The sequence below is a fragment of the Pseudomonas sp. NPDC079367 genome (assembly GCF_044542195.1).
Classification (GTDB): Bacteria; Pseudomonadota; Gammaproteobacteria; order Pseudomonadales; family Pseudomonadaceae; genus Aquipseudomonas.
Genome location: NZ_JBITTW010000001.1, coordinates 814,346 through 869,224, shown reverse-complemented (window position 1 = coordinate 869,224; position 54,879 = coordinate 814,346). Strand labels below are relative to the sequence as shown.

Here is a 54,879-nt window from a genome sequence, read left to right as displayed (position 1 = left end):
CAGGCGGCTGACCAGCAGATCGATGGAACGGTCGAACAGATCGGCTTCGCGTCCCTGGGTCAGGTTGAGCAATTGGTCACGGCTGAGCACCCGTTGCGGATGGTCGAGAAATACCCGCAGCAGGCGGTATTCGGCGCCACTGAGGGCCACCATGGTGCCGTCGCTGTCGAGCAAGTGCCGGGCCGAGGTGTCCAGTTGCCAACGACCGAATGCCAGCAGGCGTCCGGCTTCGGTGACCACCAGGTTCGGCGGCAACATGCGTGTGCGGCGCAACACGGCGTTGATCCGCGCCAGCAGTTCACGGGCGGCGAAGGGTTTGGTCAGGTAATCGTCGGCGCCCATTTCCAGGCCGATGATGCGGTCGGTCTCATCGTTGCGCGCGGTGAGCATCAGCACCGGCGTCGCCTTGTGTTTGCCGACGCGCAATTCGCGGCACAGCTGCAGGCCATCGTCGCCCGGCATCATGATGTCGAGCACGATCAGGTCGACGGTGTTGGCATCAAGGAAGCTGCGCATCTGCCGGCCATCGGCGACCACTGTCGTGCGCAGGCCGTTTTTCTTCAGGTAGTTGCCTACCAGCTCACGGATCTCGCGGTCGTCGTCGACGATGAGAATGTGATCGACATGTTCCATCGGTTCAAGCCTCTGTCAAAGGGGGAATGCCGTGCAGTCTATAGCGCCGTGAACTGCACGCCTGCCTGCCTTTGTATTGCAGTGTATCTGCCGCAACGGCGGATACACGCCGACGCAAAAACGCGATTTTCTGCGGGTTTTGTATCGCTGTGTATCTACACGCGGCGTGGATACACAACGAGTGATTCTCGTCCTTTCCTGACACAGACGCGATACCTCGAGAGCCTCAAATAGGCTCCATCGAGGCACACACAGACCGCCTCGGCTCAAACCCACTGAAGCCTTGAGGACACCACCATGATCAACAAATCCGTAGTCGCCGCTTGCCTGTTCGCCGCGCTGAACATCTGCACCCTGTCGGCCCACGCCGAAGCTGACGTCAGCCGGCAAACCTACACCTACGGCACCCATCTGGATATCAAGAAAGTGCTGTCGATGACTGAGGACACCTCGGTGACTTGTGGCATCACCGAGGCGCGCATGACCTACCTCGATTCTGCCGGCAAAACCCGCGAGCTCGACTACAGCAAATTCGCTGAAGGCTGCAACAACCAGAACTGAGCCATCCCTACTTTTTCTGCAAGGAGTTTTGCCATGAACAACGTCTCGCGCTTTTTGACTGCCGCAGCCTTCGCTTTCACCGGCGCCGCCGCCCACGCCAACAGTGCCGTAGAGCAGAGCAGTTGCGCCAGCAGCACCTGCTTCCAGCTGACCACAGTGGCGAAGGAGGGCAGTGATGCACTGATCGCCGCTGACGGCTTCAGCCGCACGCCGCAAGGTCAGATGGTTGCTGCTGATGGGTCGAGCCGCACGCCGCAGGGCCAGATGGTTGCTGCTGATGGTTCCAGCCGTACGCCTCAGGGCCAACTGGTCGCGGAAAACGGTGCCAGTCGCACGCCCCAGGGGCAATGGCTGGATGGCCAGAGCGCATGAGCCACGGCGTTAACAAAACAGGCTAGCGAGGGGGGTGTTTCTCCTCGCTGTCCGGTTGCGTGTCCAGCCCCCATTTCAAGGTGACCACTTATGTACCTCATCGCATTTCTCGGCGGTCTGCTGACCATCCTCAGTCCCTGCATCTTGCCGGTGGTGCCGTTTCTGTTCGCTGGCGCCAACCGCACACGCTCCTCAATCCTGCTGACCCTCGGCGGCATGGCGCTCACCTTCGCGCTGATCGCAAGCCTCGCCGTGGTCAGCAGCGAGTGGGTGATTCAGGCCAGCAACACCAGCCGCCACATTGCTCTGTTGGTGATGGCGCTGTTCGCCCTGTCACTGATCTCGGCCCGCGTCGGCGACTGGCTGACCCGCCCTTTTGTCGCGCTGGGCAACCGTCTCGATCAGGACACACGTAAACGTGCAGGACCGATGGGCTCGATCATGCTCGGTGTCGCCATCGGTCTGCTGTGGGCGCCGTGTGCCGGGCCGATCCTCGGCGTGATTCTCACCGGCGCGATGCTGCAAGGCGCAAATGCCCAGACCAGCCTGTTGCTGCTGGCTTACGGCGCCGGCAGCGCCTTGTCCTTGGGTACGCTGATTTTCGCCGGGCGCGGGTTGGTCAATCGGCTGAAACCGTCGATCCCGTTCAGCGGCTGGTTGCGCCGTGGTGCCGGGGTGGCGGTGCTCGCTACGGTCGCGGTGATTGCGACGGGCGCGGACAAATCCCTGCTCGCCAATACCTCGTCCGAAGGCGTGGCCAGCGTGGAGAAAAACGTCCTGGAAAACGTGCCGAAAGTGGTCGACTACTTTGTCAGCAAAGTCCGCGCCGACTCGATGATGGACGAAGCTCAGGGCCCGATGCCGTCGCTGGCCGGCGCTGTGCAATGGCTCAACTCACCAGAGCTGAGCGCCGAATCCCTGCGCGGCAAAGTGGTGTTGGTGGACTTCTGGACCTACGACTGCATCAACTGCCAGCACACCCTGCCGTACGTCAAAGAGTGGGCGAAGAAATACGCGAAGGATGGACTGGTGGTCATCGGCGTACACACCCCCGAATACGGCTATGAGCGCATCATCGACAACGTCAAGGATCAGGTGAAAAAACTCGGCATCACCTACCCGGTGGCCATCGACAACGACTACGCGATCTGGCGCAACTTCGACAACCAATACTGGCCGGCGCATTACCTGATCGACGCCAAGGGCCAGGTGCGCTACAGCCACTTCGGCGAAGGTCGCTATGAGGCGCAGGAACACATGATCAAGCAGTTGCTGGAAGAGGCCAAGGCACCGGCCGCCTGATCAAAACAACGCAATGGCTCAAAGGTCGCGGACCATGAGCCATTGCGTTTTGTCCCACGCTTGAAAATGCTGCAGCACCTGCCAGCCGCGTCTGTTGTAGTAGTCGTGTTTGTCCTGCGTGTGCAGATACAGGCGCGCCACTCCTCGTTTTTTCGCCTCTTCGCATATCCCTTCAATCAACCGCTCGGCCAGGCCTTGACCACGCGCCTGGGGATCAACGAATACGCAGGCCAGCCAAGGGCCGAGATCGGCTCGATCAGCGAGGTCATCGCGCGCCAGTGCTGCGCCGCCGAGCAGCCGTTCACCGTCGATGGCAATCAGGCACGACCAGTCGCCATTGCTTTGGCCTTCGGCAAATTCCCGCTGCCATTGAGCCAAGGGTTGGTCGACATACTCGTAATGAAATTGATGATGAATCCATGCCGCGTAGCGATCGCTGTGCTGCATGTGTGCGGCGAGCCAGTCGAGTTGAAGTGACATCGGTCGAGTCCTTTCCTGAGGCGAGCCGGCATCAGAAACCAATCCAGCGGCGGTGGCAATGCGCAAGGTGTATCAGGCGCTTGACAGATCCCCGCCGCTCATCGGCAAAGTGCCCGGTTTACGGGGTTGCCGGACGATTGACAGGGACGCCGGGCAGCCTCGGCGCGATAGTGAGCAAGCACGGGCCGCGTCGACGCCTGTGCATTCTCTCTGCCACGGAGCTCGCTGTCATGAGTACCCCGATTGATCTCACTGCCCTGAAGGAACGTCAGAAAGTCGCTTGGGCCAGTGGCGACTACGCCGTGATCGGCACCACGTTGCAAATCGTCGGCGAAAGCCTCGCCGAGGCTTGCGATCTGCGCTGCGATGAGGAAGTGCTGGATGTCGCCGCCGGTAACGGCAACGCAACTCTGGCGGCGGCGCGGCGCGGTTGTGTGGTGACCTCGACCGATTATGTGGCGGCTTTGCTGGAGCGTGGCCAGGACCGCGCCCGGGCCGAGCATCTGGAGGTGATTTTTCAGGTGGCCGATGCCGAGGCACTGCCTTTTCCCGATGAAAGCTACGACGCCGTACTGTCCACTTTCGGCGTGATGTTTGCACCCGATCAGGTGACCGCAGCGACTGAGTTGGGGCGAGTCTGTCGTCGCGGCGGACGGATCGGTATGGCCAACTGGACGCCGGAGGGCTTTGTCGGCCAGATGTTCAAAATTCTCGGCCAGCATCTGCCCCCGCCCGCAGTTGCTCAGCCTCCATCGAACTGGGGCTCGGATGCGTGGCTGCACAAACATTTCGATGATCGCGATTTTGTCGTGCGCGTGACGCGCAGCCATTTCAACTTCCGCTACCGGTCGGCGGCGCATTTCATTGACATCTTTCGGCACTGGTATGGGCCAGTGCACAAGGCATTTGCGGTGTTGTCGCCCGAGGCCGGGCAGGCGCTGGAGAATGATTTGACAGAGTTGCTCAGCCGATCGAATCGGGCGGGAGAGCAATCGCTGGTGGTGCCGAGTGAGTATCTGGAGGTGGTGATTACCAAGCGCTGATGTTCGATTCGTCAGTACGACAATCGAATGTGCAAGTGGGCTTGCTCGCGAATGCGGTGCATCAGGCGGTTTGTGTGTTGACTGACACACCGCATTCGCGGGCAAGCCCGCCCCCACAGGACCTGCATTTCAGTCCGGATTCCTATTTCATCTGAGGCCGGTCAAACCACTCCAGCGCCGTGCGCCAGATGCAGATCCCCAGAAAGTAAGCCGACATCAGCAGCCACAAACCCATCACCAACGGATTGATCACCGGGTGATTGAGCACCAGCGACAAGCTGCACAACAGCCAGATCGCCGTCACCGCAATATTGATCGGCATGAAGCGGCGCACGCGGAACGGGTGCAGGAACTTCATCCGCGTCACCGTCAGCAATGCCAGACCGATCACGGTGAGAAAGGTAATCCACGGCCCCGGGCCGATGATGTACAGACACAATGCAACCACGTTCCAGGCCGCCGGGAAGCCGACAAAGTAGTTGTCCTTGCTCTTCATGTTGACGTTGCAGAAGCAGAACAGCGACGACACCAGAATCACCGACACCGTCAGCAGCAGGGTGTAATCGGGCAGGGGAATGTAGCGGTAGATAAACAATGCCGGGATGAATACATAAGTCAGGTAATCGATGACCAGATCGAGGATCGAACCGTCGAAACTCGGCAACACCGATTGCACATTGACCTTGCGCGCCAGAGCGCCGTCGAGGCCGTCGACGATCAGCGCCACGCCCAGCCACATCAGGCAATGGATTGGCTGGTTTTCCAGCAGGGCGAGGGTGGCAAGGAAGGCTGTGACCACGCCGGTCGCGGTAAAACCATGGGCGCCCCATGCTTTGAGCCTGGCGATGTGTACGGTGGATATCACGGGGGCGTTCTCCAGAAAGTGAAGCAAGCCGGGTATCGCCCATCGTCAGAAAGGGCGTCGGCAAACCGGGTCGGGTTGCAGCTATCGACCGGTTTCGCCGGGATAAGGTTCACCACCCTTGAATCTTAGCTCGCCGGCGGAAAATTTCTTGCGCGGCGATCCAGCGGTTATCGGGCGTCAGCCCAACGGTGCTGGCGCTATGGCCGCATCGGTCTATCGTTGCCTGACGCAATAGGGCCGGGCCCTGAGGATGACGTCATGAATACCAGCGATTTGCTCGAACAACTGCTGCGAGGCCAGGCCTCGGCGGGACAACAACGTGGTGCTTCGGCTGGCGGCGGGCTGGGCGGACTACTCGGTGGCCTGCTGGGTGGTGGCAGTCAGACCGGGGCGGGCGCGGCTGCTTCGGGTGGCCTCGGCGGCCTGGGTGGTCTACTCGGTGGCCTGCTCGGCGGTGGTGGCTTGGGAAGCGCCCTCGGTGGTGGTAGCCGAAGCCGTTCTGGCGGCACCAATTACGCCGCACTCGCTTCGCTGGGCATGATGGCCTACCAGGCGTATCAAGCCTGGCAACGCAGTCAGGCCAGCAAGGCACCGCAAGAACTGCCACAAACCGCCGACCTGCTCGCCGGCCCGCAAATCGAAACTCACAGCCACGCGGTGCTGCGCGCCTTGATCGCCGCCGCTAAGGCTGACGGGCGTATAGACGATGCAGAAAAGCATCTGATCAGTAGCGAAATCGGCAAACACACCGCCGATCCGCAATTGCAACAATGGCTCGACGCCGAAGTTGCCAAACCGCTGGATGCCGGTGAAGTCGCGCAATCGGCTAATGGCGATCCGGCTGTAGCCGCCGAAATGTATCTGGCCAGCATCATGCTGGTCGACGATCAACAGGCCGCCGAACGCAGCTATCTGGATGAACTCGCTGCAGCGTTACGCATCGATCCGGATCTGCAGGTGCATCTGGAACAGCAGGCCAAAGGGCAAGCCTGAATCAACAGCAAAAGATCGCAGCCTTCGGCAGCTCCTACCTTTGAAATACGGTTCACCTGTAGGAGCTGCCGAAGGCTGCGATCCTTTGATCTTCAGAACCATATGGCATTCACCCAGGGTAATCCCCCAAACGCGCCACCACTCGGTTCGCAAGGCACACCGGGCAAGGCGTGTTGATATCCATAAAGATCGCAGCCTTCGGCAGCTCCTACCTTTGAAATACGGTTCACCTGTAGGAGCTGCCGAAGGCTGCGATCCTTTGATCTTCAGAGCCATATGGCGTCCCACAAAGGGTAGTCCCCAAGGCGTCTCACCAGACCGGCTCGCACGGGATTCTTGACTACGTAGAGCGCAGCGGCTTTGAGGTCTTCATCTCGTCTCAAGGCACGATCGTAATACCCTCGCTGCCATAATTGTCCTTGGCGACCATGTTGTCGATTGTATGCCTGGCAACTTCGTGATTTAACGCGACACATCAAATCTGCAAGCGAGCCCTCATTAAGCTCAACTAGCCAATGCAGATGGTCTGGCATTACGACCCAAGCCAGAGAGATCGCTAACCCGGCTTCACTGCACCTCCTCAACTCGTTGACCACTAATCTTCCGTCGTGCCAATTGGTAAAGACACGCTCACGTTGGTTAACCACAGCGGTCAGTAAATAAACTCTTCCGGTCTCAGAATTTCGGCCCGTTCTCAGACGACAGGCTTTTGCAGCAGCAGGCATTCCATTGCCTCCCTTTCAAGACCCTGAAAAAACCTTAGCGTCTGCACTCTATTTAGCCAGCTCATGCAGTTACTCGATGTGTCGCTAAACGCCTCGGCCATTCCATCCGTCCGGGGCTTTTTTACCTCGATTGAATTTTTCCGCTGCCGTATCGCTCTTCTGCATAACAGAACCCGCTTGCCATCGGTGTGCTCATGAACAGGAACCTCGACGATTACAACCGCATGCGTGATTTTTCTGCGACTTCGGAACCGGCGGCGGTCAAGCGCCCGGGCCGTAAGTCGGCCAAGGATCACGCCTTGCAGTTCTGCATCCAGAAGCACGACGCTTCGCACCTGCATTACGACTTTCGCCTGGAACTCGATGGCGCACTGAAGAGCTGGGCGGTGCCGAAGGGGCCGTCGCTGGACCCGAAGGTCAAGCGCCTGGCCATTCATGTCGAGGATCATCCGCTCGATTACGCGACGTTCGAGGGCAGCATTCCAGAGGGGCATTACGGCGCCGGCGATGTGATCGTCTGGGATCGTGGCGTGTGGATTCCATTGGAGGATCCGCACAAGGCCTATGCCAAGGGGCGGCTCAAGTTCGAGCTGCAGGGCGAGAAGCTTGGCGGTGTCTGGAATCTGGTGCGCACGCATATGCCGGGCAAGAAGGAACAATGGTTTCTGATCAAGCACCAGGACAACGCCGCGCGCCCGCAGGATGACTTCGACGTGCTGGTGGCCGAGCCCGACAGCGTGCTCAGCGAGCGCACGATCGTCGGTAAATCTTCGCCTGCCGTCGATAAGGCCAAACCGGTAAAAAAGGCCCCCGCCAAGGCGCGCAAGCAAGCGTCCGGGCAGCTCACCGGCGCGCGCAAGGCCAAGCTGCCGGCGCTGATAAAACCGGAACTGGCGACGCTGGTCGACAGCGCACCCGAAGGGCAGTGGAGTTACGAGATCAAATTTAAATAGGTGCCACTTCAAATGTTGCGTTTCAGGTGCCTTATTTTGCGGGATCCGACGTTAGTGGTGTTGCGATTGAAAAAATTCCTTTGTTGCCTTTCGGTGCAGTGCCTTTCACAAAGCTCACCAGAGTGAATTCCAACATGTTGCGTTTGAAATGAGGCGACACGGGCGAACAGCTTTCACTGGTTGCGACTGCAATCCTGATTGTCCTTGTCACCGCGCTTCCGGATTAGCGCAGATCTGGTGAATTCATAAGTGAACCTTCTCACACCTATTCGAGGTCTCAAGACAACAGCAGGTTGATGTTGTCTGCACTTTGGGGAGGGCACCATGGAAAAGCAACTCGAAAAATACAACAGTATGCGTAACTTCGAAGAGAGCCCCGAACCTGCCGGCGTCGCCAAACCTGCGAAAGGCAAACGTAAGGGAAAAGCACACGCCTTGCAGTTCTGCATCCAGAAGCACGATGCTTCGCGCCTGCATTACGACTTCCGCTTGGAGTTAGATGGTGCGCTCAAGAGCTGGGCGGTACCCAAAGGTCCGTCGCTGGACCCCAAGGTCAAGCGCCTGGCGGTGCATGTCGAAGACCATCCGCTGGATTATGCCACCTTCGAGGGCCGCATTCCTGAAGGCCACTACGGTGCGGGCGATGTCATCGTCTGGGATCGTGGCGTGTGGATTCCCCTGGACGATCCGGTCGAGGCCTATGCCAAGGGCCGGCTCAAGTTCGAACTGCAAGGCGAGAAGCTCGGCGGCGTGTGGAACCTGGTTCGCACGCACATGCCGGGCAAGCAGGAGCAATGGTTTCTAATCAAGCATCAGGACGGTGCCGCTCGGGCTGTAGACGATTACGACGTGGTTGCGGCCGAGCCCGACAGCGTGCTCAGCGAACGGACTATCGTCGCCAAAGCACCCAAAGCACCCAAAGCACCCAAGACAGCCAAAGCCAAGGCCATCAAGCAGCCCGCAGCGCCAGTACGCAAAGAACAGTCCGCGCAGCTCACCGGCGCGCGCAAGGCCGAGTTGCCAGACCAGATCAAACCCGAACTGGCGACCTTGGTGGAAAAGGCCCCGGGCGGTCAATGGAGCTATGAGGTCAAATTCGATGGTTTTAGGATGCTCGCTAGGATAGAAGATGGAAAGGTTCGACTCTTTACACGAAACGGCCATGACTGGACCCACAAGTTGCCCGGCCAGGCCAAGGCGCTGGTGTCCCTAGGCCTGGAATCGGCCTGGCTTGACGGTGAAGTTGTGGTGGCCGACGAACACGGCGTACCGGACTTCCAGGCCTTGCAAAACGCCTTCGAGGCCGGCCGCAGCGGCAATATTCTTTACTACCTGTTCGATTTGCCCTACCTCAATGGCGTGGACCTGCGCGAGGTGCCCGTCGAGGAGCGCCGGGCTGCGCTCTCGACGGTGCTCAAGACCGGCAAAGACCCTCTGCTGCGCTTCTCCGAGGCCTTTAGCGAAGACCCGGAGGCCTTGCTCAACAGCGCCTGCCAAATGCAGATGGAAGGCCTGATCGGCAAACGCCTCGGTTCGCCCTATGTCTCCCGGCGCAGCAGTGACTGGATCAAACTCAAGTGCAAGCATCGACAGGAATTCGTTATCGTTGGCTTCACCGACCCCAAAGGTTCACGCAATGCCTTCGGTGCGTTGCTTCTGGGGCTGCATGACCGCGACAGCGGTGAGTTGCGCTACGCCGGCAAGGTCGGCACCGGGTTTACCGAGGCGACCCTCAACAGCATTCATCAACGACTCAAACCCCTGCATACGAAGAAACCCGCGGTGGTCAACCCGCCCGGCGGTGCCGAGTTCAAGGCTGTGCATTGGCTCAAACCGCGCCTGCTGGCGGAAGTGGCCTTTGCCGAAATGACCAAGGACGGTTCGGTGCGCCATGCGGTGTTCCATGGCCTGCGTGACGACAAACCTGCCAAAGACATCACTGAGGAGCGTCCGACTGCCGTGAAAACTGCCCCTGGGAAAAAAACCGCCGCGGCCCAACCTTCCGCCGCGAAGAAGAAAGCCGAACCTGCGCCGTCCCAGATCGGCCTTGACCAGGGCAAGGTGCGCATCACTCACCCGGACCGTGTCATCGACGCCAGCAGTGGTGCGACCAAAGTGCAACTGGCGGAGTATTACGCCAGCGTCGCCGAGTGGATTCTGCCGCAGCTCAAGGACCGCCCCGTGGCGTTGGTGCGCGCGCCGGATGGCATCGCCGGCGAACTGTTTTTCCAGAAAAACGCCGAGCGCCTGGCCATTCCCGACATCACCACCCTAGACCAGAAGCTCACGGGCCAACCGATGATGGTGATCAACAACGCCGAGGCGTTGATCGGCGCCGTGCAGATGAGCACCGTCGAACTGCACACCTGGAACGCCACCTCGGACCACCTCGACAAACCCGACCGCTTCGTCCTTGACCTCGACCCGGACCCGGCCTTGCCATGGAAACGCATGGTCGAGGCCACCCAGTTGACCCTGACGGTGCTCGATGAACTGGGGCTCAAGGCGTTCCTCAAGACCAGCGGCGGAAAGGGCATTCACCTGGTGGTGCCGCTGACCCGCAAGCTCGGCTGGGATGAAGTCAAGGAGTTCAGCCGCGCCATTGTCAGCCACATGGCCAAGATGCTGCCGGAGCGTTTTTCCGCAGTGTCCGGGCCGAAGAATCGGGTGGGACGGATCTTCATCGATTACCTGCGCAACGGCTTGGGCGCGACCACCATCTGCGCCTACGCCGTGCGTACGCGAGAAGGGTTGCCGGTGTCGATGCCGATTTTTCGTGAAGAGGTCGAATCGCTCAAGGGCGGCAACCAGTGGAACATTCACAATGCGCATGAACGCCTGGCCGAAGTGGGCGATGGACCTTGGGCAGACATGAAGAAAACCCGGCAGACGATTACGGCCGAGATGCAGCGGCGGGTGGGGATGAAAAAGCCCTGATCCAGACTGACGCTGCACTGAAGCAGTTTTGGGAAAGGCAAACGAACAATAGAACTCAATTCAATTAGTGGATTTTGATTTTTCAGGTTCGTCCTGAAGCGATTTGAATCTTCGGGGGCGGACCAGTGGCCCAGACCCGCGAAGTACTGTTTTTCCAGATGCGGCCGCACGCTCAAGATCCTCAGGCGATGCAGCGTAAACAGGTGCTACCAGCTAGTCGCGGTTGCGCGTTTTTATCTCCAGCGCTCGCAGGTATTCTTTTTCAACCCACGACGGCTCAACTTGTTCATATGTTCACACCTGAAGTGATTACAAACACCGTCAGGCAAGCATCCTTTTTTGCGGAGTGTTCGGTACGCTATGGCCGAGCGCCAACGTTCTTGTTGATGACGGGGTATGAGCAAGTTCGCTCTGTCGTCGCGGCGCTGGCGGGTGATTGGGATGCGGCCAAAAGGGTCGAGCTGGTCCTCCCGGAGACGGGCATTTGCAACTCGGATTTCGATGAAGTCGATGATCGCTTGAGGGCTTCGGCAAGCCAGACGTCTTGTTGCGGTACTGGAGGGACAATCCCACAGGCCGCACCTCGTACGTCGTCGGGTTGCTGCAAAGGCTAGTGCCTCCCCGAACCCGCCCTTAGCGACAAAGGCGGGTCAGGTTGATTCACATATTTTTCAAAAGAGTTCAGGTCGTCATTGATAAGCGTCCAGCTAACTCCCCTTGAGGTAAGTCACATGCCTATGAGGTCATCGACGCAATCTGCGATTTTTTCCGCCAAACGAGTGCCGGTATTGCGCGGATGTAGATCAGCTCACCAACCAACTCGATCAACGTCTGGGTGATCACAGCAGCGGCAGCAAGGCCTCGAATTTCTTCTGGCAATGCCAGAGCCAATGGCAGAACGACCAAAGAGTTACGCGTTGACGAGCTGAAAGTGACCGCTCTGGCAGTCGTGGAGGGCAGCTTGAAAGCTCTCGAAGCCAACGCGCCCACCAACGGTGCCAGCAGCATGAAGCCGATATACACAGGGATCACCGGGGCAAGCTGGTCGATGTCGCGAACGACCGAGGAGATTTGAGAACCGACCACCGCGATCAGAACCGCCGCCATTGCTGGAACGGGTAGCCAAGCCCAGGCGGCGTTCCAACCGCCGACGATTTTCGACTTTTTGGCCAGCGCCGCTGTAACCACGGCCAACAACAACGGCGCGACAATCAGCACGAGAAAGGCTTCAACAAACGGGCCTACCGAGATCACGACTTCGGACTGTCTGCCCAAAATGAAGGCCAAGTACACGGGTAGCAGAACAAGCTGAAGTAGCAGCAGGATCGGTGTGGCCGCAAGGATCCCACGAGAGTCGCCCTTGCCAATATGAGTAAAGACCACCACGTAGTCGATGCAGGGTGTCAGCAGTACCAGAAGAGCACCAACAAGGATCGCCGGATGATCCGTGAGTCCTCTGGTGAGGCCCCACACCAGCAGTGGAATCAGTACGAAGTTGGCGATCAAAAGAGCTGACATGAAGCGTCTATTGCTCAGGCCTTCGCGCAGGTCAAGAAAGGGAATCTGTAGGAACATCGCGTACATCAGCACGGCGATGGTTGGAGTCACCAAAGCATTCAGCCCCTGAGCGGCCACAGGCGCCATGAACCCACCGATTGCTGCGGCAATGACCGCGACGAAATAGATCGGTATCTGGTTCTGTTCAAGTGCATCCCTATCCATAGTGCTCCCCTCGGGTATCAAAAAAAGGCCGTCAGCCTAAGCAACCGCAACTCGTCCGTCGAGTGATGCGTGTATTTCTAACGCTGTGCGAAGAACATCACAGATATTTAACGGAACACCCATAAGGTTGTGTTGAAGAAATACTGACCGGTTTATCGGCCAGGCTTTCATCCAACGCCGTTTTCACGAAGTTCTTTGCGATTTTTACGTCCTCGATGTTCGTGCTGCGCTTGTCATCAATCGCACCCGCATACACCACCTTGCCAGCAGGGCTGACCACAAACATGTGCGGGGTCGTTTTAGCGCCGTACAGCTTGGCTAAGCTGGTGTCAGAATCCATCAACAAGGCAGATGGGGCTGCTTTCATCTCGGTTTCCCAAGCGTTCATCTCTGAACCTGGACGGTAAGAAGCGCTTCCTGCCTCTGCGGTGTTGACTGACAACCACACCACGCCTTTTGCGCGGTATTCACTTTGTAAGGCCTGCATGTTGCCGCTGCGATAGTGCTTTTGGGTAAACGGGCAAACGGGATTCATCCACTCCAGAACCACGTACTTCCCTTTGTAGTCTGCCAGCGAGACAGAAGTACCATTGCTGTCTGTCACGGTGAAGTTCGGAGCCGCTTGCCCTACGACTGCCGCAGCGCTCGCCACGTTCGCCCAGAGCGATACCAGCAGTAATGTCATTGACGCGACGATGGATGTTTTCATGTTGATTTTTCCTCGGTTAAAGAGTGCCCAGAATGGGCTTCGATGACTCACTGCCAGGTGACTCGGGAGAAGCAAGTGCAGCCTTCACCAGAGATTTAGTCAGCAACTCTGGCAGCATTTCTGGCGATTGGCCTGGACGGAGAACGAGATACATGGGAACCGCAGACCGGCCATAGCGCGCCAAGGCACGGGTGATTTCAGGGTCTCGATTTGTCCAGTCGGCCCGCATTCTGACCACACCGCTTTGCTCGAAGGCATGGTCGATTTCATCGGTATTCAGCACGAGCTTTTTATTGACTTGGCAGGTCACGCACCAAGCAGCGGTAAAGTCGACAAATACGGTCTTCCCATCGCCTAATTGCTGTTCAACCTTGGCTTGCGAGTAGGTCTCCCACTGACCAGCTTGGCGTGTTAACTCGGAGGTCGCGGAGCCGGCGATATTGGCCATCGGTATCAGGATGCTCAACGCCAAAACCCATGAAATCGTTTTACCCAATCTGGAGGGAAACCTGCCGAAAAGCCACAGGCCAAGACCCATTAACCAGAGTGCCAAAAGAAGGTCGATCAACGGGCTTACGCCAGCCTGGACGCCCAGCACCCAGGCGAGCCATATGACGGTTGCAAGCAGCGGAAAGGCTAGGAATTGACGTAATTGCACCATCCATGGCCCTGGTCGAGGCAACCACTTCCTGATGCCGGAAAACCAAGCCAGCAGGAAGTATGGCAAGGCCATACCGAGGCCCAGCGAGGTGAAGACGGCCAACGAAGTCCATCCGGGCTGGGTCACTGCATAACCAAGCGCCACCGCCATGAACGGGCCTGTACAGGGTGAGGCAACCGCAACAGCGAGCACACCGGAGAAAAATGCACTGACGTCTGGGTGACGAGGGCTGATGGATGCAAGAGGGCTCGGCACCAGGCTGCCCATCTCGAAAACACCCAAAAGATTGAGCGCAAGCACAAAAAACAACAACGCAAGGCTGGCGACTATTACCGGTGATTGAAGCTGAAAGCCCCATCCGAATTCATGCCCAGCAGATCGTAATCCCATCAGCACAATCGCAAGCAGCCAGAACGAAATGACGACGCCTATTGAGTAGAACAGGCCATTTCGGCGCGATTTGTATGGATCTGCTTCGCGAGCAAATGCGAATACCTTCATCGAGAGGATCGGAAAGACGCAGGGCATCAGGTTGAGCAGTATCCCGCCTGAAAAAGCCAGCAACACCGCAGCAATCAACCCCAGTTGAGCGCTTGTATCGATGGTCGCGTTCGGCTTGGCTACTTCTGCACCCTGGACTGGAATATCGATTTCCAGCGCCTCTGGTGAGCCTGTGCCATTTTCCGTCACTACGATGCCGCGAAGTCGCACCAGGGGAGCCACTGGCTGAACTGCACGTGTCATGGAGAGTTGATAGCCAGCGTCATCGTATGACAAGGTCTGAACCGCACTCGGCTCGATCACCCCCTCATCATACGGAAAAAAACTGACGCTCTGAGGGAAGGATTGCCCTTGTGGAGGCGCGATAGAAAGGGTGCTACCGGTACTCGTCGATACCGCAGAAAAGCTCCAATCATTTGCCTTTTTTGGCAACAGGGTTCGCACCGTCTCGAAGCCCCGAACTGCCTCGGGATTGGCAATTGGAGAAGTGCCCGGCAATCCTACTGGCAGGGTTAGTGTCAGCTGCCCCTCTTCAGGAATGCAGACGTCATAGCAAACCAGCCACTCTACGTGGCCACTCAGCGTGACCGACGGGTTGACGAAGTCCGGAGGTAGGGTGATGTCACTGATGAGCCAGGTTTCACCCTCATAGCCAAAGTTCATCAATGGGCCAAACGGTAGTCGCTTAGGAGCGGGCCATTGAATCGCGCCCATTTGGATGCCTTCTGGCACGTTCCACTTGATCTGCGTCGGCAAGCCTGAATCGCCAGGGGTACGCCAATAGCTGTGCCACTGTGGATGGTGGTTCAATTTCAATGCAATCGACGATGTTTTTCCCGGAGTCAGCTTCTGGTGTTCTGCCACCAATTGCGCACTCATGTGCTCGGTAGTTACTACGTTGCTCGCATTGGATGCCCAGAGCGCGCCCGCGTACATACCCAGCAAAAACGTAACGCATACGCGTACCAAGTGCTTATGCAGGGCGATCAAGCGGGAGGTACCCACGATATCAGCGACCACGGCACTCCGCTCCTTTGCATGGCTTTTGCGAATTCGCGCACCGGTGCTGCTTGTGGCTAACATTGCGATAAACCAAGGCTCCAACCGATAGGGCCACGAGGGTCAGACCAAGCCACCAAGCATTGGCGGTTATGTTTATTGCGGCGATCCCCATCAGCCCAAGCATGGGTGTGGCACAACAGGCCAGGCAGCCTAGCCCCACTGCGCCCCCGATTTTATTGAGGGTTGTCGCCTTCATCATTGGAAAGTCTCTGGAAAAAACATCTCGAGCCGGCCACGCCGCATTGGTTATCAGTATCAGTCGAACCAGAGTAATATCTGTAGCTACTACAGGTTCAAGTGATTTCTTTGGAGAAGCGACATGTGGGGAATCGGCGCCTTGTCGAAGGAGACCGGATGCAACATCGAAACCATCCGGTACTACGAAAAAATTGGCCTACTGCCCATCGCCAATCGCTCCTCTGGAGGGCATCGGGTTTACACGGAGCAGCACCGGGCGCGACTGCTGTTTATCCGCCAAGGACGGGAGCTTGGATTCCCTCTGGATGAAGTCCGCGAACTGATCAGCCTCTCCGGCGATCAGCAGCGTTCTTGTGGCGAGGCATTGTCGGTGGTCAGGAAGCATCTGGAGTCCGTGGAAGCAAAACTGGCCCGATTGCAAACCATCAGGCAAGAATTACTGTATATGGCCAAGGACTGCCAAACCTGCTGTCCCGGAACAATGGCACCCGATTGCACCATCGTGGAAGCACTGGCTGACTCCGGAATCAAGATCAGCTCAGGGTGCTGTTCCTGAGCGCTCATTAACTTGACGCCCCGCCTACGATCTTGCCGATGATTGGATATGAACAGATCTGGTCTGTCGTCGCGGAGTTGATTGGCGATTGGCATCTGGCATCTGGCGAATAAGGTTGAGCTGGCTCTCCCCGAGACTGGCGTATATGACTCGGATTTCGTTGAAGTCGGTGACAGTTTGAAGGCTTTGACAAGTCAGGCGTCTTGTTGCGTCGCTGGAGGCGCAATCCTGATGTCACACCTCTTGCCTCTCCAGGTTGTTGCAAAGGCTAATACCCATCCATCGAAACCCGCCCCTGCGATAGGGGCGGATCAGGTTTAATCGTTTTATTTCTTAAGCGTGCTCAGATAGTCCTTGAGCGCGTTCTCGTCACCAGACTTAACGGTCATCCCGTCTGGACCGGTCCCAATTTCCGTGTATTGCTTGGCCGGTTCGCCGTGTGCCTTGAATTCTTTCAGTTGTTCAGAACCTTCACGAAAGACCCAAAGGCGGCCGTCTTCTACTTTGGTAAAGAATCCGGGCTTGTCGTACTGGCTCGCGAAGCTAACGCTCGCAAACAGGCTAGTCAGCAAGGCGGCGGTGATCGTCAGTTTTTTCATCTTCCAGGCTCCTGGTTGGTTGGATCGGAGCAGAGGCTATCCTCGAATGGATGACAAACTTATTACAATATTCATATATATAATTTTCCAAATGTTTCTTAAGCGCTTTGCTGAGTGAGTATCCCATATGCCCTAGAAAGAAGGGCTTTTAGGGGGGGTTGCTCGGCATGAACTGGTCCTTTTCGAATTTTTCCGGTGCAGGGGCTTTACCTCGCATGCATAAAATCATATATTCGATAAATCGTATATGAGCTGAGGCTTCACAATGACCAGCAAAGCCCGTGTCCTGTTCGTTTGTACTGCCAACGCTGCCCGCTCTCAGTTGGCCCAAGCGCTGCTGAGGCATACTGATTCGGAGCATTTCGAGGCATTCAGCGCCGGAACCGTTCCAACTCAGGTCGATCCGCGCACCTTCGACGCACTTTCCCACCTTGGGGTGAATACCGAAGGATTGCGCAGCAAATCCGTAGACGAATTCCGTGGTGAGCGTTTCGATTACGTCATCACCTTGTGCGATAAAGCAGCAGCGGAATGCCAGTCGTTACCTGGAGCTGGCGAGGCATTGGCTTGGAACTTTGAGGACCCGGCGACCAGCACCAAACCCGACGCGTTCCGTCACACCCTTCACGAAATTCATGAGCGCATCAAGATGTTCGTCTTGGTGAAAACCAAACGCTGAGAATCGATATGGCTGACCATCTGACACCGACCACTGTTTTCAAATGCCTGGCGGACGACACCCGGGTCCGCACCATGCTGCTCATCACCCGTGAAGGAGAGCTTTGTGTTTGCGAGCTGACCTGCGCGTTGAACGAGAGTCAGCCAAAAATCTCCAGGCATCTCGCCCAACTGCGAACTTGCGGCCTGTTGTCGGACCGTCGGCAAGGCCAATGGGTGTATTACCGACTGCACCCGAATCTCCCAGACTGGGTTCATCAAGTGCTGACCACTGCGCTCGAAAGCAACAAGCACTGGTTAAGCCCTGATGCCAAACGCCTTGATGAAATGGGTGACCGCCCTGAACGTGCAGCCGTGTGCTGTGAAAGCCAAATCGCCTGATTCCGCCTTCGACTACGAGACCGCTCGATGAAAATCCTGTTTCTCTGCACTGCCAATAGCTGCCGCAGCATCCTTTGTGAAGCGGTCTTCAATCACTTGGCACCGGAAGGCATGAAAGCCTACAGCGCGGGCAGTCAACCCAAAGGCGAAGTGCATCCGCTGAGTCTCAAGACGTTGGAAAACGCTGGTATGTCGACGCTCGGGTTGTGCAGTAAGTCCAGCGATGTCCATGTGAACCTGGCTCCTGATTTCGTCATCACGGTTTGCGACAAGGCTGCCGGTGAAGCCTGCCCGGTATTTTTCGGACCGGTCACCAAGGCGCACTGGGGGTTGGCTGACCCTTCGGAATACCTCGGCACTCAAGAAGAGATCGGGGCGGCTTTTGAAGCCACTTTGGAGCAGATCAAAACCCGTATTGAAGCCTTCCTGGCTTTACCTCTTTCCCAACTGAGTGCCGAACAGCTCAAGGCAGAGCTGGCCCTGATAGGCACGCTGTAACTACAGGAGCAATGATCATGAGTAAGAGCCGCCTTTCCTTCCTGGACCGTTACCTGACGCTGTGGATCTTTCTCGCCATGGCCTTGGGCATCGGTTTGGGGAGCCTGTTCGAAGGCTGGCCGCAGTGGCTCAACAGTCTTTCTGTGGGCACCACCAACATCCCCATCGCTATCGGCTTGATCGTGATGATGTATCCACCTCTGGCCAAGGTTCGTTATGAGGAACTGCCGGAAGTCTTCAAGGACAAGCGCATCCTCGTTTTGTCTTTGGTCCAGAACTGGGTCATCGGACCGGTGTTGATGTTCGCGCTGGCGATCATCTTCCTTCGGGACCAGCCGGAATACATGACCGGCCTGATCCTCATCGGCTTGGCTCGTTGCATCGCGATGGTGCTGGTTTGGAACCAGATCGCGGGTGGCAACAATCAGTACGTCGCCGGACTGGTGGCATTCAACAGCATCTTTCAAATCCTGTTTTTCAGTCTGTATGCCTGGGTATTCCTTGGGTTGTTGCCGCCGTTATTCGGGCTGGAAGGCAGTGTCATTGAGACCAGCTTTGTCAGCATTGCCGAGTCGGTCCTGATCTACCTAGGTGTGCCGTTCCTGGCAGGCTTCTTGACCCGCAAGATTCTCATCGCACGTAAAGGTGAAAACTGGTTCCAGGAGCGCTTCATTCCGAAGATCAGCCCGCTGACGCTGGTGGCGCTGCTGTTGACCATCGTGGCCATGTTCAGCCTTAAGGGTGACGTGGTGCTGCAATTGCCGTTGGATGTGTTGCGCATCGCGATCCCCCTGACGATCTACTTCGTGGTGATGTTCCTCATCAGCTTCTGGATGGGGAAATTGCTCAAGGCTGACTATCCACGCACCACCGCACTGGCTTTCACAGCCGCAAGCAACAACTTCGAACTGGCGATTGCCGTGGCCATTGCCACCTTCGGCCTGGCTTCTCCGGTCGCCTTCGCCACAGTGATTGGCCCGTTAGTGGAAGTGCCGGTTCTGATTTCCCTGGTCGGTGTGGCCCTCTGGCTGAAACGCCGCTGGTTCGACGAATCCAAGAGCGCCGTTGCGCAGGACAAAGACTATGTTTGATGACCATATTCCCCAGCTCGATACCGAACTGGTTGATCTTCCATCGGCAGACAAACTCGGTATCGAAAAGACCTCCATTCACAAGCCGCGCATTTTGCTGCTCTACGGATCGACTCGTGAGCGCTCCTTCAGTCGTCTGCTGGTAGAGGAAGCCGCTCGGTTGCTGGAGCACTTCGGTGCCGAGACGCGGATTTTTAATCCCTCAGGCTTGCCGCTGCCAGATGATGCCCCCGACGATCATCCACGCGTGAAGGAGCTGCGCGACTTGGTGTTGTGGTCCGAGGGACAGGTCTGGTGCTCTCCAGAGCGTCACGGAAATATGAGTGCAGTGTTCAAAGCGCAGATCGATTGGGTGCCACTCGTGATGGGCGCTGTACGCCCGACTCAGGGCAAAACCCTCGCGGTGATGCAGGTGTGTGGCGGCTCGCAGTCGTTCAACGTGGTCAATCAGCTGCGGGTGCTGGGACGCTGGATGCGCATGTTCACCATCCCCAACCAATCCTCCGTACCGAAGGCCTATATGGAATTTGACGACAACGGCCGGATGAAACCTTCTCCGTTCTACGACCGTGTCGTTGATGTGATGGAAGAGTTGGTGAAATTCACGCTGCTGCTTCGCGACCGCCAGGACTATCTGGTGGATCGTTATTCCGAGCGCAAGGAGTCGGCGGAAGAACTCATGAAACGTGTCAATCAGCGCTCCATCTGAGGATTTTTAACCGTGCAACAACACCCATATTCCGTACTGCCCCTGGCACAGTTCAATGGCCAATTGATCTTCACCCCGTGTCCAGGCACGAAGGGCACCAAGCCTTTCGAGGCGCTGCAAACCCTCAAGGACGCGGGGGCATCGGCGCTTTTGACGCTGATGCCAATAGAAGAGTTGCTTCAGAACGAGATCGACCTGCTGCCCGAAGAGTGCCAAATGCTCGGCATCGAGTGGTTTCACCTGCCAGTAGAAGACGATCAAGCGCCTGGCGAAGCATTCAAAGCCGCATGGGAACAGCATCATCCGCGACTCCAGCAGTTGCTGACCGAAGGGAAAACCATTGCTATCCATTGCAAGGGCGGCTCGGGTCGTACCGGCTTGGTCGCCGCTCAGTTATTGATCGAGAGCGGTGTGCCATTTAGTGATGCCATCCGCGATGTTCAGTCGTTGCGTCCACGCGCCATTCAGCATCCTGCCCACATTGAATACATCGGCCAGTTTGACACCCAGTCGAACTCCCACTGACAAACAGATACAGAGCACAACAACATGACTATCAAAGTTGGCATCAATGGTTTTGGCCGGATCGGTCGCCTCGCTCTGCGAGCAGCCTGGAGTTGGCCTGAGTTCGAATTCGTACAGATCAACGATCCAGCAGGTGACGCGGCGACTCATGCGCACCTGATCAACTTCGACTCGGTACATGGCCGTTGGCACAACGAAGCCAGCGCTGAAGGCGACAGCGTCGTCATCGACAGTAAGCGGATCAAAGTCACGGCCAACAAAGCGATTGCCGATACCGACTGGTCGGGTTGCGATCTCGTTATTGAAGCCAGCGGCAAGATGAAAACAGTGGCGGTGTTGCAAGCCTACCTGGATCAGGGCGTTAAACGTGTGGTGGTCTGCGCTCCGGTGAAGGAAAAAGGCGCGCTGAACGTCGTCATGGGCGTCAATCATCAGCTGTTCAATGCGGCAGAACATCGCATCGTCACCGCCGCTTCGTGCACCACCAACTGTCTGGCGCCAGTGGTGAAAGTGATCCACGAGAAGCTGGGCATTCGCCACGGCTCGATCACCACCATTCACGACCTGACCAACACCCAGAGCATTCTCGATCAGCCGCACAAGGATCTGCGTCGTGCACGTGCTTCGGGCATGAGCCTGATTCCAACCAGCACCGGCTCGGCCACTGCCATTGCCGAAATCTTCCCGGAGCTGCGTGGACGCCTCAATGGTCACGCTGTACGTGTGCCGCTGGCCAATGCTTCGCTGACTGACTGTGTTTTTGAAGTCGAGCGTGCCACCACGGTCGAAGAGGTGAATCAGTTCCTCAAGGACGCGTCCGAGAATGAACTGAAAGATATCCTCGGTTTCGAGGAGCGTCCGCTGGTGTCCATTGACTACCGCACCGACCCGCGCTCATCGATCATCGATGCGCTGTCGACCATGGTCATCAACGGCACCCAGGTCAAACTTTACGCCTGGTACGACAACGAATGGGGCTATGCCAACCGTACCGTCGAACTGGCCAAAATGGTTGGCCTGGCAGTCTAAGGAGCGGTCATGAAAGTGTTGTCAGCCCTCGCTCCGGAAGTGCGGCAGTACCTGCTCGTGACGGGCAACTACTGGGCCTTCACCCTCACCGATGGTGCTTTGCGCATGTTGGTGGTGCTGCACTTTCACGCGTTGGGCTACAGCCCACTGCAAATCGCGGCGTTGTTTCTGTTCTACGAACTCTTTGGCGTGATCACCAACCTGGTGGGTGGCTACCTCGGCGCCCGGCTAGGGCTGAACCGGACCATGAACATCGGGCTGGGCCTCCAGGTCGCCGCGCTGTTGATGCTCACGGTTCCGGTAGCCTGGCTGACCATTCCATGGGTGATGGGCGCTCAAGCGCTGTCCGGGATCGCCAAAGACCTGAACAAGATGAGTGCCAAAAGCTCCATTAAGCTTCTGGTTCCGGATGGGCAACAGGGCAAGCTCTACCAGTGGGTGGCAATCCTCACCGGCTCGAAAAACGCACTCAAGGGGGTTGGCTTTTTTCTGGGTGGAGCCTTGCTGGCACTCATCGGCTTCAAAGGCGCCTTGTTGGCCATGGCGGGTGTCTTGGCGCTGATCTGGATCAGCAGCTTGGTCCTGTTGAAGAAGGACCTGGGCAAAGCAAAAGCCAAGCCCAAGTTTCGCGACATCCTGTCCAAGAGCCGGGCGATCAATATCCTCTCAGCGGCGCGGATGTTTCTGTTCGGTGCCCGTGATGTCTGGTTTGTGGTGGCCTTACCGGTGTACCTCAGCAGCGTGTTTGGCTGGGACTTCTGGAAGGTTGGCGGCTTCCTGGCGGCCTGGGTGATTGGCTACGGCATCGTGCAATCCTTCGCGCCCAACATCACCGGCAAGAAGCGAGGGCACGTGCCGGATGGTCGTGCGGCATTTCTCTGGGCGCTGGCACTGGCCGGCCTGCCTGCGGCAATTGCTCTCGGACTGAACACCGGGCTGTCGCAACAGGCGGTGCTGCTGGGCGGATTGATGGTTTTTGGTGCGTTGTTCGCGGTGAATTCGTCGCTGCACAGCTACCTGATCGTGTCCTACGCCAAGGAAGATGGCGTGTCGCTGGATGTGGGTTTTTATTACATGTCCAACGCCATGGGGCGGTTGATCGGCACAGTGCTGTCCGGCTGGGTTTATCAGGTGTATGGGCTGGAAGCATGCTTGTGGATATCGAGCGCATTCGTGTTGCTGGCCGCTCTAATTTCTATCGCCTTACCCAGGCATGCTGAGGCGATATGAAACCGTCAGGCAGGAGGGAGTGAACCTCTTCGCGCTACGTGCGTGTGGAGGAATTGGCAGAGCCTGAATCAACACATGTCGGAGGCACGTCATGAGCAAGTTTATCGACATACCTACACTGTCTTTTGTGGTGATTACTGCGGTTGCATTGACCGCTTGTGATCAAGGCGAGACACCCGCCAAGCGTCCGTCCGGTATGGACAAGACGATTGAAGGGACATGGTTTATAGGCGAGTGGCGCAATACCCAGAGGGATGCTTTGGCGCTACCGTCATTTCGGCTTTCCGCCGACAGCCTGCAATGGGGTGATTGTACGGCGGAGTTTGACAGTCTGATTGGCCGCGACGAGAAGCGAGCATCCCTGGCGATGAAAGAGGGTAGCGACTGCCCAGCCAGCAGCCAAGGACGGCTGAAGGACATCCTCCTTCAGCGCATAAACGAGTGCATGGCCAGTGTCGAGCTTTACGCTTCTGTGGAAGATGTCAGGCAAGATTCCCCTCAACTATCAGCGGTGTACTTCAAGGTCGGCTGCCGGCCACTTCAGGTGGACTGATCGGCGAGAACGGCCACGATCTCATTGACTGTGCTCCGTGCTGTTCGTGTTACACCGATCAGTGTGGCGGAAGCTGAACCTGTCCACTCGCCGTAACCGACCAGCCACAGCCCTGGCTTTTTGATCGAGTGGGTGCCTTCGACCTTAACGCGGCCCTCGGAGTTGACCACCCCCAGTGAATCCAGATGCTGAAGGGCTGGCCGAAATCCGGTGCACCAAATCACCGCGTCCACCGCAGACTCGGAACCATCGACCCAAACAACCCCATTAGGCGTAAAACTTTCGAAAGGTCGTACAGACTTGAGCACGTTGCGCTCTCGGGCTTCGGCAACGGGCGCAACCATGACGATATCGCCCAGCCCACCAACCGGCTGCTCAATGACGCGCCCCTCCAGCTGGGCTTTCCAGCGCTCAGTTGCACGCTCGAACAATACCCGCCCATCCACATCGTCAGGCAAGAACATCGGTTCTACTGGGGTTACCCACGTGGTCTCAGCGACCTTTGAAACTTCGGCAAGAATTTGTGCTCCTGAGTTACCTCCACCCACCACCAACACCTTTTTGCCCACGAACGGCTGCGCTTCGACATAGTTCGCGGAGTGCAGCTGCTGACCTTTGAATAGCTCTGCATTGGGGTAGTGAGGTACGTAGGGATTGCTCCAGGTGCCTGTAGCGCTGACAACAACCTCGGCATCCCAGTGCTTGTCAGCAGAACGTACTCGTAGGCCAGATTCCGTACGCTCAACAGAAGTGACCCGTACCGGGCGCTCAACCGGGAATTGGTAGCGCTGCTCGTACTGGTTGAGGTACTCAATCACATGATTCCGTGAAGGGTAGCCATCTTGCGTAGGGGGCATCATCCAGCCAGGGATCGAACTCCAAGTGGCGGGTGAGAATAGATGCAACGAGTTCCAGCCATGTAGCCAGGCACCACCGGGTTCTTCCTCTGCGTCGAGGATGACGAACGAAAGAAGTGTGCGGCGCAGGAAATACGCTACAGCCAAGGCTGATTGCCCCCCGCCAATAATTACTACGTCTAATTGAGCGCTCAGCGAATCAGTCATCGGACGAACCTTGGATCGATGCAAGACGGTCCAGTATAGCGACTCAATTTGGGCTCCAACTGATCCAGCTCATTGAGAGGGAACTCCTCTACAGGGTATGTGTAACGGCTCGCGTTTGAAAACGGCCGGGCTCGCAATCGATGCAATTTCCAGCTCAGATTAACTGCGGCTGATGAAGCCCTCGGGCTCACATTAGCTGCGAGCGAGCTTGCATTCAGCCGCGCCGGCTTGCATTTAATCTCAATGGGCTCACGCTTTCTGCAACTGAACGCCCCTCGCTCAGACCGTCCAATAAACCAGGGTTTGTTGGACGGCCGTCTCTCAGCAGGCAACCCTCGCGCAAACCCGCATTGCTGACATCCAGCTACAGTCTCCAGCTTTCAATATCCGACTACACTGGGCTCTCACTGAATAGTTGGACAAAGCCATGTTGATGGGATACCTGACTGGCGAGAAACCGGTCTCGGCGGAGCTGGTGGAATCAGTGCTGTCGCGTCAACTGGATGATCTGGAACCGACCCTGACGCGCCACGGTTACCGCATCAAGGATCTGGTAGATCAGTTCGACGCCAGACCCAATGAGATCAAGGCGCTGTTTAGCAACGCGCTCGATCCGGCGCGCGCCGCTGAGCTGCGGGACAAGATGCTGGCAGCGGGGTTGCCGATCTGAGTCTGGGGGCTGAGGAGCAACGGAACAGAAAGTGCACTTAAGCCCTGCCATCTCCTCTCAGCGCAATAGTCCAGGTACTCCAACTCTATCCTCTGCTTGATTCCGTACTTAACTACGGAGATAGAGTCGAGTCGTGGGTAGAAAACCCGAGAGGAGGCTGTTATGAAATACCTAAGACTGCTGCTGATAGTGGGTTCGACTCTGCTGTCATCCACCATATGGGCCGAAGGCGGGAGCGATCGATTGATTGAGCGGAGGGCTGCTATACGCGACAAGGCTGAGGCGGCCTTGGTGGTGAAGACTGAGCAACGAGGGGCCACGGCGGCTGGCCGTGTCGAAGAGCAGCCCGCCTGTCCATCTGCAAGGTAGGACATGAGCGACTGCTGCACGCTCCGCTCGACCAGACTCAGCGTGAGTCTGTCCAGATGAGGCGCGAGCGTAAATGTCAGTTACCCATCTGTGGCCTCTGCAAGTGCTCCTTTGGCCATTCAGCGGCGCTCATTGAGCGCCGCTTTTTTTAAGCTCCAGCCGACAAACAGAGGCGCCTTACGAAGCTGGAGATCGTAGGTCAACGCGGCTCTTTGTTCCTATGCAGTGAAACGATCAGCGGACAGGAAACAGTCCCGTGGCTCGCACAACAGTCGTGAACCAGTTGCTCCAAAACTGACTCGATCCGCTTTAAATCCGCAAGTTTCCCCCGCACATCCCCGAGCTTCTGCTCGGCGAGCACGCGCGCTTCATCGCAGTGAGAGCCGTCATCCAGCCTCAATAGCCCGCCCACTTCTTCGAGACTAAAGCCTAGCCGTTGCGCGGATTTTACGAATTTCACCCGTGCGACATCCGCCTCGCCGTAGCGGCGAATGCTGCCGTAGGGCTTGTCCGGTTCGGGCAACAGCTCCTTGCGTTGATAGAACCGGATGGTTTCCACGTTGACCCCGGCCGCCTTGGCAAAGGCGCCGATGGTCAGACTTTCCACATTGTTTTTCATACCGCTTGATTCCGTACTTGACTACGGGATTAACCTTAAACCATCGATCAAATGCTCGAAAGGAGAAATGCATGTCTGAACCATCAAACGGGCGCGCCCCTCTTGTTGCCGGGGCGCTTGCTGCGATTCTCGCCTCGACTTGCTGTCTTGGGCCGTTGGTACTGATCGCACTGGGATTCAGCGGGGCCTGGATCGGCAACCTGACCGTGCTGGAACCTTATCGCCCGATCTTTATCGGCGGGGCGTTGATCGCGCTGTTTTTTGCCTACCGGCGCATTTTTCGACCGCAACAAGTTTGTAAGCCGGGCGATGTCTGCGCCATCCCTCAGGTACGCACCACCTACAAGCTGCTCTTCTGGGTGGTTGCGGCATTGGCGCTGGTTGCGCTCGGCTTCCCTTACATCCTTCCCTTGTTCTACTGATCAGGAGTTCGCCATGAAAAAACTGCTCGCATCCTTCGCCCTTGCCACTCTCGTCGCCACACCTGTCTGGGCGGCCATCCAGACCGTTACCCTGTCGGTGCCCGGCATGACCTGCGCCGCCTGCCCGATTACGGTGAAGAAGGCGTTGACCAAGGTCGATGGCGTGACCAAGGCTGAGGTGAGCTTCGAGAACCGCGAGGCTACCGTCATCTTCGACGATACCAAGACCAATGCCCCGGCGCTGACCAAGGCGACTGAGGACGCCGGCTACCCGTCCAGCGTCAAGCAATAGGCGGGCATTCCAATGGCAAATTCTTTCAATCTGTTCACGCGGATCGGTGACAAAGCCGGTTCTGTCGGCGTGCTGGTTTCCGCCATAGGTTGCGCCTCGTGTTTTCCCGCCCTTGCCAGCTTGGGGGCCGCGATCGGTCTGGGCTTTTTGAGCCAGTGGGAAGGCCTGTTCATCACCACGCTGCTGCCCCTGTTTGCTGGACTGGCTCTGCTCGTTAATGCCCTTGGCTGGCTCAATCATCGGCAGTGGCGACGGACTGCGCTCAGTCTGATCGGCCCTGTCCTGATGCTGGCAGCGGTGTTTTTGATGCTGGCTCACGGCTGGCGGAGTGGCTGGTTGCTCTACATCGGCCTGGCTCTCATGTTTGGGGTGTCGATATGGGATCTGGTGTCGCCCGCCAACCGCCGTTGCGGGCCGGATTCCTGTCCGACTCCGCAGAAACAGTGATACCGAAAAGAGACCCATCTGAGGAATAACGCTATGACCAAACTGCAAATCGTCGGCATGACCTGCGCCTCCTGTGTCGAGCATGTGAAAGATGCCTTGGAGAAGATTCCGGGCGTGCATCAGGCGGAGGTTTCCTACGCCAGCGGGAAGGCCGAATTGAAGGCCGACGAGGGCGTAAGCCGAGAGCAAATGCAGGCCGCCGTCGAGGCTCTGGGGTATCGAGCGGCGTTCGACGACTCCACGATACAAACCCGTCCTGGCCTGCTCGACAAGGCGCGGGGCTGGTTGAGCGGCAGCACTGGCGCCGGGAAAGAAGACGGCAGGCTCCACATTGCGGTCATCGGCAGCGGTGGCGCGGCGATGGCGGCCGCGCTCAAGGCGGTGGAAGGCGGTGCCCGCGTTACCCTCATCGAGCGCGGTCTCATCGGCGGCACCTGCGTCAACGTGGGCTGCGTGCCCTCCAAGATCATGATTCGTGCCGCGCATGTGGCCCATCTGCGCCGCGAGAGTCCGTTCGACACTGGATTGTCCGCCACGACGCCGACGGTCCTGCGCGAGCGACTGCTCGCGCAGCAGCAAGGCCGTGTCGACGAACTGCGCCACGCCAAATACGAAGGTATTCTGGAGAGCACCCCAGCCATCAGTGTGCTGCGTGGCACCGCCCGTTTCCAGGACGGCCACACGCTCAGCGTGGAACTGGCCGAGGGTGGCGGGCACATCGTAGCCTTCGACCGCTGCCTGGTCGCCACCGGCGCAAGCGCGGCCGTTCCGCCGATTCCAGGGCTGAAAGACACGCCGTACTGGACCTCGGACGAGGCGCTGGCGAGCGATACAATCCCTAAGCGGCTCGCCGTGATCGGCGCCTCCGTAGTGGCGGTGGAACTGGCGCAGGCCTTCGCCCGGCTGGGTAGCGAGGTCACGATCCTGGCACGCAGTGCGATGTTCTTCCGTGAAGACCCGGCCATCGGCGCGGCGGTGACGGAGGCCTTCCGTATGGAGGGCATCGAAGTGCTGGAGCAAACGCAAGCCAGCCAGGTGTCCCACGCCAACGGCGAGTTCGTACTGACCACCAACCATGGTGAGTTACGTGCCGACCAACTGCTCATTGCCACCGGGCGCTTGCCGAACACCCAGGGCCTGAATCTGGACGGCGCCGGCGTGAAGCTGGACGAGCGCGGTGGAATCCGGATTGATCAGGGCATGCGCACCAGCGCAGCGGATATCTATGCGGCCGGCGACTGCACCGACCAGCCGCAGTTCGTCTATGTGGCGGCGGCTGCTGGCACCCGCGCGGCAATCAACATGACCGGCGGCGAGGCAAAGCTCAATCTCGACGTCATGCCGGCCGTGGTGTTCACCGATCCGCAAGTGGCCACCGTCGGCTACAGCGAAGCCGAAGCGCACCACGCCGGGATCGAAACCGACAGCCGCACCTTGACCCTGGACAACGTGCCGCGCGCGCTGGCCAACTTCGACACGCGGGGTTTCATCAAGTTGGTCGCCGAAGCGGGCTCCGGCCGGCTGCTGGGTGTGCAGGCGGTGACTCCGGAAGCGGGCGAAATCATCCAGACCGCCGCCATTGCCATCCGCGCCCGGATGACGGTGCAGGAACTGGCCGATCAGTTGTTCCCCTACCTGACGATGGTCGAGGGGCTGAAGCTCGCCGCACAGACCTTTAACAAGGACGTCAAACAATTGTCCTGCTGCGCAGGGTAATGAGAGAGCGAGGTTGAAACATGAGCAACACGGCAGGCGATCTCGGTAGGTGCGACAGCCTACGCAAGACATGGCAGGTGGTCAGCTTCTGGGGGCTGCCTGCCGTCGTGGCGACGATAGCGATTGTTCTGTCAGATCGACGCCCCGCGTTGTTCCTGGCAGCGGGCGCCGCGCTGGCCGTGATGGGCGGCGCCTGCCTGGTCAACGCCACGCGTTGTCGCCGCCTTCACTGCTACATCACGGGGCCTTACTTCCTGTTGCTCGCGGTTGGTGCGCTACTGGCTTATGTGTTTGACCAAAACGGCGAGCATCTCTCCAGGCTGTGGCTGCTACTGGCTCTGGGTGCTGCACCGTTGCTCATCTGGTTACCTGAGCGCCTAGCCGGAAGGAGATATCTGAGCGCCCCAGTTTGCGGTGAAGATCGGGGGTGTCGGCGATGAATGCCTACTCCATATCCAGATTGGCCGAGGACGCGGGCGTTAGTGTCCATATAGTCCGAGATTATGTGCTGCGCGGCTTGCTGCACCCCGCGCGGCGCACGGAAAGCGGTTACGGCATTTTCGATGAGCGGTCCCTTGCGCGGCTGTGCTTCGTGCGTGCCGCCTTCGAGTCCGGTATCGGGCTCGACGAATTGGCGCGGCTCTGTCGAGCGCTCGATGCGCACGATAGTACCGATGTGATCGGGTGTATCGAGCGCTTGCTTCGGCAAATCGCGACACGGCAGGCGGCTTTAGCCGCAGTGAAAACGGAGTTGGCCGGGCTGACCCATTGCGCCGTCGAAGGTCACGCCCATGCGTAACACCAACCAATCCGAATCAATCAAGATACCCCGCTGGCGCGCCTACACGTGGGGTGCGCTCGCCGCGCTCACTTGCCCCTGCCATTTGCCGGTGCTGGCATTGCTGCTTTCGGGGACTGCGGCCGGGGCCTTCGTCAGCGAACATTGGAGCCTCGCTGCGCTCGTGCTGGCGGTTCTCTTCATCCTCTTTCTGAGAGCGGCACTGCGGGCCTTTCGGGAGCGGCCGTGATCCGCTCAGACCACTGCGCGGTCTCCGCTGCCGAGTTGCGGCAGAGTTGGGAGCGCCGGGAATTCTTCTGCACTACCGGCCGCAGGTCGATCTGCGCACAGGTTCGATCACGGGTACGGAAGCGTTACTAAGTTTTCTTGGACGACGGAGGAACCCCATCATGAACGCAAACAACACCCCTACCATCAGCTGCTGCGAATGTTGCAAGGACATTCCCCTTGACGCCGCACTTACGCCGGAAGGTTCTGAGTACGTCGTGCACTTCTGTGGCCTGGAGTGCTATCAACGCTTTATGTCTCGCGCGGATAAGAGGGCGGCATTCGAGCCTGATAGCCCCTACACACAAAAGATCAGTACCCGTCACGACGACTAATTCGCTTTGCCTCTGGAAAGTGGCTCTGGTTAATTGCAGAAAGCGTGAGCCCACGATGATGGAATGCAAGCCGACGCATCTGAATGCAAGCTCACTCGCAGTGAATGTGAGCCCGGCTGCTCCGTCAGTTGCAGTTAATCTGAGCCGGGAATCGCATTGATTGCGAGCGCGGCCGATTTCAAACGCGAGCCGTTACAGGTATGCATTCCTAGGAGAGCTTGGACTGTAGGCACAAACAACGAAGCCTCCCGCAATATGCGCTTACATAGGCGGGGGGGCTTGGTTTAACGCGCTCGTAAAAAAGCGTCACGCTAGTACATGAAGACTGTTTTTACGTACTAAACCTGCGCGTCTTGAAGCTGATATTCTCTTTGAACTCCTCCACCTTCCCGATTCGACGGATACTCGCCCATGTGCCTTTGTAATAGGGCACCACGTTTCGATCGGTCCATGGGGTAGTCAAATCACCCATCACACCGTTGAAATGACCGAACTGCATGAAGGTTTGATTTCGTTTGATGTCGGGCTCCAGATAGGCCAACGCATAGGACGAACCGTAATCGTTGAACACCTCAACCACGTCTCCAGATTCAATCGTCAGCGCTTGTGCATCGTCTGGGTTGATTTCCAGATAAGCCATCGGCACGCGACGCTGTACAAAATCGTTGTATTGGTCGTGGTAGAGCGTTTGCCACACTTCATTGATGCGCCCATTGTTGACCCAGAACTGGTGCTTCTCCTTCTGTTCTGCCACCGGTTTCGGCAATCCGGGCCATGTTGCTGGCTTGAACTCCGCTTTGCCGTCCGGAGTGTCAAACTTGTAATCGGTGTAGAGCATTTCGGTGCCGATCAGCTTGCCGTTTCGATATTCCTTGGTGGGTAACTGGACGCCATTGTTGCCCATCGCTTTCAGGCGCTCGTAGGTGACAAGGTTGCCCGTGGTCCCGCCCTGACTGTCGATTGGGCCCGCACCGGGTTGGCCAGCCATACGGAAGCCGTCATTGAAGGCGTCCTCCTCGCTATTCCAGTCGAACCCTGCAAAGCGCGCAGCCATGTCCTGTTTCCCTTCGTCCGTATACATCTGCCGGAGGGTTCTAGCGATAGCCGCAGCGATCAGGCAATCGGCTTTCGCTGAACCAGGGGGGTCCATGAATTTTTGTGAAAGGCGCATCCGGCGTTCCCCATTCATTGAGGTGAGATTTATTTCTCCAGGATGGGCTGCCGGCAGCATCACATGGGCAGCTTCTGCAAGCTTGGTTGGGTAGAGGTTGATGTTGGCGACGAAGAGACCACCTTTGTTTTTCACTGCGTCGTAGACCGCATCCACCATCTGCGCCGTTGTACCGCCGCGAACATTGGCCATGGCCTCCCTGACAATGTTGGCACGTTTCAGAATGACCGCACGATGTTGCTCAGCATTCAGCGTGGTTTGGAAGGGATTAGCCCCCCATGCCGTGTACATCATGCCCTTGCCGTTGATGATCTCCTGATCCACATAGATCTTGGTATTGCCTGGATAAGGGGGGCGTGTGTAACCCTCTTGATGCCCGCCCATGCGTACCACACCCGTACCTCGTCGTCCGACGTTGTGGGTCGCCAGAACCAAGTCGACCAAGGCAGACTGGATGAGGTAGTTGTCATTGCCCCAGATGATTCCTTTTTCATAGGCGTGCATGGTATGGGGGCGATGGCCGGAGGCTTTGGGTTTGTAAGCCCATTCGGCTGCTAGCTTGAGCTTGTCTACCGATACCCCTGTAACGTGACTGGTATCCTCCAGCGACATTCGATTGGCTTGAAGTGCCTGGTCAAATGCTTTGGTGTGGGCCGCGATAAATTCTTCGTCATGCCATTTTTGGTCGACCACGTAGGTCAGCAGGCCATTGAACAAAGCGATATCCGTTCCCGGTTCGATATCCAAGTGCAGCACGTTGTCCTTACCTGCGGCTTGCTCCGCTATAGCGATGGTCGGCGTCCTACGAGGGTCGACAAAAATCACCTTGGCAGGAGCAACGGTTTCTCCCGGAAAACGCTGTTTACGCTTGTCGACCGTCTGCCCCTGCAAATTGGGAACCCAGTGCGCCAAGAAGTAGTTGGTTTGGGTTTCATATGAGTTGCAGCCGATGGCAACTATGACGTCAGCCAACTCCGCGTCTTCGTAGCTGTTGTTGAGTTCGCCAATGCCCATCTCGCGTGTGGCGTGGCATTCGGAGTTATAGGCGGGGCGATTGTGGATACGTACCAATGGCGTTTGTAGCGCCGTGAACATCAGCTTGCCGGTGCCCCAGGTATTCTCGAATCCACCTCCGGCGCCTCCGTGATCGAAGCAGTCAAAGGCGAGCACGGCTGGCCCGTCACTATCGAGAATCTTCTTGGTCACACCTGCATAAAGCGCCAAGGCATCATCCCAATTGGTATCCACCCACTGGTCAGCCACATATACACGTGGACTGCGTAGCCGCTCCTTGCCTACGCCATCGGGGTTATACATGACCTTGGCTAATTGCCCGCCTCGTGTGGATGAGAGCCCTTTATTAACTTCGCACTGCTTGTCCGGCACGATCATGATGTTGTAGCGCTTGCCGTCCTTGTCGGTGATCGTGTTCTGCATTGCCGGCGTCATGATGATAGCCAACGGAGGCAACTGTTTGCGGAAGTCGAGCCCCAGTGCGTTCTCTTCGGGTGCCCGTCCCCCCTCTCGATTTTCCGGCCACTTGTACACGTGATAGCCACAACCCACGATGCAGAAGTGGCATGTCAGGTTGGTCTTTTGGGCATCTGTCGGAGGCAGTGCCACACGATCTTTGTTCGTTGCCAATTTGAATCTCCTTATCAAAGGAGGTTGGACTGACGTCCGTAGATCAACCCTTCGACGGCTACAGCACGGACCGAATCGTCATTTGGGTTGTACTCAAGAACTATGATCGGCAGGTTCTCAGTGGCTTGTCCGGAAACCATTTGGCCAATATTCTCAGGGTCGAAAATGCTGAAATGGCAGGGACATTTGAACACCTTTTGCCCAGGGTCATAGGCCACCGGACAGCCCATATGCGTGCATAGCGTGCTGTAGGCCACAATGTCTCGATCTGGGCCGACACCGCCTGGAACGGGCGTGCCCATCTTAATCAATGCGCAAGGTGAGGCCGCGTCGGGATAGGAAAATAGGACTGGTGTGTTGACCTGCAATTTCTGAGCTTTGGAGAGCGCCTGCATTTGGTAAGGAAGATTGACTCGACCCTCCGCCGTTGGCTTTGGTGTCGCGGCTTGCGTGAGTTCGGGCAAACCTATCGCCACGCTTGCAGCAACCCCACCTCCTACCTTCAGGAAGAGTCTTCTTGATATTGATGCCATCTCTGCCTCCGCATTGTGCTCGCGATGCAGTCGGCCCCCACCTCTGTCGTAAGCTGCTTTTACTTCAACCAATTGAGCATAGTCGACAGACTGTTGTTGTGGCTGAAATGGCTCGAACCACTTGCGATCCGCTTAAGTGTGTCGACATTTCCGACTGGCGGTTTGCAGAGATATCTGCTTGTTGGCGCGGTGGAGTTTCTGCAAGTCAGTTTGGCTTTTGCAAGATGAGCGATTGGTACGACGCACGAAAAAGGACAGGTATTGCGGATTTGCGGCCTCCGATGATCACGAAGTTAAGTTCGGCAGTTAGTCTGGTCATGTGCTCTCCCGAGATGGTGAAAGTATTAAAAGGTCAAGCAGGGACATGTATGTCCTTCAAGAGAGGGCATGTGTCGAATATCATTCTCTGCGCGAATAATCTTGAAGAGCTAAAGGTCGGGCTTGCCGCACTGGACATCAGTGTTCCAGCACGTTCAGATCGACGTGAGAGTCCACATGTGGAGCGTTATTGCATTGCGCACCTGCTTGCAACCCTGCCGGCTGCAAAGCTCTTTTTTCCGCTGACCCTTAACCATAGGGATAAGCCGGACTTCCTTCTGGAGATGTCCAATAGGTCCATAGGGATCGAGCATACGGAAGCCGTTCCAGTGAATGCCGCCCGCAGCCAGGTGCTACGGGAGCGAGGCTTGGGGCCGGATGTTTATTTCATCCCTCACGCTACGCCTAGAGAGCCCAAGAAATCGGCCGAAGAACTTCGGCGCGAGATTGAGGCCGATGCCCCTGGGGGCGCTTGGGGCGGCGACTCTCCTGAGTATGAATGGGCGGCGGCGATGGCCCACTGCGGCGGGGAGAAACTCCTTAAAGCGATGGACGATGGCTTCGTGCGGTACCCCACCAACTGGTTGCTCATCTACGACAACTGGCCGCTGCCGGGTGTCAATTTTGCCAAAGCTGCGTTGTACCTTGCTCCGTTGCTGGCGAGCATGGATGCATATTCAGTTTTCGATGCGGTTTTTATCCACGACGATTCGGCAATGTGCGAGTTCCGAGAGGAGCCGATCATCCATGCCCTAGTCAAACCTGGCCACTAGGCTGGCTTGGGCTGTTAAGGCTGCTCGAATCTCGGTTAATGAGTACGGAGGATCGCGCCTATGCACTACGTGATGGCAAGTTGCGCAAAGAGGTATCAAGTCGCGTACGGGGTCTACCTGATACGCTTCGCCAATAGCGGACAGAGGCGTTACATGATGAACATGAATGAGGTCAGCTCCTATCGGGCCGTACTTGTCTTCATAGTTCAAACCGCACGCTTGGCACGTTGGCCCATAATGTGCGATGCACAGCCTGCGTGCGGTGGCATTTCGCTCATAGACTGTCAGCTCGACAGTCTTCAAAGCTCCTTCTGTAAGCGTTGACTTATCGACGGCGTAGGCCGTTGCTGATGCTTGGGAAGGGGGAAGTATTCCGATTGCAAAGTCGCCGGCAATTCCCGTGACATCGAACTCCCATACACCCCACTCGCCGATAGTAAGGCTCGACTTTGGCGGATTCTCATGAAGAAGAGACACCATTTTTCCAGTTGCCGGGTCACGCCGCATCTCCTGCACGTCGGTATTCCTCTCATGAAGATACCAAGCAGGCCATTGCCCTAACTGTGCTATCCATGATTACCCTTTCGCATAGCTTCTGCGCGCGATATCCAAACACTCAGCTGGTGTTGGGACCGCGATAGAGATGCCGAACGGAGGTGAGGTCTGGTCTGGTGGTGGAATGAGATAAACGTAGTTTTTGGCCTTCTTCACGAGTGTCCACCCCCTTCTTGGCAGGATGACACTCAACGTCAAAGTCGCAGCGAACCGATACGTCGTCGGGCCGTATTTCTTTGGAGCCTTGCCTCGTGGTGCAATTTCAACGGTATGGATTGGCCAGCCAGGAGGGGTATGGCTCTTGGTTGCCTGTTGGTCCAACTCAAAGCCGTCCGAGTTACTAGCTGCCATTTGCACCCTCCTGATGCCATCAAGTAACGCCATCTTACGCATCGATTCGATAAGCTGCTTGGTCAAAAAACCTCTGATCGTCGGCTCTGTTGAGTAAGCGTCTGCCCAACACATCTTGCTCAATGTTCAGCGTCTGTCTGGGAGTAGGAAATCTACCTCGTAGATACCCCGTGCCGCACGGATGGTCACAGGGTGTATGACTGGCCTTACGTCACTCAACTCCCATGCGAGCCAGCCATCCTCAAAATAACTTGCACAGGCCGCTTGCATGTCAGCGAGGATGAAGGGACGCACGGCTTTCACGCGCACAATTGCGACGGCAATACCGTTATCGTCTTCGTCCCCATCGTTATGGAGAAATCGCTCGTTTTCCACAATCAGGAGATCCTCGGAAGGATCTAAGTCTGGATGCCAACGACGGACTTCGAGGATTTTCTCGCCAGAAGCGATTCGGCCGCCACTGGGCCGTACAATTGATAAAGCCTTTATGGTTCTCTCCTAAAAATTAGACGCTTGGAAAATAGTCGCTTCGATAGGATTCCACTTATGCGGCAGAAGCTCGGCGATCTCACTCGCCCGCTGCGTCGGCAGGCGTGTAAGAACATCCTTCAGGTATGCATACGGATCATGCCCGTTGAGCCGCGCCGACTGGATCAAACTCATGATCGCCGCCGCACGTTTACCGCTACGTAACGAGCCAGCGAACAGCCAGTTCGAGCGCCCAAGAGCCCACGGCCGGATTTGATTCTCGCACCAGTTGTTATCGATGGGCACAGCACCGTCATTGAGATAGCGCGTCAGCGCTATCCAGCGCTTGAGGCTGTAATCCAACGCCTTGGCGATGGCCGATCCCTCAGGCACAAGCTGCCTCTGGGCGATCATCCAGGTATGAAGTGCGTCGATGATCGGCGCTGCTTTTTCCTGCCGTATTCGCTGCCGGACACCCGGTTCCAGCTCGCGTACCTCTCGTTCAACTTCATACAAGGCCGCGATGTAGTGCAGCGCTTTTTCGGCGATCTGGCTCTTGTTGGTCGCGTGCAAGTCGAAGAACTTTCGGCGTGCATGGGCCATGCAGCCGATTTCTGTAACGCCCAGTTCAAAGCCTGCCTTGTAGCCAGCGAAGTCATCGCAGACCAGCTTCCCGTTCCAGTGGCCGAGGAAATTTCGAGCATGTTCGCCAGCACGGCTCGGGCTGAAGTCGTAAACGACCGCCGCAAGATCGGAGAACTGACTGGTGGCATAGGCCCAGACGTAAGCGCGATGAGTTTTCTTCGCGCCAGGCGTCAGCATTTGTACCGGCGTTTCGTCAGCGTGGACGACGCCGTGCGTCAGCACGGCTTCGCGTAGCGCATCAACCAGCGGTTGAAGTTGCACGCCGCAGTTGCCCACCCACTGCGCCAAGGTCGAACGAGCGATGGGCAGCCCGGCGCGGCCAAAGATTTTCTCTTGGCGATACAGCGGCAGATGGTCGGCGAACTTGGCCACCATGATGTGAGCCAGCAGGCCCGCTGTCGGGATGCCTTTGTCGATGACGTGCGCCGGTACCGGCGCCTGGATCAACGTTTCGCACTGTTCGCAGGCCCACTTTCCACGGATGTGGCGCTCGACGGTGAACACGCCGGGCGTGTAGTCGAGCTTTTCGCTGGCATCTTCGCCGATGCGCTTGAGGGCGCAACCGCACTGGCAGTGGCTGTTGTCCGGTTCGTGATGGATCAGCGTGCGAGGAAACTGCGGTGGCAGAGGTGCGCGCTTGGGTTGCTGGCGTACTTTGGCTTCGACAGGTGCCGGTTGCAGCGCCTCAAGTTCGGCTTCGATAGCGGCGATATCCGTATCGATCAAGTCGTCGAGCAGGCTGGCTTGATCCAGGCTCAACTGCTCGCTGCGCTTGGCAAACTTGAAGCGTTTGAGCAGTGCGATCTCGTGGGCCAGTTTCTCGTTAACCGACTTGTGATGAGTGATTTGCTTGTCCATCGTCTCGACGCGCTGGATCAACTGCGCCGCCAAGGCGCGCAGTTCTTCAGGGTTTAATTGATCGAGATTCGGATGCGAAGTCATGCCGCCGATTTTGCCAGAGAGGGCTAGTGGCGGCGATAGACGGATGGGCCAATTGCGCTGGCAAGCGCGCCATGGCAGACGAATTAGAGCATCGTGATGGCTCCTCCGGAACCGACGCGTTGCCAAGGTAAACCGAGCACCAAGGCTTGAAGTTGCTCTGCATCCAACTCGACTTCAGAGCCGTGCCGCACGCCTGGCCAAAAGAAGCGCCCTTGATTCAAGCGCCGGGCTGCAAGCCAAATCCCCACGCCGTCATGCACCAACACTTTCATACGATTGGCGCGGCGGTTGGCGAACAGATAAGCACAGTGCGGCTTCGCCGCACCGAACACCGCGACAACTCGCGCCAGCGCGGTTTCAGTGCCGGCGCGCATGTCCATGGGCTCGATGGCGAGCCAGATGGTGTCGATGCGAATCATCGCAGCAGGTCTCGCAGAAAAGCGGAACATGCCGCTGCACTTTCTGCCGGCCAACTCACCACGACTACGCCTTTTGAATGAGGCACTTCGATTCGAATCGTGGCCGGAATTTGAGGGGCCGCTGTCGAAGACAATGCCTTGACCGGAATAAAGGCAGTTTGCAGTGCCAGGTTTTTCTGCGCATGCACCCGAATCCATTTATGGACAAGGTTTGCATTGAGGTTGTGGGTCAAGGCGACATTGGCAATCGAGGTGTCAGCCTGCGCACACTCGGCAATGACCTGGGCTTTAAAGGATTTGGAATAGGAACGGCGTTCTTGTGGCATGGGCGTCCGCTTAAAAAGGCTAAAAATGGTGTCCACTTAAATTTAGGTGGACACCATCGCCTTAAGCGATGGCATCAGGAAGGTGTATTGCCCGGACGGTTACTCTGTTGATTCAATCTACACGTTCGAAACGCATGACAGTGCTTGATACAAACAACTGATTAAGTCGTATGCAAACGGGGACAAACTAGTATCTGGCGAGCGAAGACAGCTTTCACAGGTGGGACTGCAAGCACTTCGGGTTTGCGCTGATCCCGAGTGCTTGCGGTCTTGCGGATTAGAATGTCTAGTTGTCGAAGCTACCCCACAGTTTACTCAGCTTGCGGAAACACCAGAACCACAGCCCCTTGAGGCACAGCGCCGAGTTTATGTACAGCATCACCGACCTCTTTGTACTCTTTCCAAAATCGCTCGAGTGCCCCCATTCCGCCGACCAATTGAACGGCACGAATCAGTCCCGCGTGCGCAGCTACAAGTCGTTTAATTTGGAGTTCCAAAGCTGCCACCTCCACCGTTCGCTTCGCCACAACGCCAGCCTGTACGACAGTTGGCGTCAAGCTGGCAGCGATAATGCGGGCCTCAAGCTGTTTCTGACGCGCCTCAGTGATGAGGCTCATTCGAGCACTGTTTCGCGTAAATGCCGAAGCGTTCTTCAGCTCAGAGTGACGTCGAGCAACCTCTCGAACGGTAATATCGACGTTTTCGGAAAGCAGCTGCTCCAGAATTGCCTTTAATTCTACATTGGTGGGATCTTGCAATCTTCTCATGCAAAAACGTCCTTTTCGTTGGGGGCTGCGTAATCAACCCCGTCCGCGAATACATTTTGGTGTGGTTGGGTATCTAGAGCAGCTTGAACTCCCTCAATGAGTCGCACCGCATGCGTAATTTGATTGATTCGGCCCATGGTTCGCGATGGTTTCGCTTCCGCTGCATGCTGCATCACCACAAGACGCTCCCTAAGGTCCATTAAGGTTTCCCGATGCTCAGGTAAACCACTCGCGGCAAAATGTTTGCATCGGTCAAAACACCTCAGGTGCCTCGTGCAAGGATTAATAGAGAAGCTATTGGTACAGAACCCATAGGGCGTGACATGAAAGCCATCAGAGTTTGCTGCAAGATATGCAAACGCAGCTGCATCGCCATGTTCTGCTTGGATACGTTTGAATGATTGTCCCAAATGACTTGTAGCCGCGACGCCACTTACCACCATTTTAGCCACAAGCTCCTGAGTGCTTCCTGGCGGAACATGTGAGCGGGAGGCCGGAGGAAGCTGAACGAACTTCAGTTTTTCAGCAAGACTGCGGTGGTCATACTCGTAGCTCTGCGCAACGGAAACACGGCCGAACTGGTGTGTGATTGCAGTATCAGGAACGTTTAGACGGAAGAGTTCAGTATTCATAAGATGACGTAGAGAGTGCGGCTGTATCGATAAATTCTTCGCCTCTGGAGTACTACCGTGTTTCTTGAAAAATGAGAGCGAACCGCTCCCTAATGTCCTGCCCAGAGCTGTATAAATACGAGCTGGGTGTGGTGTGCTAATTGCCGCATCAGACGTGAGCGGCTCGCTCAATGGGAACCTCAGAACAGCTCCCGTGGTTAGAAATAGCCTTTGCCAGGTCCCTACGACACATCCTGAAGAAGTTTTGAATGTTCGAAGATCTGAATCTGGATAGTTATTGCGCGCAGATGACTGCCTTTCCAGGATTTCCCGAAGGGGTGCCGTTGCGTGCAATATTTCGGTGACGGTGGTTTCGACAAAGCCTTCAAATCGTGATGGTACATGATAATACCTCTCGATCAAGATATCAGGAGCTCCATCTCTCTGCTTCTCTGCGTAGTAGCGCAGCCGTAGAGAGCGACCTACGCCACCAATGTCAGCCACATTTTTTCCAGTCACTACGTCTATGTGATTGTCCCAAACCAGACAATCATCCGGGAGAGTAAGAACCTCAGTAATGCGCAGACCAGTCAGGATAAGCAGCCTAAATATAGAGAAGAATACGCCATCATTGAATGTCGCCGGCACCTCTTGAAATACGATTCGTGTCAACTCGAACAAAGCATCTTTGTCCGGCAATTTGTCTCCGTTGGCTCGTGTGCTGAGTTCGGGTAGAAGTCCAATTTCCGGTTTTGACTCAAATGACGGTTTGACTGGGCAATGCTCAGACAACAAATTTTCGTCAATAACATTCGCGACAGCGACAAAGTCTCGTTTTGCTTTAGCACTCCAAGACTTCAGCGAAAGCAGGTTTTCGAAATGTTCACGGGCGACTTTATAAGGCGGCACTGCGGTGCAAGAAAATAACCGCCTGGCAGCTTTCGCAATGACTTGGGCATTATCTGTGGTCCGTCCACTAAGACAGCGACTTGCGATAATCGCCTTTATGAAGTCTTGAGCCGAGTCGGACACCACCGAGCCCGATGGCAAGCGCGACAATGGCCATTGTGCATCAATTGCCAGCTCACGCACTTCGTTATCGATTCCAAATCCCACTGTTCCAGCAGCATGCCTGTCGTGACTACCGTTCAAAATCCGTAGGTTCCAGTCATGACCTACAATCGGCTTACCTTTATCATCCATGGGAATATCCCATTGCAGTCCTTTTGCCTCGACTGCCTGGCGCAGACTATCGACAAATTGCTGAAACTGCTGGGGACGAGGGCCCTCAGGAGCTGAAAACTGAGATACGGTCATTACTGATTCTCCAGATGTAACTCTTCGATGGCGTCCAACGCTTGCTGAGCGCCCGAGAGAGCGCGGGTGAGTTGGAGATAAGCCGGATTCTCTGGCTGGACGCCGCGAGCTAAGTACACTCGAACTTGCTGACGCATTCCTTCCACGGCATCTTTATGGGCATCAGAGTCCAACGAAGGCATGAACTTCCGACAGCCATAGCACGATGTCACTGGGTTGTAGCTGCACTGGCTTTGGCCAGCCCTACATAGTCCAATACCGCCCACTAAACTCTCGCCAACAATCCCACCGATTTGCTGGTCTTCAGCTGCATGAAGCATCTCTTCAAGAGTCACAAAAGTTCTTGAAGCGATGCCGTGAATTTTTGTATAAAGCTTGGAAGCGCCAAGCGCGGAATTGATGAGTTTCGCTTGTTGCATACTGGCACGAATGTAAATAGCAGCGGTGTTTTTGCGCACATGCCCCAAGAATTGCTGGATACTCCCGCGTGTATGTCCGGCATCTGCCAATACCTGAGCAGCTGTATGTCGAAACTGCTGTGCTGTACAACTCAGATTTACCTTCGATAGCTTGCATACAGCTTTCGCCCGAAACCATAGGGCCGAAGAATTTGAAGCATCGAAGAGACGCGATCTACCTGAATTCACAGCGGATGTATGGAGACGTTCAACTATAGGAACCCATTCAGGCTTAACCTGGCGAATTATCTCGAATTCTTTACCCCCTTTCTGTTTCGCAGCATGGAAAGATACGATGCAGGCAGTCTCGTCCGAAGCATCTTTAAAGAATCTGACGTGTTGCACATTGAGGCATAGGACTTGAACCGGCCGTACGCCGTGCTGATAAATAAGGGCCAGCGCGGCCGCCCCTTCGAGCTGAATGAGGGAAAGGTCTCCATTAGACGCAGCCGCATCCAGTACTTTGACGATGCCTGCCTGAAGACTTGCGCTGACGAGGGATTGCCTGCTCTCAATAAGGCCGGTTCTCTTAGCAACACCCGAGTTGGCTCGCGTATCCAGGCTACTTACTAAAGGCATCGTCCGGCCGCTCCAGTGGCCTACATTAGCTGTGCACGCTAGCTTAAGCACCTTTTTGCTCAGTGCAGCAAGAGTCGATTCGGTGACATACTCATCCCATGTTGTTCTTAGAACTTCTGGGCGTGTATTAAGAAGAGCAACAACAATGTCCCACTTCTGCACGAGCATCCGCCCAGTCCGATGGAGAGTACCTGGGCTTGCCCGACCACTACTCAGCAAGGCGAGTCTTCTCTGAAGCGAACCGATGTTGCCGCTAGCGAAAACGATCGACTCTGCGTGGCCTTTGTAACTAAATGTCCATGTATCTTCCTCCGCGCGAATGATGTAGCAAGTGTCAGAGTACTTGTCATAGATTGAAAGCGTTGCCGGTGCAACTGGCCATGTCCAATCAAGGATTGAACTATATCCGTCTCCACCAGCACGAGCCTTAATAATCTTCGTCTGGTCATGTGTTTCATTCATGATTTGAGTTCCCGCAGCACGCTTACTCTGGTATCAAAGAGTCGTCCCCATGTACGTAGCAAGTCTTCTTGAATCGCTGCACGTGCGTAGTGTTCGGGCATAGACGATTGCTCAGACCATCCGAAGAACGCACGTAACCGTTGGAACGTGAGATCTCTATTTGGCTCATGAGCCATGAACATGGAATATCGGGCCGTGGCACAGGTGTGCCTGAGGTCGTGGGGAGATATTCGTGCCTTTCCACCAGAGCGTTCGGTAAACCGAGAAAGCGTCTCCGGAGAAATGGCACTTGAGAGTTGGTTGAAAACTTTGGTTATTGCCTCCGCAGAAAGAGGATCACCGGTGATCGCTGTAAGAAGAAATCCATGCTCACTCCCGTCGTGTCGGTGTTCCGTTACGTACTGTTCAAAGAGGCAGGCAAGGTCCGCCGATATTGGTATCTGCCGATGTGACTGTTCCGTCTTCATGCTTGGCGAGCTAGAGCGCGGGTCATGTTCTATGGTCGTTGTCACGTCAAGCCAATAGACAACCTCGTATGTTTCGATATCAACGTCGGACTTGAGAGAACCACACTCAAGCAGCATCAGTTCGCCTCGACGTAATCCCGTGAGAAGCAAAAGGTTGAGGATCAGCCAGTTCCTTGCTCGAACGCTTTCGCTATGAAATGGGTTGCGATCAGATATGGGATTCGCAACCTCCAGCAAGTCAACCAGCGTATTGACAGGAATCGCGCGAATGAATCGAAAACGACCTCGTCGAGGTTTTCGTATCTTCCCCATGGCCCATAGCGTCGAGGACAATGAATGCCATGCCTGGCTCGATGGCGCCCGCTGTCGTGCGAGGCGCTGAACAAAATCGCGCACTGCGTCCCAGCGCTGCACCGCCGTTGTTGTGTAGTCCGGGGTCGACGTGAGCTCCAAATAGAACGCTTCGACAAACTCCAGGGTCCTTACAGCATCGCGATGACTGACTGCGGAATCGAACGAATCGAGCCCGAACCGGTCATCACAGAAAGAGTAGAAGGCGTCGATGTGTCGAAGTTTTGTCTTGCGAGTATTCTCGGCGAGGGCATGGCCCTGAATAGTCAATGACCAAGCTGTCGCCCAGAACCGAGGAAGCATGCGATGAGGGTCTACGATGACGAAGTCAGGCAAAGCGTCTGTGTGAATAATCATGAAATGCAACGCTCGGTAGGTACAGTTTATGTGTTACGGCCTCCATCCAAGAAACTTGAATCGCAACGGTCGTACAGGTGCCTATTAAAGTTCGACGGCTACAGGATCATGGCGCGGATCGATCACGATGAGGTTCAGCTGTTTACCCGCAACGGCCACGACTGGACGCACAAACTGCCGCTGCAGGCCAAGGCGCTGGCGGCGCTGGGCCTTGAGTCTGCGTGGCTGGACGGCGAGATGGTGGTGGCCAACGAGCAGGGCGTTCCGGATTTTCAGGCGCTGCAAAATGCTTTCGACGCCGGGCGCAGCGGCAACATCGTTTATTACCTGTTCGACGTTCCATATCTGAACGGCGTCGACTTGCGCGACGTGCCGGTGGAAGAGCGACGCGCGGCGCTGAGCACCATCCTTGGCGCACAGAAAGACTCTTCATCGCTGCGCTTCTCCGAAGCCTTCGAAGAAACACCGGACGCGCTGCTCAACAGTGCTTGCCAGATGCAGATGGAAGGGCTGATCGGCAAGCGCCTTGGCTCGCCCTATGTGTCGCGGCGCAGCGGCGACTGGATCAAGCTCAAGTGCAAACATCGCCAGGAATTCGTCATCGTCGGCTATACCGATCCGAAAGGCGCGCGCAGTGCCTTCGGCGCTTTGCTGCTTGGCCTGCACGACCGTGACAGCGGCGAGTTGCGCTACGCCGGCAAGGTTGGCACCGGGTTCAACGAAACCACGTTGAAAAGCATCCTTGCCCAGCTCAAACCGTTACAGACCAAAAGCGCGGCGGTGGTCAATCCGCCCAGTGGTTTCGAGGCCAAAGGCGTGCACTGGCTCAAGCCCAGACTGCTGGCGGAAGTGGCATTCGCCGAGATGACCAAGGACGGCTCGGTGCGCCACGCCGTCTTCCATGGTCTGCGCGATGACAAACCGGCCAGGGACATTACAGAGGAGCGAGCGAAGCCTGTGAAAGCTGCCAAGTCGGAAAAAACCGAGAAGACCGAAAAAACCAAAACCGCTGGCAAGCAACCGGCGAAGAAAACCGCTGCCAGCAAAGCCGAAACCGCACCGTCGCAATCAGGACTGGCCGGCGGCAAGGTGCGCATCACTCACCCGGATCGGGTGATCGACGCAGTCAGCGGCACAACCAAAATGCAACTGGCGCAGTATTACGCCAGCGTCGCCGAATACATTCTGCCGCAACTCAAGGATCGCCCCGTGGCGCTGGTGCGTGCACCGGACGGCATTGCCGGCGAACTGTTCTTCCAGAAGAACGCCGATCGCCTGGCCATCCCCGGGATCACTGCACTGGACAAGGACGTGACCGGCCAGCCAGTGATGATGATCAACAATCCCGAAGCGCTGGTCGGCGCAGTGCAGATGAGCACCGTCGAGCTGCACACCTGGAACGCCACGAAGGTGGATCTGGACAAGCCTGATCGCTTTGTCCTCGACCTTGACCCGGATCCGGCGTTGCCGTGGAAAAGCATGGTGGAAGCCACTGCACTGACTCTCACCGTGCTCGATGAACTGGGCCTCAAAGCCTTTTTGAAAACCAGCGGCGGCAAGGGTATTCACCTGGTGGTGCCGTTGACGCGCAAGCACGGCTGGGACGAGGTGAAGGACTTCAGCCACGCCATCGTCAGCCATATGGCCAAGTTGCTGCCGGATCGTATTTCCGCGGTGTCCGGCCCGAAAAACCGCGTTGGCCGCATCTTCATCGATTACCTGCGCAATGGCCTCGGCGCCACCACCATCTGCGCCTACGCCGCACGCGCTCGTGAAGGCATGCCGGTCTCCGTGCCGCTGTACCGCGAAGAGGTCGCTGAAATCAAGGGCGGTAATCACTGGAACATTTACAACGTTCATGAACGTTTGACTGAAGTCGGCGACGAGCCTTGGGCAGACATGAAGAAAACCCGTCAGACGATCACTGCCGAGATGCGCAAACGGGTCGGCATGAAAAAGTGATCAGGTGTCGCGCAGCAAGTCGTGGGCGTTGAGCAGTTCGAAGGCGATTTGCGGATGGTTTTCCAGTCCTTTGCGGATCGCCGCCGGGATCGCCGCTCGTGTCTTGCGACACAAGCCCGGCAGTTCGTCGATCTGAATGGCAATGCCGCGCATGGTGCGCACTTCATTGAAGCCCGGGGCAACGTTGACGCGAATGCCCAGCTGTTCATACATGCGTTGCTGCAGGCGTTTGAGGTCGTCGAGGTCTTTGAGCTGTTCCAGGCGCGCCAAGAGGATTTTCTCCTCGGCGCGGGTCAGACGCAGGATGCGCAGATCGGCGCCGGGCGTTTCCAGCAACGGATTGCGCCCGCAGATGCAGGCGCCGGGTGGGCAGGGTGAGCGCAAGGGCACGTTCGTCGTCATGGCCTCCATCATAGAGGCCGTCGGACACATTTGCCTATGCGCACTCAGCGGCCGTCCATCGGCCGCTGCTTCCCGCGTGACTACTGATGCACGCCTTCGTATTGCACCAGAATGGCGTTGGCCAGGTCTTCATCGCTGGCATCAAGGCCTGGGTTGGCCTGACGCACCTGTTGCAGTACCGACTCAAGATAAACCCCACGAATGGCGCCGCCGCTGGCGACAAACGCCGACACGTCGTCACGGGCCGGAATGACCATTTTGTCATCCTTGAAGGTCGAGTACAGCGACGCGGAGACACCCGCCGAAGTGGCGACATCACCCGCATCGACGCGGGCCAGCGCCGAACCAACCGGCAGGCAAAGCATAAGAGACGAAATCAGGACTAACTTGCGCATGACGTGTTCCTCCACAAGCGCGAAGCAAAAAGAGAAGGGACTACATAACCTCAGAGGTAAACGGCGCACCGGAGTTCCGTGGCGGCGACAACGCAGCGGTAAGGAACCGGGTAAAACGGCCCAGGTCTACCGCATGCCTGTATTGCCGAGAAGCGAACCATGCTCGTCAGAGTCAGCCCCACTGTTGCCCGCCCCGCAGATCCGCGAATCGAAGCCGCATTGCTCGGCGGATTTGTCCTGTTGGCCTTTGCCCTCGGCATCGCCCCGCGCAGCCGCGTCGACTGGTTGTTGGAGAATGTTCTGGCACTGGCGCTGGTGTTGGCGCTGCTGTTGGCGCATCGGCGTTTTCGTTTGTCGACACTGTCGCTGGGGATGATTTTCGCCTTCCTGTGCGTTCATGAAGTCGGCGCCCATTACACGTATTCCCGCGTGCCATACGACCAGTGGAGCACGCTGCTGACCGGCGTCAGCGTCAACCAAGTCTTCGGTCTGGAACGTAATCACTATGACCGGCTGGTGCACCTGAGCTATGGGTTGCTGCTGGTCTGGCCGATGCGTGAAGTGCTGCTGCGCCTGACGCCATTGCGTGGCGCGTGGCTGGCGCTGATGACGTTGAATGTGGTGCTGGCGACGTCGGCGGTGTACGAGTTGATCGAGTGGATTGGCGGCGCTTATCTGGGTGACGACACCGGCCAGGCTTTCGTCGGTGCGCAGAATGATCCATGGGATTCGCAGAAGGACATGGCCCTGGCGCTGTTCGGCGCCGGGCTGTCCTTGCTGGTGTTGACGCGCTGGCGTCGCACGCCGCGCTGATGGGTCAGATCACCCCGCAGGCCATGCGATCACCGCCACCGCCCAGTGGCTTGGGCATATCGGAATGGTTATCGCCGCCGGCGTGAATCATCAGAGCGTGGCCCTTGATCTCGGAAAGCTTCTTCAGGCGCGGCGCCAGCACCGGGTAGTTAGCGACACCTTCAGCCGTCACGTACACCGCCGGCAGATCGCCCAGATGCCCATCGGCGTAAGGGCCAAGGTGCTTGCCGGTTTTCGCCGGATCGAAGTGTCCGCCAGCGGCCAGTGCCGCGCCTTTGACGCCATCCTTCATGCCGGCTTCGCAACTGCCGTTTTCATGAACATGGAAACCATGAATGCCGGCCGGCAATGACTTCAGGTTCGGGGTGAACAGCAGACCGTACGGCGTCTCGCTGATAGTCACCGAGCCGATCGCCCGCGGAGCGCCGTCGGCGCTGACCAGATTGATCGCGACTTTCTCGGTTGCTGCCTGTGCGGTGCCAATCGCCAGGGTGCCGAGCAGACCAAACCACAGTGCACGTTTCATAAGCGTTTCCTTGAGCTGCATGAATGTTCGAAACGCTGGATTGATAGCCTGCCAGGGTTTACCGGCGATGAGGGCGTTATCCAGGCGCTGCAACGTGTGACCGGGCGGGCAGTCGAAAAGTTTTGCCCGATTCAAGTCGCCGCTGACATCAGCCGATACGCTCTTTGTCGGCAGTGCCATGCAAATAGGCTTAACTGAATTCCGACAAGCGCAATTCAGCGTGCCCACGGGAGATTCCACGGTGTCGATCAAACTGCGTTTGGTGCTGCTGATTGCGACCAGCCTGCTGACGGCGCTGATCGTGAGTCTGGTCAGTTACGTCGGCAACCTGCGAATGGCCACGGCGGTCGGCGACAACACGGTGAGCATGAGCGCGCTGCGCAATCACATGGAGGCCGACATGATGCACGACGCCCTGCGCGCCGATGTCTATTCGGCGATGCTGTTCGGCCTGGGCAAAAGCACCGCCACCGCCACAGAAGTGCGCGATTCGCTCACCGAGCACGCCGGGCATTTTCGTGAAGTGCTGGATGACAACCTGAAGCTGCCGATCAACCCGGCATTGCGCACGGCGCTGGAGCAGATCAAGCCGAGCCTCGATACCTACATCAAATCCGCCGAGCAGATCGTCGGCGTGGCGCTGGACAATCCCGACGCTGCCCAGCAGCAGCTCGGCACGTTCAACAGCGCGTTCAGCCAGCTCGAAGAACAGATGGCAGCGCTCAGCGAGTTGATTGAAAGCAACACCCGACAAACCAGCGAAGGCACCGAAGCCGCCATTCGCAATGCCAATCTCGCCCTTGGCGTGGTGCTGATCGCCATCCTGTTGTTGCTGCTGGTTCAGGGCCGCTGGGTGATGCGCAGTATCCTCGGGCCGCTGAAGTCTGCCAGCCGCATCGCTGAAAGCATTGCTCATGGCAACCTCAGCGAGCCGATTGTCGAGCCCGTCGGCAAGGACGAAGCCAGTGTTTTGATTCGGACATTGGCGACCATGCAGCGCGACTTGCGCAATATGATCGACGTGGTCCGGCGCAACGCCCACGGCGTCAGCGGCATGAGCGAGCAACTGAGCCACGGCTGCCATCAGGTCGCCGACAGTAGCCAGCAGCAGAGCGTCGCCGCCGGGACCATGGCCGCCGCCGCCAGTCAGATGACCGCCAGCATCGAAGAAATCACCCGCCACGCCGAGCGCGCCCTGAGCATGGCCAATCAAGCTGAAACCCTGGCCAAGGAGGGTGGCGGGGTGATTCATCAAGTGGTCAGCGACATGGACGACATCGCCCGCTCGGCGCAGCAGTCAGCGCAGGTGATCCGCACGCTGGACCAGGAATCCGAGGCGATCTTCAACATCATTCAAGTGATCAAGAGCATCGCCGACCAGACCAACCTGCTGGCACTGAACGCCGCGATCGAAGCGGCGCGGGCAGGTGAGCAGGGCCGGGGTTTTGCAGTGGTCGCCGATGAGGTGCGCAGTCTGGCGGCACGCACCAGCGCCTCGACTCAGGAAATTGCTGCGATGGTCGCGCGGATTCAGAGCAGCACGCGCGAAGCAGTAACCAGCATGGAGGCGGGCGTGGCGCAGGTCGACAAGGGCATGGCGGTGACGGCGGAAGTCGAGCGGGCGATTCGCGAAATCCTCGACGCCACGCTGAACACCACGCAACTGGTCAATGACATCACCCGCACGATTGGCGAACAGAGTATGGCCAGTAACGAAATCGCCCATCAGGTGGAGATGATTGCCGGGATGAGCGAGGGCAATAGCCGCGTGATCGGGCAGACGGCGACGACCACGGATGAGTTGTCGGATCTGGCGGGACAGTTGGCGCGGTCGGTGGATCGGTTTCGGTTGTGAGATTCATGTGAGGGTTTTGTGATGCCTGATCTGGCGCTTTCGCGAGCAGGCTCGCTCCCACAAGGTTCGGCAATCTCGGGTCCTTGGTGGGCGCGGGCTTGCTCGCGCAGAGGCCGGCTCGGGCAAATGTGGGTCAGGCCAATGTGCCCTTGATCAAAACCTGAACGCCTGCCGCCCGACCAAAAGCCATTTCCCGCCCTGTTTCTGCCAGATCTGAAAATTCTCGATCTCGGTCGGAATCACCTCGGTTCCCTTTAATGCCTGCGCAGAAAAGTGGTGACGCACCAGCGCGGTATCGCCGGACATTGTGATCGTCTGCTTCTGCATTTCCAGGGTTTTGAACGCGCTGCGGCCGGTTTCGATATCGGCGATGAATTCCTGCTTGTCCTGGATCTTGCCGCTGGAGTGGCCGTAGGTCAGGTTCGGTGCGGTGAGAGCGTTCAGTTCGGCGATGTCTTTGTGCAGCATTGCCTGGGTCAGGTGATCGACCGCTTGGGCCACTTCTTTTTCCGCTGGGGCAGGGGCAGCCATGGCGCAAGCGGTGAAGGCGCAAAACAAGCCGATAAGGAGGCGAGATTTGATCATGTTGTTTCCTTGTTGTTATTGGATTGGAATAACTGGCGCGTTGTTCGTCAGTCATCGTACAACTTAGCAGGTTATTTTCGACGTGAGCAACGAGCCGTTGGCAAATTCGCTGAGATGCGATGCGCATCGCGCAAGAATTTTCTTGGCCAATGCTTTAGCGGGGTCATGTTTGGAGCTTGATGGCCGATAAGTCCCTGAGCGGAAAAAGACTTTCAAGTCGGGAACAGACGCGCGGGTTCGTCCTGACGTGATATTCTCCGCGCCAATTTGCTTTGACCTAATTCGGTTGGCCTGCTTTTCAGCGGGCCGATGGGATCCCTGTCGCTCAAGCAGCTGAAGCCAATAACGATAAAAAGTCAGTTCAGAAGGGACATTAACTGAGGTCGATGCTACAGGTCGGCCTTGTGTGCCCACCCGTCAATATTGAAGTGTGCCGATTGCGCGACGCCAGCCTGAGCGTCAACACAGCGCAACGCAGACTGATAACAACGACGGGCGGAAGGCGTTTTATCATAGGTGCAACAGATGTTTAAGAAAGTGAACACAGCCTTGCTCGGTCTGGCTTTGGCGATGGGGATGTCGTCTGCCAATGCTGCCGAAGCCAAGAAAGTTGACGTCCTGCTGATCGGCGGCGGCATCATGAGCACCACACTGGGTGTGTGGATCAATGAGCTGGAACCGACCTGGTCGATGGAAATGGTCGAGCGTCTCGATGGCGTCGCCCAAGAAAGCTCCAACGGCTGGAACAACGCCGGTACCGGTCACTCGGCGCTCGCCGAGCTGAACTACACCCCGGAAGACGACAAGGGCAACGTAACGATCCCGAAAGCCGTCGAGATCAACGAAGCGTTCCAGGTTTCCCGTCAATTCTGGGCCTGGCAGGTTCAGCAAGGCGTGCTGAAGAACCCTCGCTCGTTCATCAACACCACACCGCACATGAGCTTCGTGTGGGGCGATGACAACATCAAGTTCCTGAAAAAGCGCTACGAAGCCCTGCAGGCGAGCCCGCTGTTCGCTGGCATGCAGTACTCCGAAGACCCGGCGGTGATCAAGAAGTGGGTACCGCTGATGATGGAAGGGCGTGACCCGAACCAGAAAATCGCGGCCACCTGGAGCCCGCTGGGTACCGACATGAACTTCGGCGAAATCACCCGCCAGTTCGCCGCTCACCTGCAAACCAAACCCAACTTCGATCTGAAACTGTCGAGCGAAGTCGAGGACATCACCAAGAACGCCGACGGCACCTGGCGTGTGAGCTACAAAAACCTCAAAGACGGCAGCAAAACCGAGACCGACGCCAAGTTCGTGTTCATCGGCGCTGGCGGCGGTGCCCTGCACCTGCTGCAGAAGTCGGGCATTCCTGAAGCCAAGGAATACGGTGGCTTCCCGGTGGGTGGTTCGTTCCTCGTCACCGAAAACCCGACGATTGCCGAACAACACCTGGCCAAGGCTTACGGTAAAGCCTCGGTGGGTTCGCCACCGATGTCCGTTCCGCACCTGGACACCCGCGTTCTGGATGGCAAGCGCGTCATTCTGTTTGGCCCGTTCGCAACCTTCAGCACCAAATTCCTCAAGGAAGGTTCGTACTTCGACCTGCTGACCAGCACCACCACCCACAACATCTGGCCAATGACCAAGGTCGGCATCAAGGAATACCCGCTGGTCGAGTACCTGGCCGGTCAACTGATGCTGTCGGATGAAGACCGCATGAACGCGCTGAAGGAATACTTCCCGAACGCCAAGGCTGAAGACTGGCGCCTGTGGCAAGCCGGCCAGCGCGTACAGATCATCAAGCGTGATGAAGCCGCTGGCGGCGTGCTGAAACTGGGCACCGAGATCGTGGCTTCGCAAGACGGTTCGATCGCCGGTCTGCTGGGCGCATCGCCAGGCGCGTCGACTGCTGCACCGATCATGCTGAGCGTGCTGCAGAAAGTCTTCAAAGATAAAGTCGCGACACCTGAGTGGCAGGCCAAGCTGCACCAGATCGTGCCGAGCTACGGCACCCAGCTCAACAGCGATCCGGCCAAGGTCGCTGCCGAGTGGGCTTACACCGCGAAGATCCTCGAACTGCCGACGCCTCCGGTGATCGGCCAGGTCGTTGCTCCAGCGGCACCTGCGGCTGAAAAAGCTGTAGCGCCGAAAGAAAATGCTGCACGTGACATGGCTCTGTAACCAGAACCCTGACACACCAAACCCACTGAACCGGCGACGGTCAGTGGGTTTTTTATGCCTGGTTGGTAGGAGCTGACGAGTGCAACGAGGCTGAGATCTTTTGACTTTGACGTTTTGAAGATCAAGATCAAGAGATCGCAGCCTCGTTGCACTCGTCAGCTCCTACGCACCGGTAACGGGATTCAGGCTTTTGTGGATGCCAGATAAGCTCCCAAACGACTTCCCATTTCCTCGCCCAATGCCTGCAATCCGCTCAACGGCCGCACCATCACTTCGAACTCGACGATCTTGCCGCTGGCGTCGAAGCGGATCATGTCGATGCCTTTCAGCTCCCTGGTGCCGACCCTGGCGCTGAATTCGAGAATCACATTCAAGCCATCCGCCGTCGCCAACTCGCGGTGATAAGCAAAATCTTCAAACACCTCGAACACGGTGTTGAGGATCATCGCCACTACCGGCGCGCCGGGGTAGGGCGTGTGAGCCATGGGCGAGCGGAATACAGCATGCGCATCGAGCAGTTCGGGAAGCGCTTTGAGGTTGCCGCTGCGGATCATTTCGTGCCAGCGCTTCAGGGACGCGGCGACGTTGGGCTGCAAGGTGAGGTCGGGCATGGTCACTCCGGTTGTTATTGTTGTCAGTGGGCAATGACTTTAGATCAACCGGGCCGAAAGTGGATCCTCACGCCTCAGGCTGAATACCGGTATATGCCCGAAGCGGATCAGATGCGCATCTGATCCGTATATTTCTGTTTCATCTGCCTCTGTATTCAGTACAGCCTCAGCCTCACAATGCCCCGGCAGTGCGGACATTCATCCTCCGACCTCATTCCGAAGCGTCCGGTGCACCGCACACTCAGCATCAAGGAGCGCAACATGTACAAGATGGCGATTTTCCTCGGCGGCTTTCTGACCTTGACCATCCTGATTGGCGTACTGGCGACGATCTCTCCCGTCTGATTCGCACGCAGCTTTTTCGAACTCTGCCGTTCTCCTGCTTTCAGTTGCAGAACAGGGCCAGCACGTGCCCGCCACTGAATGTTTGAGGAGCGAAACATGCGTACTACAACCTCGCAGGGACGTTGGGTTCCCATCGGTTTCATGGTCGCTGTGCTGACCGGTTGCGCGATGAGCAACACCGATTCGCCGGTGCAGACTCCCGGTCACGCCAAGGCTTCCGACACAGAGATGCTCGAAGTCGGTGCGCAATGGTTGCAGGACAAACCGCCGATCCGCGCATTGAACCTGTACCTGGATGGTTTCCATTTTTACAACGGCCATCCCGGCGCGCAGATGGAAGCACACCACTACTGCTCGGCGCTCAACGAGGAAGTTTTCCAGTGTGTGATCTACGACGGCAACAGCGCTGAAGCGAAGTTGATGGGCGTGGAGTACATCATCAGCCAGCGTCTGTTCACTCAATTGCCTGCGAAGGAAAAAGCCTTGTGGCACAGCCACGCCCACGAAGTGACGTCCGGCCAGTTGATCGCGCCCGGCATTCCGCAAGTGGCAGAAACGCGATTGATGGAGAAGCTCGCCGACACCTACGGCAAGACCTGGCACACCTGGCACACCGATCAGGACAAGCAACTGCCGCTGGGCGTGCCGCAGCTGATGATGGGCTTCACTGCTGACGGCCAAGCGGATGCGCAAATGGTCCGCCAGCGCGATCAGCGTCTTGGCATCGATAGCGCCGAAAAGAAAAAAGCCCGCGCCGACATCAAACCCGCGCCTGTCGCACCAGGGGCTGATGCGTGGCAGAAGGGCAATGCCGTGCAGCTCAACGACCCGACCGGGCATCAGCACGTCATGCCGCGCCCGGCCACGCCGGGGGATGAAAATGCCCGGAGCAGCAGTCAGCCATAGTCATATGCGCTAACCGATGTGGGAGCGAGTCTGTTTGCGAAGGCAGTGTGTCAGATACAGATTTTTGACCTGACCCGCCGCTTTCGTGAGCAAGCCCACTCCCACAGGTTTTTCGGCTGCACCCGGATCCCCGCCAACCCACAAATCTCCTGTGGGAGCTGGCTTGCTCGCGAAGGCAGTGTGTCAGATACAGATGTTTGACCTGACCCGCCGCTTTCGTGAGCAAG

General features: G+C 57.2%; 56 protein-coding genes and 4 pseudogenes (1 of these 60 running past the window's edge). 34 read left to right on the top strand and 26 right to left on the bottom strand.

The window, feature by feature from the left end:
- Positions 1–633, bottom strand: partial view of a response regulator gene (locus ACIGDJ_RS03855; RefSeq protein WP_039762337.1) — the 5' portion only. Its footprint begins 108 nt before the window's first position; 633 of the gene's 741 nt are visible here — the first part of the coding sequence; its start codon is at positions 631–633; its stop codon lies beyond the left edge, outside the window.
- 297 nt (positions 634–930) lie between these two features.
- Between ACIGDJ_RS03855 and ACIGDJ_RS03850 the strand changes: the two genes are divergently transcribed.
- From ACIGDJ_RS03850 to ACIGDJ_RS03840, 3 genes are all read left to right on the top strand, one after another.
- Positions 931–1,194 (top strand): DUF2790 domain-containing protein, encoded by a 264-nt coding sequence (locus ACIGDJ_RS03850; protein WP_101162655.1) that lies wholly within the window; start codon positions 931–933, stop codon positions 1,192–1,194.
- A gap of 33 nt (positions 1,195–1,227) precedes the next feature.
- Positions 1,228–1,566, top strand: a complete 339-nt coding sequence (locus ACIGDJ_RS03845) for a hypothetical protein (protein ID WP_397478345.1) — start codon at positions 1,228–1,230, stop codon at positions 1,564–1,566.
- A gap of 90 nt (positions 1,567–1,656) precedes the next feature.
- A complete protein-coding gene (locus ACIGDJ_RS03840) occupies positions 1,657–2,868 on the top strand; it encodes a cytochrome c biogenesis protein DipZ (protein WP_397478344.1) in 1,212 nt (403 codons plus the stop codon).
- 18 nt (positions 2,869–2,886) lie between these two features.
- Here ACIGDJ_RS03840 and ACIGDJ_RS03835 read toward each other — a convergent pair whose 3' ends face one another.
- Positions 2,887–3,348 carry a GNAT family N-acetyltransferase gene (locus tag ACIGDJ_RS03835; protein WP_101162652.1) on the bottom strand — a complete coding sequence of 154 codons (462 nt, stop codon included), beginning with the start codon at positions 3,346–3,348 and terminating at the stop codon, positions 2,887–2,889.
- A 230-nt stretch (positions 3,349–3,578) separates the two neighbouring features.
- Here ACIGDJ_RS03835 and ACIGDJ_RS03830 point away from each other — a divergent pair, with 230 nt between their 5' ends.
- Complete coding sequence (locus ACIGDJ_RS03830) at positions 3,579–4,391, top strand: class I SAM-dependent methyltransferase (protein ID WP_101162651.1); 813 nt, start codon at positions 3,579–3,581, stop codon at positions 4,389–4,391.
- A 142-nt stretch (positions 4,392–4,533) separates the two neighbouring features.
- Here ACIGDJ_RS03830 and pcsA read toward each other — a convergent pair whose 3' ends face one another.
- A complete protein-coding gene (gene pcsA / locus ACIGDJ_RS03825; RefSeq protein WP_101162650.1) occupies positions 4,534–5,256 on the bottom strand; it encodes a phosphatidylcholine synthase in 723 nt (240 codons plus the stop codon).
- A gap of 258 nt (positions 5,257–5,514) precedes the next feature.
- Here pcsA and ACIGDJ_RS03820 point away from each other — a divergent pair, with 258 nt between their 5' ends.
- Positions 5,515–6,249, top strand: a complete 735-nt coding sequence (locus ACIGDJ_RS03820) for a tellurite resistance TerB family protein (protein ID WP_397478343.1) — start codon at positions 5,515–5,517, stop codon at positions 6,247–6,249.
- 266 nt (positions 6,250–6,515) lie between these two features.
- Here ACIGDJ_RS03820 and ACIGDJ_RS03815 read toward each other — a convergent pair whose 3' ends face one another.
- Positions 6,516–6,974, bottom strand: coding sequence for an REP-associated tyrosine transposase (locus ACIGDJ_RS03815; RefSeq protein WP_397478342.1), 459 nt, complete (start codon positions 6,972–6,974; stop codon positions 6,516–6,518).
- Between the two features lie 194 nt (positions 6,975–7,168).
- Here ACIGDJ_RS03815 and ACIGDJ_RS03810 point away from each other — a divergent pair.
- Both ACIGDJ_RS03810 and ligD (ACIGDJ_RS03805) read left to right on the top strand, forming a co-directional pair.
- Positions 7,169–7,921: pseudogene (locus ACIGDJ_RS03810) on the top strand (DNA polymerase ligase N-terminal domain-containing protein); the annotation flags it as partial.
- Between the two features lie 330 nt (positions 7,922–8,251).
- The gene (gene ligD, locus ACIGDJ_RS03805) at positions 8,252–10,864 is read left to right on the top strand and encodes a DNA ligase D (protein ID WP_222018967.1); all 2,613 of its coding nucleotides are present in this window, start codon (positions 8,252–8,254) and stop codon (positions 10,862–10,864) included.
- Between the two features lie 735 nt (positions 10,865–11,599).
- Here the strand turns inward: ligD (ACIGDJ_RS03805) and ACIGDJ_RS03800 are convergent.
- From ACIGDJ_RS03800 to ACIGDJ_RS03790, 3 genes are all read right to left on the bottom strand, one after another.
- Positions 11,600–12,586 carry an arsenic resistance protein gene (locus ACIGDJ_RS03800; protein ID WP_222018968.1) on the bottom strand — a complete coding sequence of 329 codons (987 nt, stop codon included), beginning with the start codon at positions 12,584–12,586 and terminating at the stop codon, positions 11,600–11,602.
- Between the two features lie 97 nt (positions 12,587–12,683).
- The gene (locus ACIGDJ_RS03795; protein WP_222018969.1) at positions 12,684–13,295 is read right to left on the bottom strand and encodes a redoxin domain-containing protein; all 612 of its coding nucleotides are present in this window, start codon (positions 13,293–13,295) and stop codon (positions 12,684–12,686) included.
- Positions 13,296–13,311: 16 nt separating this feature from the next.
- Complete coding sequence (locus tag ACIGDJ_RS03790) at positions 13,312–15,477, bottom strand: protein-disulfide reductase DsbD (protein ID WP_222018970.1); 2,166 nt, start codon at positions 15,475–15,477, stop codon at positions 13,312–13,314.
- 361 nt (positions 15,478–15,838) lie between these two features.
- On the opposite strand from ACIGDJ_RS03790, the gene ACIGDJ_RS03785 reads away from it, so the two are divergent.
- Positions 15,839–16,273 carry a helix-turn-helix domain-containing protein gene (locus tag ACIGDJ_RS03785; RefSeq protein ID WP_222018971.1) on the top strand — a complete coding sequence of 145 codons (435 nt, stop codon included), beginning with the start codon at positions 15,839–15,841 and terminating at the stop codon, positions 16,271–16,273.
- Between the two features lie 326 nt (positions 16,274–16,599).
- Here the strand turns inward: ACIGDJ_RS03785 and ACIGDJ_RS03780 are convergent, their stop codons facing one another.
- Positions 16,600–16,872, bottom strand: a complete 273-nt coding sequence (locus ACIGDJ_RS03780) for a hypothetical protein (RefSeq protein WP_222018972.1) — start codon at positions 16,870–16,872, stop codon at positions 16,600–16,602.
- Between the two features lie 265 nt (positions 16,873–17,137).
- Between ACIGDJ_RS03780 and ACIGDJ_RS03775 the strand changes: the two genes are divergently transcribed.
- From ACIGDJ_RS03775 to ACIGDJ_RS03735, 9 genes are all read left to right on the top strand, one after another.
- Positions 17,138–17,551 (top strand): arsenate reductase ArsC, encoded by a 414-nt coding sequence (locus tag ACIGDJ_RS03775; protein ID WP_222018973.1) that lies wholly within the window; start codon positions 17,138–17,140, stop codon positions 17,549–17,551.
- Between the two features lie 8 nt (positions 17,552–17,559).
- Positions 17,560–17,931: a metalloregulator ArsR/SmtB family transcription factor gene (locus ACIGDJ_RS03770; protein ID WP_222018974.1), complete on the top strand. Its 372-nt coding sequence runs from the start codon at positions 17,560–17,562 to the stop codon at positions 17,929–17,931.
- Positions 17,932–17,958: 27 nt separating this feature from the next.
- Positions 17,959–18,429, top strand: a complete 471-nt coding sequence (locus ACIGDJ_RS03765; RefSeq protein WP_222018975.1) for an arsenate reductase ArsC — start codon at positions 17,959–17,961, stop codon at positions 18,427–18,429.
- Between the two features lie 17 nt (positions 18,430–18,446).
- Positions 18,447–19,520, top strand: coding sequence for an ACR3 family arsenite efflux transporter (gene arsB / locus ACIGDJ_RS03760; RefSeq protein WP_222018976.1), 1,074 nt, complete (start codon positions 18,447–18,449; stop codon positions 19,518–19,520).
- Positions 19,513–20,229, top strand: coding sequence for an arsenical resistance protein ArsH (arsH, locus tag ACIGDJ_RS03755; RefSeq protein ID WP_222018977.1), 717 nt, complete (start codon positions 19,513–19,515; stop codon positions 20,227–20,229). Before arsB ends, arsH begins: the two co-directional genes overlap by 8 nt.
- Positions 20,230–20,241: 12 nt before the next feature.
- A complete protein-coding gene (locus ACIGDJ_RS03750; RefSeq protein ID WP_222018978.1) occupies positions 20,242–20,754 on the top strand; it encodes a cyclin-dependent kinase inhibitor 3 family protein in 513 nt (170 codons plus the stop codon).
- Between the two features lie 24 nt (positions 20,755–20,778).
- Positions 20,779–21,783 (top strand): ArsJ-associated glyceraldehyde-3-phosphate dehydrogenase, encoded by a 1,005-nt coding sequence (locus ACIGDJ_RS03745; RefSeq protein WP_222018979.1) that lies wholly within the window; start codon positions 20,779–20,781, stop codon positions 21,781–21,783.
- Between the two features lie 9 nt (positions 21,784–21,792).
- Positions 21,793–23,013, top strand: coding sequence for an organoarsenical effux MFS transporter ArsJ (gene arsJ, locus ACIGDJ_RS03740; protein WP_222018980.1), 1,221 nt, complete (start codon positions 21,793–21,795; stop codon positions 23,011–23,013).
- 91 nt (positions 23,014–23,104) lie between these two features.
- Positions 23,105–23,566, top strand: a complete 462-nt coding sequence (locus ACIGDJ_RS03735) for a hypothetical protein (protein ID WP_222018981.1) — start codon at positions 23,105–23,107, stop codon at positions 23,564–23,566.
- Here the strand turns inward: ACIGDJ_RS03735 and ACIGDJ_RS03730 are convergent.
- Positions 23,554–24,630 carry an ArsO family NAD(P)H-dependent flavin-containing monooxygenase gene (locus tag ACIGDJ_RS03730; protein ID WP_222018982.1) on the bottom strand — a complete coding sequence of 359 codons (1,077 nt, stop codon included), beginning with the start codon at positions 24,628–24,630 and terminating at the stop codon, positions 23,554–23,556. The genes ACIGDJ_RS03735 and ACIGDJ_RS03730 overlap by 13 nt on opposite strands.
- 427 nt (positions 24,631–25,057) lie before the next feature.
- On the opposite strand from ACIGDJ_RS03730, the gene ACIGDJ_RS03725 reads away from it, so the two are divergent.
- Entirely contained in the window at positions 25,058–25,300 is a 243-nt protein-coding gene (locus tag ACIGDJ_RS03725; RefSeq protein WP_222018983.1) for a phosphoribulokinase, read from the top strand.
- A 162-nt stretch (positions 25,301–25,462) separates the two neighbouring features.
- Positions 25,463–25,669, top strand: a complete 207-nt coding sequence (locus ACIGDJ_RS03720) for a co-regulatory protein PtrA N-terminal domain-containing protein (protein WP_313902821.1) — start codon at positions 25,463–25,465, stop codon at positions 25,667–25,669.
- Positions 25,670–25,868: 199 nt separating this feature from the next.
- On the opposite strand, the gene merR is transcribed toward ACIGDJ_RS03720, so the two are convergent.
- Positions 25,869–26,288 (bottom strand): Hg(II)-responsive transcriptional regulator, encoded by a 420-nt coding sequence (gene merR, locus ACIGDJ_RS03715; protein ID WP_222018984.1) that lies wholly within the window; start codon positions 26,286–26,288, stop codon positions 25,869–25,871.
- A gap of 71 nt (positions 26,289–26,359) precedes the next feature.
- Here merR and merT point away from each other — a divergent pair, with 71 nt between their 5' ends.
- The 8 genes and pseudogenes from merT to ACIGDJ_RS03675 form a co-directional block, all read left to right on the top strand.
- On the top strand, positions 26,360–26,710 hold the full coding sequence (gene merT / locus ACIGDJ_RS03710) for a mercuric ion transporter MerT (RefSeq protein ID WP_032860806.1): 351 nt from the start codon (positions 26,360–26,362) through the stop codon (positions 26,708–26,710).
- 13 nt (positions 26,711–26,723) lie between these two features.
- On the top strand, positions 26,724–27,002 hold the full coding sequence (merP, locus tag ACIGDJ_RS03705; protein WP_222018985.1) for a mercury resistance system periplasmic binding protein MerP: 279 nt from the start codon (positions 26,724–26,726) through the stop codon (positions 27,000–27,002).
- 12 nt (positions 27,003–27,014) lie between these two features.
- Positions 27,015–27,449 (top strand): organomercurial transporter MerC, encoded by a 435-nt coding sequence (gene merC / locus ACIGDJ_RS03700; protein ID WP_222018986.1) that lies wholly within the window; start codon positions 27,015–27,017, stop codon positions 27,447–27,449.
- 33 nt (positions 27,450–27,482) lie between these two features.
- Positions 27,483–29,165: a mercury(II) reductase gene (gene merA, locus ACIGDJ_RS03695; RefSeq protein ID WP_222018987.1), complete on the top strand. Its 1,683-nt coding sequence runs from the start codon at positions 27,483–27,485 to the stop codon at positions 29,163–29,165.
- A gap of 20 nt (positions 29,166–29,185) precedes the next feature.
- Positions 29,186–29,605, top strand: a complete 420-nt coding sequence (locus tag ACIGDJ_RS03690; RefSeq protein ID WP_222018988.1) for a hypothetical protein — start codon at positions 29,186–29,188, stop codon at positions 29,603–29,605.
- Positions 29,602–29,964 carry a mercuric resistance transcriptional repressor MerD gene (gene merD / locus ACIGDJ_RS03685; RefSeq protein WP_010466052.1) on the top strand — a complete coding sequence of 121 codons (363 nt, stop codon included), beginning with the start codon at positions 29,602–29,604 and terminating at the stop codon, positions 29,962–29,964. Before ACIGDJ_RS03690 ends, merD begins: the two co-directional genes overlap by 4 nt.
- On the top strand, positions 29,957–30,193 hold the full coding sequence (merE, locus tag ACIGDJ_RS03680) for a broad-spectrum mercury transporter MerE (protein ID WP_019819729.1): 237 nt from the start codon (positions 29,957–29,959) through the stop codon (positions 30,191–30,193). The genes merD and merE overlap by 8 nt, the downstream gene beginning before the upstream one ends.
- A gap of 154 nt (positions 30,194–30,347) precedes the next feature.
- Positions 30,348–30,566, top strand: a pseudogene (locus tag ACIGDJ_RS03675) (DUF3330 domain-containing protein); the annotation flags it as partial.
- 331 nt (positions 30,567–30,897) lie between these two features.
- On the opposite strand, the gene ACIGDJ_RS03670 reads toward ACIGDJ_RS03675, so the two are convergent.
- Together ACIGDJ_RS03670 and ACIGDJ_RS03665 are read right to left on the bottom strand one after the other, a co-directional pair.
- Positions 30,898–33,381, bottom strand: a complete 2,484-nt coding sequence (locus ACIGDJ_RS03670; RefSeq protein WP_222018989.1) for an arsenate reductase (azurin) large subunit — start codon at positions 33,379–33,381, stop codon at positions 30,898–30,900.
- Between the two features lie 14 nt (positions 33,382–33,395).
- Complete coding sequence (locus ACIGDJ_RS03665; protein ID WP_102599784.1) at positions 33,396–33,914, bottom strand: arsenate reductase (azurin) small subunit; 519 nt, start codon at positions 33,912–33,914, stop codon at positions 33,396–33,398.
- A 389-nt stretch (positions 33,915–34,303) separates the two neighbouring features.
- On the opposite strand from ACIGDJ_RS03665, the gene ACIGDJ_RS03660 reads away from it, so the two are divergent.
- The gene (locus ACIGDJ_RS03660) at positions 34,304–35,005 is read left to right on the top strand and encodes a hypothetical protein (RefSeq protein WP_397478341.1); all 702 of its coding nucleotides are present in this window, start codon (positions 34,304–34,306) and stop codon (positions 35,003–35,005) included.
- On the opposite strand, the gene ACIGDJ_RS03655 is transcribed toward ACIGDJ_RS03660, so the two are convergent.
- The 9 genes from ACIGDJ_RS03655 to ACIGDJ_RS03615 all read right to left on the bottom strand — a co-directional run bounded on the left by ACIGDJ_RS03655 (position 34,985) and on the right by ACIGDJ_RS03615 (position 44,080).
- Positions 34,985–35,485: an HNH endonuclease gene (locus ACIGDJ_RS03655; protein ID WP_260688117.1), complete on the bottom strand. Its 501-nt coding sequence runs from the start codon at positions 35,483–35,485 to the stop codon at positions 34,985–34,987. The two genes, ACIGDJ_RS03660 and ACIGDJ_RS03655, sit on opposite strands and share 21 nt — an antisense overlap.
- A gap of 552 nt (positions 35,486–36,037) precedes the next feature.
- A complete protein-coding gene (locus ACIGDJ_RS03650) occupies positions 36,038–36,385 on the bottom strand; it encodes an ASCH domain-containing protein (protein ID WP_339533374.1) in 348 nt (115 codons plus the stop codon).
- Between the two features lie 24 nt (positions 36,386–36,409).
- Positions 36,410–37,966, bottom strand: a complete 1,557-nt coding sequence (gene tnpC / locus ACIGDJ_RS03645; RefSeq protein ID WP_222019382.1) for an IS66 family transposase — start codon at positions 37,964–37,966, stop codon at positions 36,410–36,412.
- An 83-nt stretch (positions 37,967–38,049) separates the two neighbouring features.
- The gene (tnpB, locus tag ACIGDJ_RS03640) at positions 38,050–38,385 is read right to left on the bottom strand and encodes an IS66 family insertion sequence element accessory protein TnpB (protein WP_260688094.1); all 336 of its coding nucleotides are present in this window, start codon (positions 38,383–38,385) and stop codon (positions 38,050–38,052) included.
- Entirely contained in the window at positions 38,382–38,711 is a 330-nt protein-coding gene (gene tnpA / locus ACIGDJ_RS03635; RefSeq protein ID WP_260688095.1) for an IS66-like element accessory protein TnpA, read from the bottom strand. Before tnpA ends, tnpB begins: the two co-directional genes overlap by 4 nt.
- A 311-nt stretch (positions 38,712–39,022) precedes the next feature.
- A complete protein-coding gene (locus tag ACIGDJ_RS03630; RefSeq protein WP_222018992.1) occupies positions 39,023–39,478 on the bottom strand; it encodes a hypothetical protein in 456 nt (151 codons plus the stop codon).
- The gene (locus ACIGDJ_RS03625) at positions 39,475–41,406 is read right to left on the bottom strand and encodes a hypothetical protein (protein ID WP_222018993.1); all 1,932 of its coding nucleotides are present in this window, start codon (positions 41,404–41,406) and stop codon (positions 39,475–39,477) included. Before ACIGDJ_RS03625 ends, ACIGDJ_RS03630 begins: the two co-directional genes overlap by 4 nt.
- Entirely contained in the window at positions 41,406–42,905 is a 1,500-nt protein-coding gene (locus ACIGDJ_RS03620) for a site-specific integrase (RefSeq protein WP_222018994.1), read from the bottom strand. The genes ACIGDJ_RS03625 and ACIGDJ_RS03620 overlap by 1 nt, the downstream gene beginning before the upstream one ends.
- Entirely contained in the window at positions 42,902–44,080 is a 1,179-nt protein-coding gene (locus ACIGDJ_RS03615; protein ID WP_222018995.1) for a site-specific integrase, read from the bottom strand. Before ACIGDJ_RS03615 ends, ACIGDJ_RS03620 begins: the two co-directional genes overlap by 4 nt.
- Before the next feature lie 84 nt (positions 44,081–44,164).
- Between ACIGDJ_RS03615 and ligD (ACIGDJ_RS03610) the strand changes: the two are divergent.
- Positions 44,165–46,042, top strand: a pseudogene (gene ligD / locus ACIGDJ_RS03610) (DNA ligase D); the annotation flags it as partial.
- Here ligD (ACIGDJ_RS03610) and ACIGDJ_RS03605 read toward each other — a convergent pair.
- Positions 46,043–46,444, bottom strand: coding sequence for a hypothetical protein (locus ACIGDJ_RS03605; RefSeq protein ID WP_178081248.1), 402 nt, complete (start codon positions 46,442–46,444; stop codon positions 46,043–46,045). It lies immediately after the preceding pseudogene.
- Positions 46,445–46,524: 80 nt separating this feature from the next.
- Entirely contained in the window at positions 46,525–46,839 is a 315-nt protein-coding gene (locus ACIGDJ_RS03600) for a DUF2388 domain-containing protein (RefSeq protein WP_101162645.1), read from the bottom strand.
- 159 nt (positions 46,840–46,998) lie between these two features.
- On the opposite strand from ACIGDJ_RS03600, the gene ACIGDJ_RS03595 reads away from it, so the two are divergent.
- Positions 46,999–47,652, top strand: a complete 654-nt coding sequence (locus tag ACIGDJ_RS03595) for a DUF2238 domain-containing protein (RefSeq protein ID WP_101162644.1) — start codon at positions 46,999–47,001, stop codon at positions 47,650–47,652.
- Positions 47,653–47,656: 4 nt separating this feature from the next.
- On the opposite strand, the gene sodC is transcribed toward ACIGDJ_RS03595, so the two are convergent.
- Entirely contained in the window at positions 47,657–48,178 is a 522-nt protein-coding gene (sodC, locus tag ACIGDJ_RS03590) for a superoxide dismutase [Cu-Zn] SodC (protein ID WP_397478339.1), read from the bottom strand.
- Between the two features lie 178 nt (positions 48,179–48,356).
- Here sodC and ACIGDJ_RS03585 point away from each other — a divergent pair.
- Positions 48,357–49,175 (top strand): annotated as a pseudogene (locus tag ACIGDJ_RS03585) (MCP four helix bundle domain-containing protein); the annotation flags it as partial.
- On the top strand, positions 49,170–50,033 hold the full coding sequence (locus tag ACIGDJ_RS03580; protein WP_371918404.1) for a methyl-accepting chemotaxis protein: 864 nt from the start codon (positions 49,170–49,172) through the stop codon (positions 50,031–50,033). The pseudogene ACIGDJ_RS03585 and the gene ACIGDJ_RS03580, both read left to right, overlap by 6 nt.
- 153 nt (positions 50,034–50,186) lie before the next feature.
- Here ACIGDJ_RS03580 and ACIGDJ_RS03575 read toward each other — a convergent pair whose 3' ends face one another.
- A complete protein-coding gene (locus ACIGDJ_RS03575) occupies positions 50,187–50,618 on the bottom strand; it encodes a nuclear transport factor 2 family protein (RefSeq protein WP_397478338.1) in 432 nt (143 codons plus the stop codon).
- Between the two features lie 525 nt (positions 50,619–51,143).
- Here ACIGDJ_RS03575 and mqo point away from each other — a divergent pair.
- Positions 51,144–52,790: a malate dehydrogenase (quinone) gene (gene mqo / locus ACIGDJ_RS03570; RefSeq protein ID WP_101162641.1), complete on the top strand. Its 1,647-nt coding sequence runs from the start codon at positions 51,144–51,146 to the stop codon at positions 52,788–52,790.
- A gap of 182 nt (positions 52,791–52,972) precedes the next feature.
- Here mqo and ACIGDJ_RS03565 read toward each other — a convergent pair whose 3' ends face one another.
- Positions 52,973–53,401, bottom strand: a complete 429-nt coding sequence (locus tag ACIGDJ_RS03565; RefSeq protein WP_313003018.1) for a nuclear transport factor 2 family protein — start codon at positions 53,399–53,401, stop codon at positions 52,973–52,975.
- A gap of 441 nt (positions 53,402–53,842) precedes the next feature.
- On the opposite strand from ACIGDJ_RS03565, the gene ACIGDJ_RS03560 reads away from it, so the two are divergent.
- Positions 53,843–54,652 carry an OBAP family protein gene (locus ACIGDJ_RS03560; RefSeq protein WP_397478337.1) on the top strand — a complete coding sequence of 270 codons (810 nt, stop codon included), beginning with the start codon at positions 53,843–53,845 and terminating at the stop codon, positions 54,650–54,652.
- The last annotated feature ends 227 nt before the right edge of the window (positions 54,653–54,879 follow it).

Excerpts from the sequence above, each read along its gene's own strand:
- tnpB (WP_260688094.1), bottom strand. The coding sequence starts at position 38,385 with ATGATTCGCATCGACACCATCTGGCTCGCCATCGAGCCCATGGACATG.
- ACIGDJ_RS03730 (WP_222018982.1), bottom strand. The coding sequence starts at position 24,630 with ATGACTGATTCGCTGAGCGCTCAATTAGACGTAGTAATTATTGGCGGG.
- ligD (WP_222018967.1), top strand. The coding sequence starts at position 8,252 with ATGGAAAAGCAACTCGAAAAATACAACAGTATGCGTAACTTCGAAGAG.
- sodC (WP_397478339.1), bottom strand. The coding sequence starts at position 48,178 with ATGAAACGTGCACTGTGGTTTGGTCTGCTCGGCACCCTGGCGATTGGC.
- ACIGDJ_RS03780 (WP_222018972.1), bottom strand. The coding sequence starts at position 16,872 with ATGAAAAAACTGACGATCACCGCCGCCTTGCTGACTAGCCTGTTTGCG.
- merA (WP_222018987.1), top strand. The coding sequence starts at position 27,483 with ATGACCAAACTGCAAATCGTCGGCATGACCTGCGCCTCCTGTGTCGAG.
- ACIGDJ_RS03830 (WP_101162651.1), top strand. The coding sequence starts at position 3,579 with ATGAGTACCCCGATTGATCTCACTGCCCTGAAGGAACGTCAGAAAGTC.
- ACIGDJ_RS03775 (WP_222018973.1), top strand. The coding sequence starts at position 17,138 with ATGACCAGCAAAGCCCGTGTCCTGTTCGTTTGTACTGCCAACGCTGCC.
- ACIGDJ_RS03725 (WP_222018983.1), top strand. The coding sequence starts at position 25,058 with ATGTTGATGGGATACCTGACTGGCGAGAAACCGGTCTCGGCGGAGCTG.
- ACIGDJ_RS03800 (WP_222018968.1), bottom strand. The coding sequence starts at position 12,586 with ATGGATAGGGATGCACTTGAACAGAACCAGATACCGATCTATTTCGTC.
- arsB (WP_222018976.1), top strand. The coding sequence starts at position 18,447 with ATGAGTAAGAGCCGCCTTTCCTTCCTGGACCGTTACCTGACGCTGTGG.
- mqo (WP_101162641.1), top strand. The coding sequence starts at position 51,144 with ATGTTTAAGAAAGTGAACACAGCCTTGCTCGGTCTGGCTTTGGCGATG.
- ACIGDJ_RS03765 (WP_222018975.1), top strand. The coding sequence starts at position 17,959 with ATGAAAATCCTGTTTCTCTGCACTGCCAATAGCTGCCGCAGCATCCTT.
- ACIGDJ_RS03820 (WP_397478343.1), top strand. The coding sequence starts at position 5,515 with ATGAATACCAGCGATTTGCTCGAACAACTGCTGCGAGGCCAGGCCTCG.
- ACIGDJ_RS03600 (WP_101162645.1), bottom strand. The coding sequence starts at position 46,839 with ATGCGCAAGTTAGTCCTGATTTCGTCTCTTATGCTTTGCCTGCCGGTT.
- ACIGDJ_RS03835 (WP_101162652.1), bottom strand. The coding sequence starts at position 3,348 with ATGTCACTTCAACTCGACTGGCTCGCCGCACACATGCAGCACAGCGAT.
- merE (WP_019819729.1), top strand. The coding sequence starts at position 29,957 with ATGCGTAACACCAACCAATCCGAATCAATCAAGATACCCCGCTGGCGC.
- arsH (WP_222018977.1), top strand. The coding sequence starts at position 19,513 with ATGTTTGATGACCATATTCCCCAGCTCGATACCGAACTGGTTGATCTT.
- ACIGDJ_RS03605 (WP_178081248.1), bottom strand. The coding sequence starts at position 46,444 with ATGACGACGAACGTGCCCTTGCGCTCACCCTGCCCACCCGGCGCCTGC.
- ACIGDJ_RS03770 (WP_222018974.1), top strand. The coding sequence starts at position 17,560 with ATGGCTGACCATCTGACACCGACCACTGTTTTCAAATGCCTGGCGGAC.
- ACIGDJ_RS03575 (WP_397478338.1), bottom strand. The coding sequence starts at position 50,618 with ATGATCAAATCTCGCCTCCTTATCGGCTTGTTTTGCGCCTTCACCGCT.
- ACIGDJ_RS03840 (WP_397478344.1), top strand. The coding sequence starts at position 1,657 with ATGTACCTCATCGCATTTCTCGGCGGTCTGCTGACCATCCTCAGTCCC.
- ACIGDJ_RS03595 (WP_101162644.1), top strand. The coding sequence starts at position 46,999 with ATGCTCGTCAGAGTCAGCCCCACTGTTGCCCGCCCCGCAGATCCGCGA.
- ACIGDJ_RS03720 (WP_313902821.1), top strand. The coding sequence starts at position 25,463 with ATGAAATACCTAAGACTGCTGCTGATAGTGGGTTCGACTCTGCTGTCA.
- ACIGDJ_RS03690 (WP_222018988.1), top strand. The coding sequence starts at position 29,186 with ATGAGCAACACGGCAGGCGATCTCGGTAGGTGCGACAGCCTACGCAAG.
- tnpA (WP_260688095.1), bottom strand. The coding sequence starts at position 38,711 with ATGCCACAAGAACGCCGTTCCTATTCCAAATCCTTTAAAGCCCAGGTC.
- merC (WP_222018986.1), top strand. The coding sequence starts at position 27,015 with ATGGCAAATTCTTTCAATCTGTTCACGCGGATCGGTGACAAAGCCGGT.
- ACIGDJ_RS03850 (WP_101162655.1), top strand. The coding sequence starts at position 931 with ATGATCAACAAATCCGTAGTCGCCGCTTGCCTGTTCGCCGCGCTGAAC.
- ACIGDJ_RS03845 (WP_397478345.1), top strand. The coding sequence starts at position 1,228 with ATGAACAACGTCTCGCGCTTTTTGACTGCCGCAGCCTTCGCTTTCACC.
- ACIGDJ_RS03625 (WP_222018993.1), bottom strand. The coding sequence starts at position 41,406 with ATGACCGTATCTCAGTTTTCAGCTCCTGAGGGCCCTCGTCCCCAGCAG.
- ACIGDJ_RS03630 (WP_222018992.1), bottom strand. The coding sequence starts at position 39,478 with ATGAGAAGATTGCAAGATCCCACCAATGTAGAATTAAAGGCAATTCTG.
- merD (WP_010466052.1), top strand. The coding sequence starts at position 29,602 with ATGAATGCCTACTCCATATCCAGATTGGCCGAGGACGCGGGCGTTAGT.
- ACIGDJ_RS03560 (WP_397478337.1), top strand. The coding sequence starts at position 53,843 with ATGCGTACTACAACCTCGCAGGGACGTTGGGTTCCCATCGGTTTCATG.
- ACIGDJ_RS03815 (WP_397478342.1), bottom strand. The coding sequence starts at position 6,974 with ATGCCTGCTGCTGCAAAAGCCTGTCGTCTGAGAACGGGCCGAAATTCT.
- merT (WP_032860806.1), top strand. The coding sequence starts at position 26,360 with ATGTCTGAACCATCAAACGGGCGCGCCCCTCTTGTTGCCGGGGCGCTT.
- ACIGDJ_RS03795 (WP_222018969.1), bottom strand. The coding sequence starts at position 13,295 with ATGAAAACATCCATCGTCGCGTCAATGACATTACTGCTGGTATCGCTC.
- ACIGDJ_RS03745 (WP_222018979.1), top strand. The coding sequence starts at position 20,779 with ATGACTATCAAAGTTGGCATCAATGGTTTTGGCCGGATCGGTCGCCTC.
- ACIGDJ_RS03735 (WP_222018981.1), top strand. The coding sequence starts at position 23,105 with ATGAGCAAGTTTATCGACATACCTACACTGTCTTTTGTGGTGATTACT.
- arsJ (WP_222018980.1), top strand. The coding sequence starts at position 21,793 with ATGAAAGTGTTGTCAGCCCTCGCTCCGGAAGTGCGGCAGTACCTGCTC.
- ACIGDJ_RS03580 (WP_371918404.1), top strand. The coding sequence starts at position 49,170 with ATGCAGCGCGACTTGCGCAATATGATCGACGTGGTCCGGCGCAACGCC.
- merP (WP_222018985.1), top strand. The coding sequence starts at position 26,724 with ATGAAAAAACTGCTCGCATCCTTCGCCCTTGCCACTCTCGTCGCCACA.
- ACIGDJ_RS03620 (WP_222018994.1), bottom strand. The coding sequence starts at position 42,905 with ATGAATGAAACACATGACCAGACGAAGATTATTAAGGCTCGTGCTGGT.
- ACIGDJ_RS03565 (WP_313003018.1), bottom strand. The coding sequence starts at position 53,401 with ATGCCCGACCTCACCTTGCAGCCCAACGTCGCCGCGTCCCTGAAGCGC.
- ACIGDJ_RS03615 (WP_222018995.1), bottom strand. The coding sequence starts at position 44,080 with ATGATTATTCACACAGACGCTTTGCCTGACTTCGTCATCGTAGACCCT.
- tnpC (WP_222019382.1), bottom strand. The coding sequence starts at position 37,966 with ATGACTTCGCATCCGAATCTCGATCAATTAAACCCTGAAGAACTGCGC.
- ACIGDJ_RS03785 (WP_222018971.1), top strand. The coding sequence starts at position 15,839 with ATGTGGGGAATCGGCGCCTTGTCGAAGGAGACCGGATGCAACATCGAA.
- ACIGDJ_RS03665 (WP_102599784.1), bottom strand. The coding sequence starts at position 33,914 with ATGGCATCAATATCAAGAAGACTCTTCCTGAAGGTAGGAGGTGGGGTT.
- merR (WP_222018984.1), bottom strand. The coding sequence starts at position 26,288 with ATGAAAAACAATGTGGAAAGTCTGACCATCGGCGCCTTTGCCAAGGCG.
- ACIGDJ_RS03655 (WP_260688117.1), bottom strand. The coding sequence starts at position 35,485 with ATGGTGTCTCTTCTTCATGAGAATCCGCCAAAGTCGAGCCTTACTATC.